The following is a 57,671-nucleotide window of genomic DNA, read 5'->3' as shown; positions in this document are numbered from 1 at the left end:
AAATAAATTATTAAAACATCCATCTCTTGCGAACATTTACTATATTACTAGCTTCCTTTCCTTTCGTCAATCACTTTTTTTAATTTTGATAATTTTTTCTTAAATGAAAAGAGGCTGAGCTAATATCTCAACCTCTTAAACAAAATATTAATTACTTGTTATCTTCTAAAGTGATCTTTTCCATTCCATGCATGTATGGACGCAAAACTTCTGGGATCGTTACACTACCATCTTCGTTTTGATAGTTTTCAAGAATTGCAGCAACCGTCCGGCCAACAGCTAATCCAGAACCATTCAATGTATGAACAAATTGTAATTTACCATTTTCATCACGATACTGAATGTGTGACCGCCGCGCTTGGAAATCTTCACAGTTTGAACAGCTTGAAATTTCACGATACTTGTTTTGAGCAGGCATCCAAACTTCAATATCATGAGTCATCGCTGCACTAAAGCTCATATCACCTGATGACAAAGTAACTACGTGATATGGTAATTCTAATTTATCCAAAATATTTGTTGCACACTTTGTCATCTTCTCCAATTCATCATATGAATCTTCTGGCTTCGTAAACTTAACCATTTCAACCTTATTGAATTGGTGCATCCGAATTAATCCCCGGGTATCCCGGCCGGCACTTCCGGCTTCTGAACGGAAGCAAGGAGTCAATGCTGTTAAGTATACTGGAAGCTTTTCAGTTGGAATAACTTCATCCCGGTAGTAGTTCGTCAATGGCACTTCGGCCGTTGGAATTAACGTCATATCTTCCCCATTCACTTGATAAACATCTTCCTTAAATTTCGGGAATTGACTTGTTCCATACATTGAAGAAGCATTCACAATGTATGGTGGAAGGACTTCAGTAAAACCTTCCTTAGCATGTTCATCAAGCATAAAATTGTAAACGGCCCGTTCCAACTTTGCCCCTGCGCCTAAATAGTAAACAAACCGTGCACCAGAGACCTTTGCGGCCCGTTCAAAATCTAAAATTCCAAGATTTTCACCGACATCCCAATGATTCTTTGGTTCAAAATCAAATTCAGTTGGTTTACCAACCTTATACAATTCAACACTTTCAGCTTCAGTCAAGCCTACTGGAACCGTTGGATTTGGCAAGTTTGGCAATCGTGATGCAATGTCTTGTTCTTCAGTTTCGACCCGATTTAAATCTTCATCCAAGGCTTTGATTCGAGTTCCAACTTCCCGCATCTTTTCGATTTGAGTCGTTGTGTCTTCTTTATTCCGTTTAGCCTTTGCAATTTCGGCTGAAACATCATTCCGTTGTTTCTTTAAGTTTTCAGCTTCGACTAATAAATCACGCCGTTCCTTATCCTTTTCCAATAAGGCATCAATTTTTTCAGGTTCAACTCCTCGAGTTCCCAAACGTTTTTTGTATTCATCAGGATTTTTCCGAATTTGACGAATGTCTAACATTTTAACTTCCTCCGATAATTTTTCTAAAATAATTAAAAAATAAGCCTTTCATCCACCTATGGGACGAAAGACTTATTCGCGGTACCACCCAACTTTGCTATTTTACACAAATGTATGCAAAATAACACACTCAACTTAATAACGGTCTCCCGTGCAGCATTACCTGCCCGTCGTTTAGAAAGCTGGAGTTTCGGTAACGGTTCGCATCACCCACCGCTTCTCTGTATACCTACTTATGGCGATCCATGACGTTTTAATTATTTTAAACTTATTTTAACCTTTTACCTATAATTAATCAAGTCTAGTGATCTTCAACCAAGGTATCATCTTCCTCATCAAAGTCCTGCTTGATCTCTGGTGTTGTTAAATCAACCTCTTCAAGCGGAATCATATGGGTATGATGCTTGATCTTATAGTAGAAGAATAAAATCAAAAACAACGGAACTGACATATATGTTACAAGCATTGCCTTCCAATCAAAGTGGGCAACCGCCTGTAAATCTTGGCCAACAATCACAAGAATACACATTACTAATGCAAGAATCGGTCCAATCGGGAACCACTTTGCTTTATAAACCAAATCATTAATATCGCGTCCCTGAGCAACGTATGCCCGCCGGAACCGGTAATGTGAAATTGCAATTCCGACCCATGCAATAAAACCGGTCAAACCACTAGCTGCAACTAACCATTGATAAATTTGATTTCCAAAAATACTTGTCAGGAATGTTAGTAAACCAACAAAAGTCGTTCCAAGTAACGCAGCCATTGGAACTCCGCGCTTATTAACCTTTCCGAAAATCTTCGGCGCCTCTCCATCTTGAGCCATTGAGTATAGCATCCGCGTTGATGCATACATTCCGGAGTTAGCAGATGATAACACGGATGTCAAAATAACCGCATTCATCACACTGGCAGCGGCTGCTAAACCAGCACGCTTAAAGACTAATGTAAACGGGCTGATTGCAACGTCTGATGCACTTGAACCAAGCAAGTACTTGCTTGTATATGGAATGATCGCTGCAATTACAAAAATTGCTAAGATATAGAACAACAAGATCCGCCAAAAGACTTGCTTAATTGCCTTAGGAACACTTTCTGCCGGATTTTCTGACTCCCCGGCCGTCACTCCAACTAATTCGGTTCCTTGGAATGAGAACCCAGCAACAACGAAAACACTCAAAACTGCCGGAATCCCGCCAACAAATGGAGCCTTCTTATACGTAAAATTATGCAAGTATGTTGCCTTACCGCCAAGGATTCCGAAAATCGTTAAAACCCCAACAGCAAGGAAAATGATAACCGTTACGATCTTGATCAGCGATAACCAATATTCCGTTTCACCAAATGATTTTACCGAGATTGCATTGATTAAGAATACCAATAACAATGCAAATAAACTAAAGACCCATCCTGGAACGTGCGGGAACCAGAACTTCAAGACCAGTGCACACGTTGAAACATCGACCGCAACCGTGATTGCCCAGTTAAACCAATAATTCCAGCCCATGGCAAATCCTAATGCTGGATCAACAAAGCGCCGGGAGTACGTTGCAAATGACCCTGAAACAGGAAGGTACGTTGCCATTTCACCTAATGAAGTCATTAGAAAATATACCATGATCCCGATTCCAATATAGGCAACGATTGCCCCACCAGGCCCTGCTTGGGAAATTGCCGATCCGCTTGCAACAAATAACCCAGTTCCAATACTTCCACCTAATGCGATCATCGATAAGTGTCGAGTCTTTAATGATCGCTTAACTTGATTTTCCTCTGCCATAACTTTAACCTCCTAATATATATCCGGTCAAAGAGCACAGATTCAATCACTACAAAGCAAAATAAAAACGCGCAGCTTGAGGCATGCGCGTTGAAGTTCTACTAAGACTAAAATTTTTAAATTTAAAATTAAAAAATATTATAAAATAATAGACTTTCGATAGCGCTCCGCAATGTTTTCACTGCGACAGTTCCTAGCCTCTTAAGCTAGACCCCAGCGGTTGACCTCTAAAGCAATCAATCACTTCGGCACCGATTCCTTTCACCCTCAATCACCATTGCTTTAGCAATTCATGAAGGCTACTGATAAGCAGTGCGACCTCTCTTCGATGTAATTATTATCGCTTTTAATTCTTATTAAATCAAGTCGAATTTACTCTTTTTTAAAATTTATTTTGCCGCTTTTTCCAATCTTCAACATTGAACGTATATGGATTGTTGTCTAAGCGCGGTCCCATCATGCAAATAAACCAAATAAACAATTGAGCAATCGGAATAAACCATAGAACGGCAAACCACGCTGGCATTTGAATATCATGCAATCGTCGAATAATCGCGGTCAGCATTCCTAAGCGAAAAACAATTGCTCCTCCGGTTGAGATCTTGATCAGTAATTTCATCGTCACCGGAATTTTAAAGATTGGCAAGAGCTCAGAAATCAGCATTACGACAACCATATAAATCAGGAAAAATCCTAAAAATCCCCACCAGAAGTCATTGATTCCTAAACGTTTGTTAACCTTAAACATGTCCCGGAAAAAAAGCTTTGTTGAGGTAATCAATCCCGGTTTCCCAGTTTCATTCTTTTCTTCTGGTTTAATGACCCGAACTTTGATTCCGGCATCCTGCATCTGTTTCATAAAATCATTCAGCGAATCTTGATCATCAAAGTTAGTATTCATTAATCCTTGGGCAAGCTTTTGCTCAGAAGTTAAATTTGAATTCGGCGTCGTCTTTTGATCAATCTCGTCGTGCTTAAGATCCTTATTTAAATTCAAAATTGCCTGGTCAGTCCCACAATACGGGCAGAAATTTGCATTCACATAAATATCTTTGCCACATTTTTTACATTTTTTTGTTTCATAATCTTGATCTGAAAACCGCTTTTGAACTGTACCGCAAAAGGCACACTGGCGTTCATTTTCTTCGAGCTTATGGCCGCACTTTTCACAATAATACGTCATCGTTGTGATCATCCTTTCTCTTTATTCTTAATGGTATCATTTTTGTAACAATTTATAAATTTTGCCAAAACCGGCGAAAGTTGTTGATCAGTCTTCCACACCAGCGCTAAATTTGTTCGCCATGCTTCATGCCGAACAGGAATTAACTTTACTTGCGAAGTAGCATACCGTTGAGCACAAGTTGCAGGAACCAAAGCAACCCCGATTCCCTTTTCAGCCCATCGAATTCCTGTCCGAGCATCATCGCATTCGAGAACAAAGGGTGGCTGCAACCCCCGGTGTTCAAAAGAATCTTTGATAATGATCTTAAACCGGCGATAAACGATTAGCGGTAAAGTACTCAATTTTTCAATCGAAATGCTTTTCCGTTTAGTCAAATCAACCGTCAGTAACCGTTCTGGAATAATCGCCATCATCGGCTCAGCCGGAAACATCCGCACTTGAAGGCCCTCACGGTTAAATGGGGTTCGCAAAACTGCAACATCAATCAGGTTCTTATTTAAAAGATCTAATAATTGATAGGTATTTCCTTCGCTCAATTCAAACTTAACCCCTGGAGATGCTTTGACTAACTCTGCTGCCTGATCATTAGGCAAAACGCCGCCGCTTGTTGACGTTGCACCGATCCGAAGCGTTCCTAAAAAACCTTGGTCGATATTCTTAACTTTATACTCCGTAATTTTAGTTAAATCAACGATTTGTTTCGCATATTCGGCTAGCGTACTTCCAGCTGGAGTCAACTGAACTCCATGGGCCGTTCGTTTAAGCAACTGAACCCCTAGCTCTTTTTCAAGCTGCTTTAGTTGGTAACTCAACGGCGGTTGCGCAATGTTAAGACGTTTGGCTGCAGCTGTAACCTGCTTTTCCTCAGCAACCGCAATAAAATACTCCAATTGTTTTAAATTCATGATTTAGCTCCCTCAATAATTACTCTCTATTATCATATACAATTTTTGCATATCTATCACAACAAATAAATATTTTTCTTTATGAAGGTTTAATGTTAGGATTTAAAAGGAAACCAAATGAGAGAAGGAATTTAATTATGCATACGGCATTTTTAATGTTGCTGATTGGTCTTTTTGCCGGGACCATGGGAGCAATTTTAGGAATTGGTGGTGGAATGATCATCACACCAATTATCACTTTAGGAATGGGACTTCCAATCAAGTATGCAATCGGGGCAAGTATCATTGCCGTAATTGCAACGAGTTCAGGTTCAACCATTGCGTTTTTAAAAGATGACGTGTTAAACTTACGGGTCGCAATGTTCCTCGAGCTTGCTACCAGTATTGGCGCCATTGTTGGGGCTCTTTTAACCGGAGTCTTTAATCCGGCGATTCTTTACTTTTTATTTGGATGCTTGCTTTTATTTGCAAGCTGGAACATGGTTCGTAAATTACGTTCTGGAAAAGAAGTTCTTCACCGGGCAACGCCAGACAAGCTGGCTGAAAAGCTAAAACTGAATAACTCATACTATGACAAGAACTTACACGAACAGGTTGATTATGAAGTTGAAAATGTTCCTGGCGGAATGACGATCATGTTTGGGGCCGGTCTTGCATCCGGTCTGCTCGGAATCGGTTCAGGAGCCTTTAAAGTGATGGCCCTTGATAATGTAATGAAGATGCCATTAAAACCATCAAGTGCAACAAGTAATTTAATGATGGGGGTTACGGCTGCTGCCAGTGCAACGATCTACTTCTTTAACGGCTCAATTCGGCCAGATATTGCAGTTCCATTATCACTTGGAATCATTGTCGGCGCCGCTCTTGGAAGCCGAATCATGCAACACATGCCTTCAAGATGGTTGCGAATCATCTTTGTTCCAGTTTTAGCATATTTAGGATTACAAATGGCATTCAAAGCGTTTGGAGTGACGATTTAAGATGAAAATGGATAAAAGAACCCAAGAAGAAATGAACCACATGGAAATCATCATCGGCAAGATCATGCGGGTCGGCGTTGCGACAGCCGCAGTTGTAATGTTGATTGGCTACATTTTAATGGTTGTTAAACACTCAACCGGATATCCTGGCAGAACATTTCCAACAACATTAACAGCGATTTGCCAAGGAATTATTCAGTTAAAACCATATGCGATCATGATGGGCGGAATTTTCTTATTGATCTTGACCCCTGCATTGCGGGTTGCAACTTCGATCTATACGTTCTTTAAGGAACATGATAAATTGTACACGATCGTAACTACCGCCGTTTTGGTGATCTTACTGATTAGTTTCTTCCTTGGCCATACTGACCATTAAAAACAATATTCATGATATAATGAAGTCAAATTAATTTTAGTTAATTATTTGACTTTGCAAATTCTCAAGGTCGTTAAATGACGACCTTATTTTTTATGAGGGAGGACCCTTATGAGTTTACATCGTTCACAGCACGAAGAATTTGAAAATCAAACTGATGAGCTCCGTCGCGAAGCAATGGCTTCCCGGCCACGAAAAAAATCACATAAAAAAACAATTTTCTTTTGGCTCCTATTAATTTTAGTAATTTCCTTAGGCGCTGGCGGCCACGTTTTACACGAACACTATCTCAATGCTCGAAAAGCAGCGGACTCTGTCTATGCTCCAAATAGCGTTAAGAAGCAACGCGACGTTGACCAGTTACTTAAAGAAGGCAAACCGATTTCAATTTTGCTTATGGGAACTGATACCGGCGCCCTTGGACGATCATTTAAAGGACGGACCGATACAATGATGGTCTGCGTTTTAAATCCGAAAGATAAAACCATGACTCTTGTTAGTCTGCCGCGCGACGCCCTGGTTGCAATCAACGGTTATGAACAATATTATCCAAGTAAATTAAACTCAGCATATGCTTACGGCGGTTCAGCAACCGCGGTCAAAACCGTCCAAAAGTATCTTAACGTTCCAATTGACTTTTACGCTACGATCAACATGGGCGGCTTGGAAGGATTGATCAGTGCTGTTGGCGGCGTTGACATTAAGCCGTTACTGTCGTTTTCATTTGCCGGATACAATTTTGTAAAAGACAAAAAGACTCACATGGATGGAAACGAGGCCTTGCAATACTGTCGGATGCGTGACCAGGATCCATTGGGCGATTACGGACGGCAAAGCCGCCAACGTCAAGTTATCATGGCTCTTGCATTTAAGGGTGTCCAGTTAAACAGCTTGTTAAATGATGACTTTTTGAATTCGTTATCGAAACAGTTACGAACCGACTTATCATTCAACAACATGATTTCCTTAAACATGAAGTACCGGGTAGCAACTCACCATATGAAATCAACTCACCTTCAAGGAACGACCCAGTTAATTGGGGAAGCTGATTTTGAAGTTGTCAGTCGGAAAAATAAACAAGAAATTACGGATGTTTTGCGGAAGGCGCTTGATTTACCGCGTGCTAAAACCGGCGATACTTTAAAAGGGACTGACCTTGAATCGCCAAATCAGCTTGAAGGAAACGGAACCGAAAATTCCAATTACTCAAATCCTTCAACCGGACAGACATACCAAACATACCAAACATATCAAGCACCTCAATATCAGGGGCAATACTAGAAAGAGGCTGTGACTTACATCACAGCCTCTTTTACGTTCTTAAATTGCCTTATTCTTTACTGATCCTTTGATTCGGTAATACATGCGGGTAATCATTTCAGCCAGGAAAAAACCCATTGCAATTGCCCCAGCAATCATCGCAATCTGTACAAGATAATGCAAGGCAACGCTGTTTCTTCCAAATGCAAAATTATAAATTGCTTTGTACGACTGACTTCCTGGAACCAGTGGCACCATTCCCGGAACGTTGAATAAAATCATCGGCATCTTTTTAGCGCGCGCCATAATGGCTGCTCCCAGGCCGACAACTAACGCACCGCTTAAATTAGCAAGCATCGTCCCTAAATGAGCGTGAAAAATCAAAATATATGTCATCCATCCTAAACTGCCAACTGCGCCGCATCCAAGTAACGCATTATGCGGAATGTTGATCAAAATCCCGAATCCCATCGTTGCAATATAGCTAAAAAGGAAATGGACCAGCAGGCCATATCCCGTAATTGGTAAAATGTTCATTCAATCCCCCTAACTAAACCGTAAGACCAATGCAATCCCCATTCCAAGGGCACACGCAGTGATCAAGCCTTCAATCATCCGCGATGCACCACTCAAAATATGTCCTGCAAGCAGATCGCGAACCGCGTTTGTTAACAACACTCCTGGGACCAACGGCATAATTCCGCCAGTAATAATCATTCCCATATTCATTCCCCAATAAACTTTAACAGCACTCACTCCACAAATTCCAACCACCACTGCAGCGATGAATTCACTGGCAAATTCCGTTCTAAAAAAACGATTTAAAACCATATAACTTGCGTAACCTAAAGCAGCAATCACCATTGTCAAAAACATATCTGACCAACAACCACCATAGACAACCTCTAAAGTCCCGCCAATTATGGCTGCGGCAATTATTTTTAAAACCGGGCGAAAATCAGGAGTTGATTCATCCAAAATTACTAAACGATCATACATTTGTTGCAAGGTTAATTTTTGAGCCTGAAATGCTCGGGAGGCATCATTTACCCGCGAAATTCGTTCCAAATCAATTCGACGCTTATTAATCGATTCAACTTGCGAATTTTCACTGTCTTGAATCGACATCATGATTCCCGTTGTTGTTTCAAAAATTCGCGGACTTTTGATTCCTGCATTCCGTGCGATTCGTTGCAAGGTATCATCGACCCGGGCCATATCAGCTCCGTTTTCAATCATAATTTTACCGGCCAATAAAACCGTATCGATAATTAAATTTGCATCTTTCATCTTTTCACCCCGTTACTTTCCATATAGTAAAACGATGAGGCCCTGACGATTGCCATGCCTCATTTAAAGTTTAATTTACTTTTATTTAACAAAAATATAATGGGCTGCTTTATAACCAATTCCCATTTTTTCGCCAGTCTCCTCTACTTCAATCTCAATTGGCCCTTCAAATGGTTTGTGGGCCAAAACCTTAATTCGTTCACCTAATTCTAATTTAACCCCTGCTAAGTACGCCAATAAATCATGATTATCAATAAAGCGATCAACTTCAACGGTTGAACCATCTGGAACATCTATCAAAACATCATGACTATCTTCTTCATAGTCGCCGTTTTTATCTGGGATAACGCCACCATGTGGGCAGCGCTGCGGATGGCCTAAAAATTCATCTAAATGATCCATTAAATTCCCGCTCGTTGCGTGTTCAAGCACCTCAGCATCTTCATGAACATCCTGTAATGAATAGTTCAATTTTGTAACCAAAAAGGTTTCCCACAAGCGATGCCGCCGAATCAACTCTTCGGCAATCTGCACCCCATTCGCAGTTAATGAAATGCCCCCATAAGGTTCGTGGTGAACTAATCCCTCTTTTACCAACTTGCGTACCATTTCTGTTACTGATCCGGCTGCAACATTCAAACTCATTGAAATCTGCTTGTTTGAGACTTTCTTTTTCCGACCGCCTAGTTCAAAGATAATTTTTAAATAGTCTTCTTTTTTAGGTGTCATTGATTTCACCTCATTTTTTTAATTCGCATTCATTATATCAAAACCGAGTTCAATTTAAAGCCCAAATTAAGCTTGTTTTTTTCGTAAATGAACTAATACTTCCTGAAAGTCATCCGGCAATGGGGCATTAAAGCTTTCAGATTGACCAGTAAACGGATTTACTAACTCTAAATGAGCAGCGTGCAGCATTTGGCGATGAATTAATTGCGTCGGTCCGCCATAAAGTTCATCTCCGATCAATGGATATCCAAGATGGGCAAAGTGCGCACGAATTTGATGAGTGCGCCCGGTATGTAACCGAACTTTGATTATTGTTGCATTTTCAAAGCGTTCTTGGACCCAATATTCAGTTTGCGAGTTCTTCCCGTCTGGAGCAACGATTCGGCGAGCACTTTCATAACTTTCTTTTTTTAAAGGAAGATCAATCATTCCATGATCATCAGGAAGACGACCGCTCACCACTGCAAGGTATTCCTTCTTCATTGTGTGATTAGTAATCTGGTCCTGAACCATACTTTGAATAAAATTGCTTTTGGCAAACAGAACAACCCCACTGGTATCAAAGTCCAATCGGGTCAAAATATGCGGAACATACGGTTGTGATTGTGTTTGTGCATAGCCCAATGCCCGGTTTGCCAAAGTCGTTGTTGAATTTGCTGGTCCTGGAACACTTGTTGTTTGAGCATCCTTATTAAGCGCTAAAAAATACTGGTCTTCTGTAATGATTTCAATTGGCAGCGTGCTTTGAGCAACATTCGGATCCGGTTGTTCCGCCTTCAAATCCAAGATCAAGGTTGCTTCGCCATCGATCTTCGTCTGTTCAGTGATCATCTTTTTCTGATAGAGGATCCGCCCTGCACCCTGACGAATCTTCTTTAGTGTTCTTCCACTAATTCCACTTTGCCGTAAAATTTTTCCAACATTTTCTTTTTTTGAATCAGTTTTGTGAATAAAATATTGCATTTCCTCTGTCCTTTGATTTGATTATTTTTATCATAATTCAAAAAATCATGAAAAAACAACTTTAATTAACAAAAATCCAGTGAGATAATGGTAAGATATTAGATGTAATTTTATTATTAATTGAGGTGAAACTTCTTGGACTTGAAAGAAAACAAAAACCGACCGATTCTAGCAACGGTCTATGCAATCATCTTTTTGATCCTCCTTTTATTGGTCAAATTGAACAGTCCAATTGTCCATGGAATCGATCATATTGTTCAGTCAATTGTTTTTTCATTCACTAATGAACATTTAACGATTTTTATAAGTATTCTCACTAATTTTGGTTCCCCAGTTGTATCACTGATCCTTGCGTGCTTAGTATTAGCATTTGTCTTCTTTAAACGCGAATACGCCGCTGCAATTTGGGGATTGGGAACCTTAATTATCGGAAACGGTTTAGCATGGGTCTTTAAACACATCGCTGCCCGTCCGCGTCCAGCGCTTGTACAACGGCTTGCTCCTGCACACGGCTACAGTTTTCCAAGCGGACATGTTTTTGGAACAACGTTATTCGTTCTTCTTTTACTTACATTGATCGTTCCGCGTATTAAAAACCATACAACTCAGACCTTAATTCGGATACTAGCAGTTATCTGGGTAATTTTCATTATGCTTTCACGGATCTACTTACGAGTCCACTATCCAACTGATACATTCGGCAGTTTGTTGTTAGCCGGAGCTGTTTGGGAATTCGCCGTAATGATTTGGATTAAGTTTTTCAAGAAAAAAATTGATGCCGCCAATTCTGAAGGCCGACACTTTCAATAATTAAGTAAACAAAAATGGTTGTGATGATTCACAACCATTTTATTTATAGAAGGTGTAACAAAACGTCTAAAACAAGCGTGGCGGAAATAGAAAAGCGAATGGAGTCACGCCATCGTATAGATTCGGAAGTTTGCGTCCTTCCACTCAGCTCGTTTGTTTTGAAACCCGATTATGCCAATAACATGGCAAAGAGACTGTGACTTATGTCACAGTCTCTTATTTATGTTCTGATTTTAATGGGCATGCTGGCGCAAGGAACTGATCGTTTTCATGTTTTAAATGTTTAGCTTTCGCATAGATCGAATCATAATACCGTTCTTTAATCCCGCGATATTTCAAAATCGAAGTCAATAGCGTATTTGATTTAGCGTAGTTTCCTTCTTCATTGCATTCAATCGCTTCATCATATAACCTCTCAAATGAAGCAAGTTGATTTTGCGCTTCTTCAATTTCAGTCGCATATGCACTGGAACGCCGAACCAAAACATTTAATCCATGATCTGCATCGGCAGCCTGATCAAAAATTTTTTTAGCCTGATCATAGTTTCGCTGATTCAACGCAGTTTTAGCTTTCATATACAAGTCAAGCTGTTTAATATTCCGCTCGGCTTGCGGATCATCCTGCTTCCGCTTAGCTGCATTTTGAAAGCTGATCTTGGCAGCCTGATACTCATACTTTTTTGTTTGGGTCATTCCTCGTTCCATTGCTTGTTCATATTCTTTTTGGACTTCAACGTTTTTCGTAAAGCCGAATCCGATAAAAACAACCGCAAGAAGAATAACTCCTAATCCAATCAGAACTTTTCTTCGCAATTCAGTTTCCCCACTTTAAATTAAAAGTTTTCGTGAAGCCATGTTTCCAATAATTCTGGCCAAACTTGCAATGTTGGAACGACTTGAACATCCTTGTTAGCCGTTTCCTTAGTTGCTAAACTGTGACCATGTTGACCGTGTGGAAAAACGTGGAACTCAAAGTTAACGCCGTTCTTTCGCAAAGCTTCAACCATCATTAAGCTGTTTTCCATCGGAACCGTTGTATCTTCAGTTGTTGTCCAAATAAATGCCATTGGAGTATCCTTTGAAACATGCTTTTGAAGAGATAACTTTTCACGTTCTTCTGGTGTTGCATCTTCACCTAACAAGTGATCAAATGAACCTTGGTGACCAAATTGTTGATCAGCTGTGACAACTGAGTAACCCATGATCAATCCATTGGGTTTAACATCTTCCGGATTGAATCCAAGTTCTTTAATTGTTTGTGAATTCCACATTGTAGCAAGCATCCCTGCTAAGTGACCACCAGCAGAAGTTCCCATTACAATAATTTTATTCGGATCAACATGCCATTGCATTGCGTTATCCCTAACCATTTTTACTGCTGTTGCCAATTGAGCTAATTGGGCTGGATGATGAACCGGTGTGCATGAATAATTCAAAACAAATGCTTGAACACCCATTCCTAAAAGTTTTACTGCAATTGGTTCTCCCTCACGTTCAGAAACCATTTTATAGCCCCCGCCAGGACAAATGATAACTGCTGGGCGAACTCGCTTTTCATCAATTTCGGATGAATTATCTAAAACGTATCCGGTTAACTCTGCATCTTCAAATGATGTTTTAACTTTTTCTTTTAAATATTGCATCGTGATTGGACCTTTCTATTTGAAATCTACTTTAATTATACAACAAAAGTCACTGAGCAATTGAATTTGACTTTCTCTCCAATCATCAGTGACCTCTTTAACTTCAATATGTAACTATCCTGGAATTACCATTGACAATAAGGCAACCGCTGCAAGTCCTAACACAACTGAAAGCCCCATTGACCGTGACTTATATGCAACAACCATTACAATAACTGCTGCAAGCAATTTGGCCAAGTGACCAAATCCGATAAACGTATAGTGCGATGTATTAATGAATATATCCTTCACGACTAATGCCGTAAACAGGGAAACTGGAACATATTTCATCCATTCATTAAACCATTCTGGAATTTTCCGTGTTGTAAAAAATTTCATTGGCAATAGTCGTGGCCCTAATGCAACCAACATTGATAAGATGATCAAAATCAAATGATCTGTACTCGACATATGCATAGCAAACTCTCCTACCTAAAATCACTGTTTATTTGGCTTAATGTTCTTCAGCAAGAATCCTTTCTCACGACCATGTTTGCGCAAATAATTTTCAATTGCAAATCCTGTAAACGAAGCAATGATAGTTGCAACAACTAATCCCATCGTACCTTTCAGCAAGCACATAAAAATGACTGCTAAGACACCTGAAAAAGCACTAATCAAAATCGTGAGTTTATTCCGAATCTGCATCACAATCATATACAAGAATAACGATGTCAACGCAAAATCAACGATTTCCAAGTTGATTTTCGGTAACATTCCACCAACTAAACTGCCGACTACATTCGCAACCGTCCATGATATAAGTGAATAGTGTTCAACCATCATTGCATCGTTCGGTGACCACTCTTTGTCAGTTGCAAACTTTAAATAGTTAACCGCATAATTTTCATCGTTCAATGAAATCGCAAAGAAGTAAATAAACTTCTTACTTGTTCCTCGAACATACTGTGACAAACTTGACCCTAATAATGCATACCGCAATTCAAGAAAGAATAACATGATTAAAATCGTATGCATTGGGGCATTCGCAGTTAACATTGACGCAATTAAAAACTGCGCCCCACCTGAAAAAATGAGCATTGATGCCAATCCGGTCAATATCGTGTTAAATCCAGCTGCATGTAATAATACTCCACATGCTAGACCGATTGGAATGTAACTTAGACAAAGTGGAAGTGCTACTTTGAGTACTTCCAACCAGCGTGGTTGTTCTTTAGTCACAATATACCTCCATTTATAAAAAAGTACCTATGTTATAAGTATAACATATTTCAAACAATATCTATACTTAATAACTCATGACTAAAAGAGGTTGGTTACCCACCGCCATGCAATTTCAAAGATATTCGCTTTTTTAACAGCGGTCGTTGTTTGGGCCCTGACCGCGCACTTCGTTCCATTTACCGTTTCAAGGTTTTGATCATCAACCGTAAACTTCATCGTCCCTACCATTTCATGATCCGCTAATGGAGCAGCAAGCGCATTGCCTTTCTTATTAAGTAAACTCTTCTTCACGTTGACCTTAACTGCCACGTCATTGGCTTTAGTCCCCTTCTTTAACCAGAGGCCTTCAGCAGCTGCGTTAGCAACTTTAACATTAACCTGTTTTCCATGATATACAGGTAAGGTAGCTGTCTTTTGGCCCTTCTTCAAGGTTACATAATCATATGTATGGTAAATATATGACATTAATTTTTGAGTTTGAATAAAGCGTGCTGGATCAGTCCCATCCTTATGTGACGCGCCTAAAACAACCGTAATAATCCGATGACCATCCTTATTCGCTGTTCCAACAAAACAAGCGCCCGCAGCGTCTGATGTTCCTGTTTTTAATCCGTCAACGGGCAGTAACGTGTATGAATTTTGACTTCCTGGTAACATCCAATTCCAGTTTTTCATTTGAACTTGTTGGCTTCCAGTATTGAAATTCATTTCTTTTATACTTGATGTTTTAACAATTTGTGGATACATTTGAAGAAGTTTCATTGAGATTAGTGCCATATCTTTTGCAGAAAACTTATTTTCTGCATTTGGCGATGCTCCAGGATATGCATCACTTTTCATTAATTTATTCGTTAATCCATTGCAAGTATAAATTTGAGCGTCATTTACACCAAGTTTTTTTACGTCTTGACGCATTAAATTAACAAAATCTTTTTGATTGCCTGCAACCGCCTGAGCAAGCGCCATGGCTGCTCCATTAGCTGAATTAATTAACGTTGCTTGATAAAGCGCCTTTATTGAATATTGTTTTCCTTTTTCAAGAGGAACATTGCTCAATGAAGAATCTTGACTAACTGCACAGACATTATCAGAAGGTTTTACCATCTGATCCCACGAAAGCTTACCATTTTGAATTGCCTGAATAACAATATACAGTGTTAATAACTTTGATAATGAAGCTACCGGAACTGATTGGTTGGCATTTTGTTGATATAAAATTTGCCCAGTCTTTTCATCGATGGCAATAGCTGATTTTACATCTAAGTGCAATCCTTGAGTTTGCTGTGATGATTTTGAATTTGATGCCACCATAGATGTCGCTGTGCTTGACTTTAAAGAACCTGCCGCCTGAACTGCAACCATTCCTCCGGTAGCAAACACCGTTATTGCCGCTACTATTCCAATTAAAACCTTTTGTATTTTTTTAACTAAACGCATTCTCTAATCTCCAATACTAGTCAATTTGTTCCAACTTTTCCTTTTTTGCCGGTTGATTAACTGGGAAACGCATTACAAAGGTTGTCAAATGATTATTTGATTCAACCTTGATTGTTCCATGATGTAATTCCACAATTCGTTGAGTAATCGCCAATCCCAAACCGGTTCCACCTGTCTTTTGATTACGTGATTTTTCAACCCGATAAAAACGTTCAAAGACCTGTGGTAACGAATCCGGCGGAATTGGTCTCCCATCGTTTGAAACTTGAATCTCAATTTCATTATCATTCATTTTTCGTGCCGAAAGGTAAATATTCTTCCCACCTTTACCATACTTTAATGCATTGGTAATTAAATTATTAAAGATTCGAGCAAATAATTCCGGATCGGCTTCAAGTTTCAGATCACCATCCGGCATTGTGGTTGAAATCGCCATGCCTTTTTCTTTAGCTTCCAGTTCAAAACTTGCTTCTAGTTGTTCAAAAAGTGACATCAAAGAAACTGTCATTAGTTTTAACGGCATATCTGTTTGACGAACTTTTGTATATTCAAACAAATCATTAACCAACGACTTCATTTGATTCGACTTTACAAACGCAATATGCGCAAACTTAAGCAAATCTTCTTCCGATTGGTATTGTTTATTCTCAATCAATCCTAAATAACCAATAATTGAAGTCAATGGTGTCCGAATATCATGGCTAACATTCGTAATCAATTCGTCTTTTGATTTTTCGATGCGGCGTTCCTCTTCCATCGATTTAACCGTGCTATCCACCAGAGCGTTAATACTTTCAACTACTCGTTGCATCGACCCGTTTAAGACAAACGGAATTCGATGATCAAAATGACCTGAAGCAATATAATGTAATTCAGAAATCACATGATAAAGTTGAATTTGACGATATTGGTGAACAATCCGCCAATACAAAACGAAGCTATTAAAAACAATTGCAATGAATACAAAAAGCAGTCCCCAGTTACCGAATTTGATATCATTCGGTCCCAATGCAAGCGACATTTTAATATCAAAAATTCCACTAGTAACCCCTGGAATATGTCGCGTCCACTCATTCAATAAAATATAAATTGCGAAATCAGCTGCTAACAATAAAACAAGCGTAAACAAGATTTCCAAAAGGAGCTCACGTTTTTCTTTGGAGGTCATCTTCAACTTCATTGTTGTCCGCCTTCTTCGCGCTCCTTATTTTTAATGTGTTTCAATTTTATAACCTACACCCCATACTGTTTGAATAACTTTTTCACCATTAGTTGCCTCTTCGATCTTATCACGTAAATGACTTACGTGAACCATAACTGTTTTAGCCGAAACTACCGACTCCTGTTGCCATACGCGTTCAAAAATTTCATCAGCTGAAAATACACGGTTAGGATGACTTGCAAGTAAGTACAAAATTCCGAATTCAAGAGCCGTCAATTGGATCGGCTTCCCCGTTGAAGTCGTTACTTCATGTGAATCCCGTTTAATAATTAGTGGCCCGATTTCAATCTGATCTGGTTCTTCGCTGCGAACGTCGTGCTGTGACCGCCGAAGTAATGACTTGACCCGTGCCATTACTTCTAACGGATTAAACGGTTTAGTTACATAATCATCTGCCCCTTGAATCAACCCTTGAATCTTATCAAGGTCATCGGTTTTAGCTGAAAGCATTAATACTGGAATTTGTGAGTCTTTTCGAACTTCACGTAAAACAGCTAAACCGTCCATCTGTGGCATCATAATATCCAAAATCATTAATCCAATGTCAGGATTTGTATTAAGTTTTGTAATTGCTTCCTTGCCATTATAAGCTTTCTCTACATCGTATCCTTCATTCGTGATGTAAATGCTCATTAATTCAACAATATCTTTATCATCATCAACAACTAAGATCTTCATATAGTATCTTTCTCCTATTCTCTGGTATCCCATCATCTATCCTAATAGACGATAACTGTCAAAAAACCTAGTCTGCCTTTTTTATTTTAACAAAAAATTTAACTAAACGAAAAATTTATCTCGAAATTCATTAAATATTCTTATTTTTCTTTAAATTTATATTTTCCAAAACTTCAAAATTATCATAGAATAGAGATATAGAACTTTGAAGGAGGATTTACTTGATGTTAGTTAAAGACTTTATCGATAACACCTTAACATCAGACAATTTTAATAAAATGGTTGTCAACTTGATCGGCCATTTTGGAACAATGGTGCGTGAAATTGAACATAACCGTCCTGAATTCAGTCAAATTATGGAACGGAAATTACTTTGGACTGATGATAATGCACTTTTAGGTGCCAAAGATTTCCCTGCAAAATACAATGACGAATATGGGATGTACTTCTCAACCGAAGCTTATGAAGATAATCCAACATTTCTCGCATTTAAAGAAAAGCTGACTCAATTCCAAAAAGCAGTTAAAGCATTATCTGCCAAAATCAGCAAGGAAGATGAAGGTTTGATCGAAACCTCAACGTTGCGGAACCTTTTCCCAGTGGAAAAAGAAGACGGTAAAGTTCAAATGCCCCGCATCTACGCCTCGAAGGACGGAAATGTTCAAATCTTAACGGAAGAAAATTACGGTTTCAACGGTAAACGTGATCTTGATTTCTACGATATGTTTAATACTGGCGTATACTCATTTGAAGAAGTCGCTTACTATGAATTGAACAAGGAAGACGGCAGTTCACTTGAAACAGCTGATTTAAAGGACTTTGATTGTGATACGATTCTTGGTCACTTATTAGTCTTTATGGTCCGTTACGGTTACACCGCAGCTGACTTTGAAAACTTTGTCGAAAACTTCGATATTATTGGCTAGTTGATCAATTAAACTACGTTAAAAAGACGCGGAAAATTTCCGCGTCTTTTTTATTGTGTCTTATTTTACAAGCCAAACCTGATCATTAATAAAATCAAATGGTCGATGATGCTGATTAAGCTGATCAACCAGCTGCAACTGTGCATTTTGCCAAAATTTTGTGGAATTGGTTGCGCCATTGCGTTCACCAATCACGATCAGGTTCCCTTGGAAGTAATTTTGCCGCAAAAAATGCAAAACTTGCCAATCAACTTCCCCGCTATCCGGCGCCCACGCCATAATGATATTATCCACATGTGAATAATATTTTTGAACTGCAGTAACTGCATCCAGCTTTTCCAGCGCTGTCCACGGACACGGCCGGTCGTTATCCTGACCCTGCCAATCAAGGTTATCCGTCGCAATTGTATTTTTCAAGTTCGCACTGATCACGGCGTTGCCCGCCATAATCTCTAAATTATACGAATCTAGGCCGCAAAAAGCTTGCAAATCATTGATCCACAACTGATTGCAAATATGCCAAATTCCAAAATTTTCAATCATTACCTGTCTTAAATTTTCAAATTGCGGTGAAACATCCATCAATTGTGGATATTCAATCAAATTATCAAAAATTAAATCCGTTGAAAGTTCCAATTCTGTTAGTTCAACTTGGGGTAACCGCTGCTGTTGATAAGCGTTGATCGTTGTTAAAATTTGATCGCATTTTTCCACAACCGGGGTTAACTTAAGAAAACTTTGTCGAATTTCCTGAACTTGTTTCACATAATCATCAAGCACCATTGTGATTTCACCTGCCATTATCCGGTATAATTAAATTATACCAAAGAAATGAAGTGAATCTTATGCAGTTACCCACAGTTAATCCCCACAAACAACATTGGACGATTCATGATGTGATCTTACTTTCATTGATTGCAATTTTTTTCGGCTTGATCTACCAAGGATGGAATTACGTTTATTATCTGCTTGCAGCAACTCCGTTAAAACCCTATGCCAACGATTTAACACTTGGGGTCTGGCTGATGGCTGGCCCAGTTTCTGCGCTGTTATTGAAGAAACGCAACGCGTGTTTGATCGGCGAGTTGCTAGCAGCCATTTTAGAAATGTTTATTTTTTCAAGCTGGGGCGTTGCGACGATCATTTCGGGAATAATTCAAGGACTAGGATCAGAATGCGGATTTGCTCTTACCGGATACCATCATTTTGACAACGGCGAATTATTCTTATCCACAATTACGGCAACCCTGATCACTTTTGGGTGGGATCTTTTTCAAAACGGCTATCTGTATTATCCACTGCACATGTTAATTACGCTGTTACTTCTACGCTTCATTTCAATCGGACTTTTTGCCGGACTCATGGTTGCGGCAATTAAAAAATTACTTATTAAGACAAAGGTGGTGGCTGCATAATGGATCTTGAAATTCAAAACCTGACTTTTACATATCCAACACAGCCATTATTGCTGGAAAATATTACCTACCGTTTTCCATCTACCGGATTAACGGTCATTGCTGGCCAAAACGGTAGTGGTAAGTCAACTTTGCTTCAATTACTGGCAGGAATTCTTGCACCTTCATCTGGAAAAGTTCAACTGAATCACCAAGATGTGAGTTTAATTGTTCCGGCAGCACGGGTTCAACATTTGGCATACCTTCCCCAAAACACCCGTCACTTTTTTACGTTTAAAACCGGGCGGGAACAGCTGTCTTTTATGCTTGAAAATCTTCAAACACCAAGTGACCAAATTCCCAAAATAATTCACCAAATCGTTGCTGAAAATTCATTGGAATATCTCGTTGACCAGCCGATAACTACCCTTTCCGGCGGTGAATTGCAACAGATGGCTCTTGCAATGATCTTCAGTCTTGATCCTGAATATCTGCTTTTAGATGAACCATTTGCGAACTTGGACCACGACCATCAGCTCCAACTTATCCACATGTTAAAAAGTAAAAAAAACAACACTGCAATCATTGTGGCTGATCATCAACTACAGTATTATCAAGATTTCGCTGATAGCTGGTTGAACGTTACTGTGCACAAATTACAATCATTCAACCCAAGCTTTCAAAATTCGCCAACTGTTTCACGTGTAACCGCTGGTTTACCAGTTTCAATCTCGTCCCGGCTTCAGTGGCAAAAATTAACATTTAGCCAGGCTGGTCGTCCATTAGTCGTTGAAAGTACCTTTCAGTTGCCTCAAAGAATGGTTGGGTTATTAGCTGGCAAAAATGGCAGCGGCAAGTCGACCCTTTTGAATGTACTTACCAAGCAGTACCCCTATTCTGGTCAAATTACCTTTGATCAGCAAAATGAGCAACGAATCAGCATTCGAAAATGGATTCAGCATATTACTTTAGGTTTTCAAAACAGCGAAGATCAATTTATCAAAACAACGGTTCGCGAAGAACTTCAAAGTGCACAACAGGCTTCATATCACCCGAACTTTTGGACAAATTTACAAATCAGCTCGTGGGTTCAAAAATTCAACTTGCAAAGCATCATTGATGAAAGTCCATATTTTATTTCCGGTGGCCAACAAAAAAAGGTTCAGCTGCTAATTTTAGCAATCATCAGCAGTCCCGTAATTTTACTTGACGAAATCTTAACCGGTCTCGACCACGCCTCTGTTGCACTCGCATGGGATTTAATCGAAATGCTTACACAACTTGGCTGCGGCATTCTGATCATTGATCATCAATTTCAATCGTTCAAACATTACGACTACGTTCTTGAAATTCATGACTCGCATCTTCAACTTTTACCGAAAGGAGAATCACTAAATGAAATTGACCACTAACCCTCGTCTTAATCCGACAATTGCCGTTTTACTAATGTTAATTCTCGGACTAATCTTGACGTTTACTGCGAAGATTTGGCTGAATATTATTGTCTTTGTTGGATGTTTACTTTATCTTTTAGCCTGCCGGGTCTCATTTAAAAAAATGGGAATTGCCCTTTTAATTGCGTTTCCGTTTGCGCTTGGAAGCTGGCTATCATTTATTTCATTTAGTCATTCATATACAAGAGCCTGGCTGTACGCAACCCGGATCTACACCTATTTTTCATTGGGAGCCCTCGTTACCCTTTGTTATTCTTTGAAAACAGTCCTTTTAAGCCTGCATCAACATTTTCGCCTTTCAAATACGTTTGTTTACGGGATTCTTACTGCAGTCGGAATGATTCAAAATGTAAAGGCTCAAATCAAAAAAATTCGGATTGCCGCCAATATGCATAACCAAACGCTGAATTGGTGGAATCCGATGCTTTATTTAAAAATTATTGTCAGTTGTTTGAATTGGTCAGATAACCTTGCCGTTGCCATGACCCTTCAAGGATTTTCCAACGATTATCCCCGTACCGAAACTTATCACGATTCGATTTCAATTTTCCAGTGGGGACTCTTAATTCTTTTAGCCTTGGTTTGCGGCGGATTGGCGTTCTTTTAATACCTGGTCGATCAGGTGCCAATCCTTTTCAATTTCAGGAGCTAATTTCCGATTATAAAAAACTGCTGCGGGATGAAACGTTGAAATCACCGTATATTCTCGATCAGATAAAACATAGCCGTCTCCCGTTGCATTTAACTGCTGAATCTGCTGGCAAAATACTTGTCCGTGATGGATTCCAACACTGAACTTCGGTCCCAAAATGCGCTGCAAACTCGTATTGCCAACCGTCACGATGACTTCCGGATTAACCTGTTCCAATTCCCAATCAAAAAGCGGAGCATAGGCTAATACTTCTTTTTTCGTTGGTGTTCGGTTCGGCGTCCTAGTTTCAATTTCGCCAGTCTTTTTATTCTTAACCTTTTTGATCGAGTATGGACGGCTACGAACAACACTTGTAATGTAAACATCATCCCGCTTCAGCCCGGTTATCGCTAACGACTTCATTAATTCCTGACCAGACTGTCCAGAAAACGGTATATGCGCCGTAATTTCCTTTCTTCCGGGGGCTTCACCAACGATCATCAATGGCGGATTAATTTTCCCTTGACCGGATAAAAAGCCTTCAAGCCGATAACCAGCTGCCCGCTGCTTTACCCGTTCTACTAATTCTTCCGGATATTTCATTTTAACCTCTTAAAATACAAAAAGCCTGTCAGGCGACAATCACCCAACAGACTTAATTGTCTAATTTTCAATTAGATTATTTTTCACGAACTGAGTCAAGAACTTCTTTAAGTTCTGAAGCTGACTTGTGTAAGCCGGCCATTTCTTCGTCTGTGATGTGCATTTCAACAATGCGTTCTACACCGTTTTCGCCAACGATTGCTGGAATACCTGTGTAGATGTCCTTCAAGCCGTATTCACCGTTGAAGTATGCTGATGTTGTCAAGATTGCATGTTCATTTTCTAAGATTGCACGAACAAGACGAGCTGTACTCAAACCGATACCCCAGTTTGTGATCTTCTTACGATCAATGATGTAGTAAGCAGCGTCACGAACTGTCTTCCGGATGTCTTCAAGTTCATCTTTCTTGATGACACCTTCGTCACCGTCTTCAATCCAATCCATTAATGGCTTGCCACCGATTGTAGCTTGTGACCATAATGGTTGTTCTGAGTCGCCGTGTTCACCAACGATGTATGCTGAAATGTCGTGTGCGTCAACACCTGTCTTGTTTGATAATTGCATCCGTAAACGAGTTGAGTCAAGTGATGTACCTGTACCGATAACCCGGTTTTGTGGTAAGCCTGATTCGTCCCATGCAACATATGTTAATACGTCAACAGGGTTTGAAACGATAACTAAGTTGCCATCGAAGCCTGAACCCATAACTTCTTTAACAATTGAACGCATAATCTTTGCGTTTGTACCAACTAATTCCAAACGTGATTGGCCTGGTTTTTGGTTGATACCAGCTGTAATGATAACCATTTGGGCATCTTTACAATCTGAGTAGTCACCATGGTAAACTTTGCAGTTTTCTGGTGCGTATGTAACACCATCCATTAAGTCACGAGCTTCACCGTCAGCCTTGTCACCGGCAACGTCGATTAATACCATTTCATCAACGAGACCTTGGTTTAAGATTGAGTATGCGCAACCCATACCTACACCGCCGACACCAACGACAGCAACTTTTCTTGATGTTCTTGTGTTAGCCATTTATATCACCTCATAAATTATTTAAGGAAAATCCTTAGAAAAAGTTTTAATTTCTTAAAACTCTCAACATTTACTATTTTACCAAATCAGATAAATAAATGAAAACATTTACCACTAAATTTTGATAGAATTATTTTATTTTATTCTTTAATAATAATTAAAAAACTTATAGAACTCCTTATAAAAAAGAGAAACCCGCATAAAATTAGATTCTCTTTAAAACCAACTAATTTTAATATAGGCTATTATCATATAAATAAACAATTCATGTTAATTATTATCTTGTAGTTCTTTACATCACGTGATTCTTGATATAACTCAGAAAACGAATAATTGTATCAAGCTCATTATTATTAAAATCAGTCGAAATTTTTTCTTGAAGCTTCCGATACAGTTCCCGATGCATCTTAACGTGCAACTGCGCCAGTTTTTGACCTTCAGGAGTTAGCTGATAATAAATATTTTTTTTATTATCCGCATGACGTACAGCAATAATTAAATTTTCATTCTGCAGCTTACGTGCTGCGCGAGTAATCCCTCCTCGGGTAACTCCCAATTCTTTTGCAATTTTAATTCCGGTAAGCTCTTGCGATCGGCTCAACGTATCCAAAAGGTGATATGCTACGACCGACAATTTCGGAATCTTTTGCTTTAGTTTCGGATCATCAATGTGTTCCAACATCCATTCCTTGGCAACCGTTAATTCACTGTTATGCGCATTTTGAATTTGGGAAATTAAAATTGTAATTTGATTGATTTTATTGTTCATTGATTAAAACTTCTCCGCAATCTTTGCAGCATCCTGCATTGCTTTTTCTTTAATTGTATCACGCCGATCACGGAATTGATCAACACCTTCAATATAAAGGTCGGTAAAGTCATCCACACCGAAAAGTTGCAATGCCAGTTTAAGATAGGTGCCACCAAAATCAAACTTTTCAAGCGGAGTTCCATGATAAACACTTCCGGCTGTTTGAATATGCAAGGCCTTTTTATTTTCAAGCAAGCCAACTGGACCCTTTTCGGTATATTTGAATGTTTTCCGCGGAACCGCAATAATATCAATATACTGTTTCATTTCAGCCGGCAGGAAGAAATTATACATTGGATTGACAAATACGCACTTGTCAGCTTCCAAAAATTCATTTAGCCATTGATTGTGAGCTGCAATTACTTTTTGTTCCTCATCAGATAATAGTTGGCCGTTCCGTTGATGCTTCCACGCTTCCATTGTTGCGTCATTTAACGGCGGGACTTCTTCGGCATATAAATCGTGTGTAATGATCCCGTCATCAGGATGACGTTCACGATATTTTTTAATAAAATAATCAGCAACACTGATTGAAACACTGTCCTCAACATGTGGGTGTGCCTTAATTACTAATACTTTTGTCATTTGATTACCTCCTAAACTAATTTCCAAAAGAATTATCTAATTATTTTTGTTGCTTGTCAACATTAATGGAAGATAGTAACAAAAAAAGACCGAGACAGTAAATCTCAGTCTTTTTATTTTCTAAGTTTTAGTTAGGCCTGATACCGTGATTTTCCATCCAAATATGTTTCACTTAAAGTCATATCTGGGTTTAAAATCAAGAAGTCAGCATCAGCCCCTGGAACGATTGAACCAACCTTATTTTCCATGTGCATGCTCTTGGCCGGAACTAATGAACCCATCCGAACAGCTTCTTCTGGCGTTGCAATGTTCCAATCAACAACATTCTTCAAGGCATCCTTTAACAAAAGAATACTTCCGGCAAGGTTATCGCCGACTTTTAACCGTGCCATATCGTCCTTAACATAAACTTCAAGTTCACCAAGCATATAGTCGCCATCAGGCATCAACCCGGCCCGCATGCAATCGGTAACCAACGCAACGTTGTCCGGTGTCTTTTGATCGATCAATACCCGAACAGCAGCTGGTGCATTGTGGTGCCCATCACAAATAATTTCGCACGTTGTATCATCCATCGTGTAAGCAGCACCAACCATCCCGGGGTCACGGTGACCAAATTCATTCATTCCGTTGTATGTATGCGTAAACATTGATGCGCCCGCTTCAATGCACCGCTTTGCTTGTTCATAGGTTGCTGAACTGTGACCGATTGAAACCACAACGCCTTCCTCAACAGCTTGACGGGTAAATTCAGCAGCCCCTTTCCGTTCAGGTGCAATTGAGATCTTGTTCAATAATCCATGCGCAGATGCTTGCCATTTGTGGAATTCATCAATGTCAGGATCGCGTAAGTACTTCGGGTCTTGGGCCCCCTTGTGTTCTTCCGTGAAGTACGGGCCTTCAAAGTGGATCCCACGAATTTTGGCACCCGTTTCTTGCCCTTGGTGATCGCCAATTGCCTTACATACGTTATTCAATTGGTCAAATGAAGCCGTAACCGTTGTTGGCAGCCATGAAGTAACCCCAGCTTTTAACAATCCTTCTGACATTTCATTGATTGCATCCCAATCGCCATCCGTAACATCATGTCCAAGAAGACCGTGAATATGTGTATCAAATAATCCGGGAGCAACCCACTTGTCGCCGTATTCAACAATCTTCCCAGCTGGCTTTTCTGATTCTGGGTAATATGAACCAAATTTGCCATCATCGGTAATTTCCAAATAACCATTTGTTTCAGTTGTATTCTTTAAAAAGAATTTTGCTGCATGAATGTAATATGCCATAATATTCTTCCTCGTTTTCTAAATTAGTTTCACCAAAAATTGGAATAGACCATTTATCACAATTATTATTGTTTCACATTTTGTTATCGCTTGCAAGTGTTTTTAGCTGTTAAATTCCATTAATTAAACGTTGTATTTTAATCATAAATAATAAAAAGAAGCCTGTAACTTAAGTTACAGGCTTCTTTTATTAACCTATCAAATTAGGCATTAGCTTTTTCAAATGTTTGTTCAAATAAATCATAACTGAAATCAGCTGTTGTTGGAACAACCTTATCCGCCTTAGCTAATTCTTGGGCATCACCAACAGCAACTGCAACCATGCCAGCATCCTTAATTGCTTGAACCCCAGCAACCGCGTCTTCAACGCCTACACATTCGCTTGGTTTCAAGTCAACGGCAGCGGCTCCCGCTAAGAAAATATCTGGAGCAGGTTTGCCATGCGCAACCTTTGCAGGGTCTGCAATGGCATCGAATTCATCGAACAAGCCAAGCTTCTTTAAGATTGCCGGAGCATTCTTTGAAGCTGATGCAAGTGACATCTTAACGTTGTGGGCCTTTAATTGAGCAATCAATTCAGTAATTCCTGGTAAGATGTCATCTTTTGACAAACCATCGATTGCTTCCAAGTAGTAGCCGTTCTTCTTCGCAGCTAATTCTTGAATATCATCATCAGAAAATTGGTCAAGCTTGTTGCCATATTCCAAAATTTTCTTTAATGAATCAATCCGGCTAACACCCTTTAATTCAGTTTCAAATGAAGCTGGCAATTCGATGTCCAAGTTTTCCTTTGCTAATTTGCTCCATGCAGCAAAGTGATACTTTGCTGTGTCAGTAATAACCCCATCTAAATCAAATACTGCACCTTGCATTTGCATTGTTTTATCCCTCTTTCTTTTTCTGATGAAGGAGGCCGTGGCATAATGCCACAGCCTCTTGTTCATTTACTTTTTTTACTAGTCGACCTTAACTTCTTTACCGTTTAATTTAACTGTTAATGGTTCACCCTTGATCAACTTAATTTCTGTGTTGTCCTTGGCAACCTTAACTTCTAATAAACGGCCCCGGAATGTTAAGCGGAAGTTATAACCGTTCCAAGCCTTCGGTACGAATGGTTTAAATTGCAATTCGCCATCATTGATCCGCATTCCTGCAAATCCTTGAACAATTGCTAACCAGCCACCGGACATTGCCGTAATGTGCAAACCATCAACGGTATCGTTATTGTAATTATCCAAATCAAGCCGAGCTGTCCGTTCATATAATTCAACTGATTTTTCTTCGTACTTCAAATCAGCAGCCATAATTGCATAAATTGAAGCTGACAAACTTGATTCGTGGACTGTTAATGGTTCATAGAAATCGAAGTTACGCTTCTTTTGTTCTTCTGTGAAGTCATCCATGAAGTACCACATTGCTTGTAAGACATCAGCTTGCTTTACGTATGGTGAACGTAAAATCTTGTCCCATGACCAGTGTTGGTTGATTGGTAATTCATCAGCCGGAATCTTGTTGATTGGGTTGTTGTTTTCATCCAATGTGATGTCTTTGTCTAAGAAGCCATCGTGTTGAACAAAGATTCCAAGTTCCTTATCTTCTGGTAAGTACATCTTATCAGCGATTTCTTGCCATTTTGAAACTTCTTCATCTGTAATGCCAAGTTTCTTAGCTTGTTCATCAGAGATTTCCTTGGCAATTTTTGCTGTGTAATCAAGTTCCCATTTAGCAGTTACGTTGGTGTACCAGTTGTTGTCAACGTTGTTTTCGTATTCGTCAGCACCTGTTACCCCGTGGATCATGTATTGACCGTTGCGTTCTGAATAGTGAACCCGATCTGCCCAGAACCGTGCGATTTCAACTAAGACTTCGCTACCTTCGTTCAAAACATAGCTCTTGTCGCCAGTTGTTTTCGTGTAGTTGTAAATTGCATAAGCAATATCACTGTTCCGGTGAATTTCTTCAAAGGTGATTTCCCATTCGTTGTGGCATTCGATTCCGTTGAATGTAACCATTGGGTATAAGGCACCCTTCAAGCCTTGTTGTTGAGCGTTGTGGTGGGCACCGTCTAATTGGTTGTAACGGTATAAAAGCAAGTTACGAGCAACTTCTGGGTCTGATGTTCCTAAGTAAACTGGCAAGCAGAATGCTTCTGTATCCCAGTATGTAGCACCACCGTACTTTTCACCAGTGAATCCTTTAGGGCCGATGTTTAAGCGTGCATCATTACCATAGTATGTTGAGAATAATTGGAATAAGTTAAAACGAATTCCTTGTTGAGCAGCTTCATCACCATCAATTGTGATGTCTGATTTTTCCCAACGTTCTGCCCATGCACTTGCTTGAGCGTCTACTAATTGGTCGTATGTTTGTTCGCCGGCCTTGTTCATCAAATCATTTGTTGCTTTGTCTAAAGCATCAACCGTGTCATAATCCCGTGAGGTTGTTACGATTACGCGCTTTTCAAATGAAACTGTTTGATCAGGTTGGATTGAACCTTCAAAGTTGTTAGCAACATATTTTTCTTCATTTTCTGATTGAACTGCCTTCAAGTCTGTTTCGTGACTCATTGCCATTTCAACAGTAAAACGAGGTGTGCCAAAGTTATTTTCAGCAGTCTTTCCAACTAAGCGGCCTGACTTGTCAGCAACTGACTTGTCAAGAACGCCCCAGAATTGTTCGCCATAGTTTGAATCTTCGTTATAAACATCAGCGTTGATCAATGATTGAACTTCAATCTTAACTGGTTCGTCGCTTAAGTTTGTGAATGTCAACTTGTTAGCGTACAATTCCTTGAATGCGATGCTGACAAACCGTTCTGATGTCACTTTGATCTTATGACCATCTTTTTCAACGATGAATGAACGATCTAAAACGCCACGCTTCATGTCTAAGCAAAGTTCAAAGTCTGAGAATGAATCCTTTGCCAAGTCGATTGATTCACCGTTGATCTTGATGTCAACACTAACAAAGTCGATGGCATTCGGAACCTTACCGAAGTATTCCGGATAACCATTCTTCCACCAACCAACACGGGTCTTGTCAGGATACCATACACCACCAAGGTAGATTCCTTGATGCGTGTCGCCAGAATAGTTTTCTTCAAACATTCCACGCATTCCCATGTATTCGTTCCCGATACTTGTCATACTTTCTTGAAGACGCTTATCTTCAGGATTAAATTCGTGTGTTACGATCTTCCAAGGATCAATTTCAAAGATTCTTTTCATCTGTGTCACCTCTTATTGTTTTTAATAACCTTCAACTTGATAGGCAATTTTGATTTGTTTATGTTCGCCGGCCGCTAACCGCACATTTCCGAATTCATTGTGATGCAATGCATCTGGTAATGTTTGAACTTCAGTTGCCAGCGAGTCAAAAATCCCCTGACTATCATTTTCACCGTTTTGCGGATCAGCAGTAAAAATCACTAACCCATTCCGGTCGCTGAAGACCTTAATTTTAACTTTTTGATCTTTTTCGTTAATTTCAACAACTGGTTCCGTCATTGATGGTTCAACTGCATAACCATTATCGAAACCTTTTTGCTTTTCTTCTTTGCGTAGTGCTTCAACCGCTTTTGCCAAATCACGCGGCTTTGAAAAATCAAATGCTGTTCCAACATTATCAAGTAACTTACCTGTTGGAATTTTTTCAGCATCTGTCTCTTGCCGTTGAGTGCCGTTAATTCGCACATCAACATTCTTCAGTCCCTGAGTTAACGCCCAATAAATATGGATTGTTGGATCATAAACCGTCGCTGTTTGCGCTGTAATATCATACGTTATATCTAAACGATTATTATCACGCAAGATGTAGTTGATCATTAACGTTAAATCACCAGGAAAGCCGTCAACAGTTGGATTTAAGTTTAAAGTCAATGTAACTTCATTTGATGAAACTTGATATCCATCAAAAACTTGTGAGCTTACACCGTGATCTCCACCATGTAAGCAATTATGATTCTCGTTAGCTGGAACTTGAACTTCTTTTCCATCAAGTTCAAATCGTGCATCTTTGATTCGTCCAGCGATCCGACCAATCTGCTTACAAATTTGATATGGATTCTCTGCATATTGTTGTGCACTGTCAAAGTTTACAATCATATTTTCACGTTGTCCATGGTGCATAATTGAATACTCTTGAATAATTCCACCTAAAGATAAAATTGTTACCCGAGTATCATTTGCATTCGTTAACGTAAAATGTTCAATTTCTTTCCCCTGATACATCTCTTTTTTCATTTTTTCACCCGCTTAATTACTCTTCAATTGGAGTATGTGGTTCTTCTGGTGCTTCAGCACTTGTTTCTTTAATCGCAAATACTGATACGGCACCTAAAAGCATTACAATTCCTGCCAAGAGGAACATGTTCGTTTGTTTACCGCCAAGCAATGGGAAGATAACGAAGCTGGCAAGTGAAGCAACAATTTGCGGTAAGCAAATTGAACCATTAAACAAACCAAGGTATGTTCCCATATGCTTTCCTGATAATGCGTTTGTAACAATTGTTAATGGATAAGTATTCATTGCAGCCCATGCAATTCCGACTAATGTAAATGAAACAATCAATACCATCTTTGAATGAACAAAGAAGACTGAACCAAAACCAATTGCTCCAAGCGCTAAACTACCTGCATAACCTAACTTATGCATTTTGTTTGGTAACTTAGCCAAAACATATGACCAAATAACAGCTGCAATTGATTGAACGGCAGCTAAAACACCATACCAGTTACCGGCAGCTTGGAAGCCGGCTGAAGCTGTGTTAGTTGTGTGCCATACATTGGCAGCAATTGCCCCATTTGAGTATGTCCACAAGTATTGGAAAGCGAACCAGCAGAAGAATTGAACTAAAGTTACTGTCCAAAATGCCTTCGGAGCCTTCTTTAATAACGTGAACATGCCAACTTTTTCTTCGTTGTCTTCTTCAGAAATACCATGATACTTAGCGTATGTTTGCGGATCATATTCATGAACCCGAAAAACAGTGAACAAACTTGTAACGATTAAGATTGCAGCACCAATGTAGAATGACAATTTAACTGACATTGGAACGTCACCTTTGTGTGCTGTATTCGCAACCCCAAAGAAAGTCAATACAAATGGGAAAACAGCTGCTAAAACTGCACCGGTATTTGATAAGAAACTTTGAATTCCATATGCGTAGCTCTTTTGCTTATCGTTAACCATATCACCGATCATCATCTTAAACGGTTGCATTGCAACATTTGATGACAAATCAAGAAAGGCAACGGTAATTGCAGCAAAGCACATTGCGGCCATTGAAGCGTAACCTAATCCTAAACTTCCTGAGTTCGGTAACAAGCACATAACAATAACGGCAACAATCGTTCCTAAAAGAAGATATGGAAGCCGCCGTCCGCCAAGTTTCGGTGCCCATGTCCGGTCTGAGAAGTAGCCAACTAATGGTTGAACAATTAATCCAGCCAATGGCGGTAAGATAAAGAACCATCCCAAATCATTAGGGTTAGCCCCAATTGTTTGGAAAATCCGACTCATTTGTGAACTCTGCAATGTGAAAGCCATCTGAACCCCTAAGAAGCCGAAGTTGATCATCCAAATGATACTTGGTTTCAAATTAGGAAGTCCTGCTTTCGGTTGCTCGTTTTTCATTTCGCGATTCCTCCTAAATTGTTTCTAATCGATTACTTAAATAATTGCTTTATGTGTAAACGATTTCCAAAAATGATACAATTAAAAGTATACCGCTTTCTCGAAATTTATGCAATCGGTTGCACGAAATTCACAAATTCTATAATAATTTTTTCTATTAAAATTATTAATTCTTATATAAGATAAAACCTTTTGGCATTAATTGTTGATTTTCATAAAGATTTGAAATCAACGGGGTCGCAACCGTTAATTGAACAGTTGTCTCAGTTGTATTAAATACCGCATGAATATTATTATAGCTTAATTTAATTAATCCGTTCTTAGTAACATTCCACACCAAATCCTTAACATTTAACTCATTCGCAATTTGTTTACGAATTTCAATTAAACGTTGCATAAACTGATACATATCATGATCTTGAAACTTTTCATCCCATACCATCGGCTTTCGATCGTCTGGATCATTTTCACCTGTCATTCCGTACTCTGTCCCATAATAAATACTTGGTGTTCCCGGTTGAACAAAGGTAAATGCAAAAATTTGTTTAACAAGTTCCATATCATTATGAGCTAACGTTTTAATTCGAGCAGTATCGTGTGAATCAAGCACATTAAACATCATTGAGTCTGCTTGATCGTTATAAAGCATTAATTGTTGATTTAACTTGTTCTTCATTTCCAAAGCATCAATTTCATGGGTTAGAAAATGTTCTTTAATTGCTTCGGTATACGCATAGTTCATAACCCCTGTAAACTGATCACCTTGCAGCCATGGTTGCGAGGTATGCCAAATTTCACCTAAAATATAGAAATCAGGTTTAAGTGCTGTTGTTGCATCATGGAATCTTCTCCAAAAATGATGATCAATTTCATTAGCAACATCCAACCGCCATGCATCAATATCAAATTCTTTGATCCAATAAGTAGCAATTGAAAGCAAGTATTCTTGAACTTCCGGATTAGCTGTATTCAATTTTGGCATATGTGGAGTGTAATCAAACGTTTCATATGTCGCATCGTTACTAAATTCAAAGTTATCAGTTGGCGTATAGCTGACGGGGAACTTGTTAATATGGAACCAGTTGGCATATTTTGAATTTTTTCCGTTTTTTATTACATCTTGCCATTGTGGTGACTGGTCGCCAATATGATTGAAGACTGCATCTAACATGACTTTAATGCCACGTTTATGCGCTTCATCGACTAACTTCTTAAATAACTTTTTATCGCCAAAATGCGGATCAATTTCAAAATAGTCTTCAGTATCATACTTATGATTTGAAGGAGCTTTAAAAATTGGATTAAAATAAATTCCATTTACTCCTAAATCGACTAAGTGATCAAGATGATCTAAAACTCCTTGCAAGTCACCACCATAAAAATCTTGTCTTCCTGGGTGAACTGTTGAATCCCATTCTTTTGTTCCCTCAGGGTTCAGCTTGGGATTACCATTTGCAAATCTTTCAGGAAAGATTTGATACCAAACCGTATTTCGAACCCATTGCGGAGCCTTAAACATATCAATTTCTTGAAAAAATGGCATCCGAAAATAATTATTTTCATTTTTTAAGTATTCCTGACTGTATGATGTTTTGATTCCCTGATCATTATAAAGAATCTCTTCGCCTTCATTGTCAGTTAAATAAAATCCATATGCAACCCGATGTTTTGATTCTTTAATCGAAATTGTCCAATAATCATATACATCGGTGCTTAAACCTTTTTTCATCGGTACTTTTTGCAGATACCAATTACTGTTTAATGAACGAATTGCGTATGGATCCCCATATACAATTTCAACTTTGCGAATATCATCTTTAGCTGTCCGAATTCGAATATGCATTGTTTCTTTATCTAATAAGAACGCATATTCACTTTCAGGACGGTGATAAATTGCTGCATAATTCATCGTTAATCCCTTCTTTCCAAAAAACTGTGATTTACAAGTTTATATATTACTAAAACCACTTAAATAATACGACTCTCTTGTAAAATCACAGTTAATTTTAACTATTCATTTGTATCTAAATTTTCAGCTTCCATCTTTTCTGTTGCAGCTGCTGCATTGTTACCTTTTGTTTCCTTAACAACCCACACAGTAAATGCCCCAATGATGAAGAAGATCGCACCAAAGAGAATCATCATTGCTGAGCCATTACCGTGACTCATCTTTGTAAACATTGGGTATAGTGCAAAACTTGCAACTGATGCGCAAATTTGTGGCAAGCAAATCCAACAGTTAAATAATCCAATGTACGTCCCATCGTGCTTTCCGTCTAAAGCATTCGTCAAAATTGTGAATGGAATTGAGTTAATTGTTACCCAGCCAATTCCGATAAAGATAAATGCAACAATTGACATCACTTTACTGTGGCAGAATGCAAGCATTGCAAAACCGCCAGCTGCTAAAACTAATCCTAATGAATAGAACGGCTTCCGGGTCTTATCATTTAAATGTGATAAAACGTACCCGTAAAGAATTGAAGCAACAGTTTGAACGGCTGACAAAACACCATACCAGTTACCCGCAGCCTGGAAACCTGCTGAAGTAGCATCTGTTGTATGCCAAATATTTGCTGACAAAGCTCCTGGAGCGTATGTCCATAAATATTGGAAGCTTACCCAACTAAAGAATTCAACTAATCCTAATGTCCAAAATACTTTTGGCGCATTCTTCAAAATTGACTTGATTGAAGTTTTTTCTTTCTTTTGAGCTTCAGGGTCAATGCCATGATATTCATTATATGTTTCAGGATCATATTCATGAACCTTGAATACCGTAAATAGTGCTGTAACACCTAAAATAATAGCTCCAATGTAGAATGAGTAACGAACAGTTGCCGGAACAACCCCTTTAGCAGCAACGTTTGCAACTCCTAATGCTGAAAGGCCAAATGGGAATAAGTAAGCAGCAAAACTACCAACGTTTGACCAAATTGTTTGCCATGCCCAAGCCTTATCTTTTTGCTTGTCATTTACCATATCACCAATCATCATTTTGAATGGTTGCATTGACATGTTTGACATTAAATCCATGAACAAAATTGAAATTGCACCAAACCAAAGAGCAGCCATTGAACCAAATCCAAAACCGAATGATCCAGAATTAGGTAATAAGAACATAACAATCATTGCAACAACTGAACCAACGATCAAGTATGGTAACCGCCGACCGATCTTTGGAATCCAAGTATGGTCTGAGAACCATCCAACAAGTGGTTGAACAATCATTCCTGCTAATGGTGGCAAAATAAAGAAGAAACCTAACTTCGTCGGATCAGCCCCAATTGTTTGGAAGATCCGACTCATTTGTGAACTTTGTAATGAAAAGGCCATTGATGTACCTAAATTACCAAAGGTCATTAACATTAAAACGCTCATCGCCAAATCAGGCATTGCCTTTCGTTTTTTTCTTTGTGAGTTATCCATTACGCAACTCCCCTTTTATCTTATTTTCGATGCAAGCGTTTGCATCATCCTTACGAGTTTTATTATAAACTCTTAGTTTTTTATTTGCAACCGTTTTCAAAAATTAAATAATAAAAATGCAGTTATCAACTAACTGCATTTAAAAATTTTATAATTTCACTCCAATTCCAAATCCTAAAAACGCAAAACCAATTCCAATGATATAGCTTGCTAGTGCATAAATAATTGCCATTCGATAATCGTGATCACGCACTAAACTGAAAAGTTCATTATTAAATGTTGAAAAGGTTGTATAACCTCCTAAGAACCCTGTACCAACAATTGCATATGGTAGGCTATTTAATTTAATTCCAACAATTAAGCCCAACATTAATGCACCCGTAACATTTAAAATAAATGTTGACCATGGAAAATCTCCTTTAACATAAGTTTTAACAATATTTGTTAATAGATAACGAACACATGCACCTGCACTTGCACCTAATCCTAGCATCCAAATCATTAGTCTTCCTCCTTTCGCAATTCTACTAATTTATTCGCTAAACCGTAGCCTATAAATACGCATAAGAAGCCGCCAAAAATACTAATTGTTAGATAAATAACTGCGTGAACTATTAAATGTGCATGAATCAACTTCATAAAATCGACTGTGAAGGAAGAAAATGTTGTAAACGCTCCAATAAAACCTGTACCTAATCCAATATTTAACCATCCTGATAAGATATTTAACTCAATTACATAATATGTTAAAAAAGAAAGCAAAAAACACCCTAATAAATTCGCAACAATTGTTCCCGTACTTTGCCATAAAACGCCTAAATAATACCTACCCAATCCGCCAAAAAAGGCAAAAAAAGCAACGCTCAAATAATTTTTCAATTTTTCCATTTAAATTCCTCTTTTTCTTCAAAATAAAAAGGTGAGATTTTTATATCTCAACCTCTTTAAATCAGTATTCTTCTACTTGATGAATCAGTTCTGGGTCAGCTTTTAATTCGTCTCCAGTCTTTTTCACGATCTCACCATTTCCAAAAATCAAATAATCAGTTGCTACATCTTTTATCTGTTGAAAATAGTGAGTTATCAAAATAATTGTCTTTCCAGCTTGATGAAGTTTATCAAATAATTCAATCAATTCATTTCGTTTTGCTCTTGTTAATCCTACTAAGGGTTCATCTAGCAAAATCACATCTGGGTTTAAAGCTAAAACACTTGCAAGTGCTACTTCGCGCTTTTCGCCACCTGACAGATTATATGGAACACTATCTCGCATTGAATTTAAATTAAATAAATTTAAACAGTCTTCGACACGTTGATCAACTTCATTTTGGCTCAAATTCATTTGTTTCGGCCCAAATGCAATTTCATCATAAACAGTTGAATTAAATAACTGAGTATCAACATTTTGAAATAGAATTCCTACTTTTTGATGAAACTTCTTCTTGGAAACTTCATTCGCCAAAAGTTCCTGTAAATCTTTCCCTTCAAATTCTAAACTTCCACTAGTGGGTTTCAAAAAGCCCTCCAAAATTTGGAAAAGAGTCGACTTTCCGCTCCCGTTCGGGCCCATGAAGCATACAAACTCACCTTTATTAATCTTAAAGCTTACATCTTCAAAAATAGTCCCTTTTTCATCCTTATATCTAAAAGACAAATTTTCCGCGGTAAAGATAAGATCAGCCCCTTCCAATCAAAATTACAAGAACTAATAAAACCGCCTGAATAAAAATCAAAGTATAGTCTTTCCAATTTAGTTTATGAATCATATAATCATATTTTCCTGTAAAAGCTCGTGCTTCCAAAGCGTTATAAAGCTCTTTTCCGAACTTAACCATTTCCAGATAAAGGTTTCCAAAAATCGTTCCCATCAATTTATTTTGCCCCTTTTCACTTCCGACAGAACGTGCTTCAATTGCATAAACAACCTTTAATAAAAATGATCCAAGAATGTGTAAATGTTTTACAAAAATATCTACCTGAAAGATTATGAAATCTGGCACATGTAGCTGTTTTAACGCAGTTAGAAAATCATAAACTGATGTCGTTGAAGCATATGTTATTAGTGAAAGGAAAAGTAAAAACATTTTTATCAAGAAAACATAATTACCTGTTCCTAAAATTATCGAAGGACTATATAAGACTAGGTTAAGGACAAACAGTCCCAACGTCCGTTTTATAATCTTCAATAATGTTTTATTCGACACCCGCAAAAGTAAAGCAGCTGCGTATATTCCGATTATCCAAATTACATATTTGTTGTAAGTAAAACATAAAATTAACGAGATTATGATTATATTTACAAGATACACTAATGGGTGAAAAGGATGTTTTTTACATACTTTACTTTCGGTATGCAATTTTGAAAGTAATCCCTTTAAAAGCTTTTCATTAGAAAACAAACCACCCTTTTTTATTTCTGGCTCATAGTCCTCTTTTTCATACATCCAATGCGGTAACATATAACCACACTCTCTCTATTATTCTTTACTTTTAACAAAGGCACTCAAAATCTTCGCAACTAAAAGGAAAATAATAATTGCTGTTATCCCACACAAAATATATCCAAATGCAGCTTCAATTCCATGATTCATTCCTGGAATTGCATAACCATCAAAAGCGGCATGATAGCCTTGTCCATGTTTAAATGCATCCGGAACAACTGCATTTAAATGATATTTTCTAAGTTGAGTAAGAATTCCACTTGCATCCCATTCTCCCCAAGCAGGGGCTGATGCAATTAATCCAAGAGGTGTGAAAATTAATGCAACAGCAATAATTGCAATAATTGCCTTTTTCCAAACTTTCATTCCACTATTCTGAGTTTTGCTTACCTCAGTGTTCAGATAGTCACTTGCATGATATATCGTCTGCGGTGCTACTTTTTTAATATAACTATAAACCATAAGGGTAATTGCCCCTTCAATCAACCCAATAATTAAGTGTGCACCAACCATTGCAGGAACAGAAATTTTTAATGGGTATGGACAATACAATGGATTCCCATGACTATTTTTAAATAACAGTGGCTGGATTCCAAGTTCAACCCCGCACATAAATGCAGCACATACAATTCCAATGTACCCTCCTGCAAATGCGCCGATCTTATCGCCGTGTTTTTTAAAAATTTTCCGACACAACAAGAAAATTCCATACCCTACAAATGGAAGAACAAATGCCATGTTAAAAGTGTTTGCACCTAAGCAAAGAATCCCTCCATCTCCAAATAGGAATGCCTGCAATATTAACGCCATTGTTACCGAAAGACACGCGGCCCATGGGCCCAACAATATCGCCAGTAACGCTGACCCTACAGCATGTGCTGTTGTTCCACCAGGAACAGGAACATTGAACATCATGATTAAAAATGCAAGTGATGCTCCCATCCCTAATTGAACAACCGTTTCCTTTTTCTTTTCAATTTGAACCTTAACCTTTTTGGCTGATACATACCAAACAGGTGCCATGACTGCAAACATTGTTGCACATGTCGATGGACTTAAATAATTCTCAGGAATATGCATTTTTATCCCTCCAGGCTAGTTAATAAACAAACCGTGGATCTTTTCGTAAATCAAGCTTAGGTGACCCAAATAACTTGCCACGAATATCATCCACACAGTCCATCAAAACTTTACGATTAAAGTTGATATTATCTCCTAAAATTCGCATTACAAATCCTGGCCCTTCGAGTTTTGAAATTCCCACACGAACCTTATCTTGTTGCTTGAATTTATCTTGCAATTCTTTTACAAACGCGTCATCGATTTTTTCATTAACTACAACCAAACTATCGTAGTTTTTATAGTTATCAAAGAAACCTAAATCTTGCATCTTAAATACATTTGGTTCAAGAATCACATTATCTGCATACATTAAATTACCATCGTAAATAATTTGAGTCTTTAATTGAATATCTTCATATGAAAACTCTGTTCCGTCAGGAGACCATCCTGATGTAAGACCATCTGTATAAATTAACGTGCCACCTTTTTCCACATTAATTTCACTGTCTTGACGATACCTTGCGTTCCGGTACGGGATTAAGCTGTCAGGCAGATATTCAAGAATTGCATCTTTCTTCACACTGATTTCATTAATTTGATGAGTTATTTCATGGTTATCGCACTTGAATATATAAGTTGGTGCTTGAGTAGAAATAATTGCCCGCGTGTCTTCAGCTAACGAAATCTTAGTATAGTAATCCTCGCCTTCCGTCAAACCGCCGCCCATTGCGATCAAAAAATAACAAAGCGTATCTTCATTATTTAGTTGCATCCGTGCCGAAACTCGAGATTGTCCATGATATTTCAACGTATCAACTAATGTTCGACCGTTTTTCGGAATAAAACTTAATTCTGTATATCCGTCATATTTGTCCATTGGTTACTTTCCTATTCTAGTTTTCTAATAAGCAGTTTTTCTTGATCCAGTCAACAACCTTATCAAGGTTTTCTCCTGATTTAAGGTTTGTAAATACAAAGCTGTCATCTGAACGGAATTTTTCAGTATCTGACTTCATCCGATCCAAATCAGCACCAACGTATTTAGCCAAGTCAGTCTTATTAATAATGAATAAATCACTCTTAATCATTCCTTGACCTGCTTTGCGTGGAATTTTTTCACCTTCTGGCACGCCAATTACATAAATTGAAAAGTCTACTAAGTCTGGGCTGAAAGTTGCAGCTAAGTTATCGCCACCACTTTCAATGAACAATAAATCAAGGTTTGGATACTTCTTTTCAAGTTCTTCAACAGCAGCCATGTTCATTGAAGCATCTTCACGAATAGCTGTGTGTGGGCAGCCACCTGTTTCAATTCCGACGATCCGATCATCATCAAGAACTGAATTCTTCTTCATATACTCTTCATCAACTTTAGTATAAATATCGTTTGTAATAACAGCCATTTCATACTTGTCTGACATTACACGTGTTAAATCTTCCAATAATGCCGTCTTACCTGATCCAACTGGTCCACCAACACCGATAATAACTGGTTTTGTCATAATAATAATCTTCCTTTCTAATTTTTAAGACATGAATAATCTGAAAACAGTTGTTTCATGTCGAATTTGTGACATTTCAATTCCCGGAACATTTGCCCCAAGATAACGTTCATCTAACTGACTGATTTCTTCACATAACTTTAAGACAACGTCAAAAATGTCATGCATGATTCTTTGACCTGATTTTTGACCTAGAGGGATTGTCCGCACAGCATTTTGAACCATGGTTGTTACAATACTGTAGCCATAGTAACAAGTGCTTTCAAATGCCGGAATATCTTTGTATTTCATAAAAATTGCGAATACAATTGCTGGATTCCCGTATGCCTTATCGTTATTGATTTTTTCTTGGTATTCTTTAACCAACTTAATTTCAGGGGAATCATCATCATAAATTTGCAATATAAGTTCAATCATTTGTAATGCAATCAACTTCGCACCTTTACGTGTTTCAATCGCTGAAGTTGAAAGCGTGATTTCCTTATCATATTGCCAGATTTTTTCAACATTTCCCTTTTGAAGGGCTTCAAGAGCCAACTTTACAAGTAACCCTTCGCCCCATTTAAACTGAGTTTGAAGAAATGTTCCAAGCCATTTTTCAAATGAATCATTATCAGTTACTTTGTTATCTCGAAGATAAGTTTCCATCCCATAGGAATGATTAAACGTTCCAATTGGAAAAGTTGAATCACAAATTTGAAATACTTCAAGTATCTTTTTGATTTTTTCTAATTGATTTTTTGTTATTTTATTTTCTTTAGTCATAGCTTAAATCTGCAAATTTTAAAGGTTCTGAAAGTGTCATTTCTTTAAGTTCATACTGAATATCATTGTGACCGAGAATCTTCTCTACAACCGGATCACGATCTAAAATGATTTTCCCGTTTTCAACCTTAACAGGCTTGTGAGTATTTCCTAAAAGGTGTGCAATTCTTCCCATTTCATCAATATCTTTTGGAGTAATCACAATCATTTCCTTCGAACGAGTGTGAAGCATAACGATATTATGACCATCATTTTTAATAATATCTCCATCATGAAGAGGCAAGTCTTTCCGATCAATTCTTAGACCGTATTCATTGCCATGGTCAGACTTAAGACGTTGAATGGGCTTGCTTAATGCATCATTTTCAATAAAAATTGTTTCAACATGATGTTGTTCAATATCTTTGACATCATCAACATTCCCTATAATTTTGGTGATAATCTCCATATTGATCGCTCCTTATCTTTCACATAAAAACAAAAGCTACGCCAGTTTCCAGCTAACTGGAAACCAACATAGCTAATGTTTAATTCAAATTAGTACAAGAAGTAACGTTGTGCTAATGCAATTTCATCTGTTGGTTCACAGCTAATTTCTTTACCGTCAATTGTTACTGTAAATTTCTGTGGATCGACAGCAATTGTTTCTGGTGTGTAATCATTAAGTTTCATATCATGCTTTGATAAATCACGTGTATTGTGAACTGGCAATACCATGCGTTCAAGACCTAATTTTTCTTTTACGCCGTGTTCATAAGCATATGTTGATACGAATGTGATGTGGCAATCTGTTAATGACTTGCCGTAAGCACCAAATAATTTTGTCATCTTTTGTGGTTCTGGTGTTGGTAAACTTGAACCTGCGTCACCCATGTTACCGTATGTAACAACACCATTCATGATGATGTACTTAACTTTGGCACCAAACATCTTTGGATCCCAAATTACTAAGTCAGCAATCTTACCAACTTCAACAGAACCAATGTAGTCTGCTACACCGTTTGTAATAGCTGGGTTAATTGTGTACTTAGCAATGTAACGTTTGATACGATTGTTATCATCGTATTCGCTGTCACCTTCGAGAGGTCCACGTTGTTTCTTCATCTTGTCAGCTAATTGCCATGTACGTTGAACAACTTCACCTACACGACCCATAGCCATGGCATCTGAAGACATCATACTGATAGCACCCATGTCTTGTAATACGTCTTCAGCAGCAATTGTTTGCTTACGAACACGTGATTCAGCAAAGGCAATATCTTCTGGAACGTTTGGATCAAGACTGTGGCATACCATTGTCATATCAAATAATTCAGCAACGTCATTCTTTGTGAATGGGTTTGTTGGGTTTGTTGATGATGGTAATACATTTTCTTGACCTGCAACAACCATAATGTCAGGAGCGTGTCCACCACCGGCACCTTCTGTGTGGTATGTGTGGATTGTACGACCCTTGATTGCGTTCAATGTGTTTTCAAGGAATCCGCCTTCGTTCAATGAGTCTGTGTGGACAGCTAATTGAACGTCATATTGATCAGCAGCTTCAAGTGCGTGATCAATTGTTGATGCTGTTGCACCCCAGTCTTCGTGAACTTTAATACCACAAGCACCGGCTTCAATTTGTTCACCTGTTGTTTCAGGAGTTACACCGCCACCCTTGGCAAATACACCAAAGTTTACTGGAATGTTTTCAAATGACTTAAGGATTTGTTCAATATTGAACTTACCTGGTGCACATGTTGCTGAACATGTACCGTTAGCAGGACCTGTACCACCACCGAAGAAGGTTGTAATACCATTTGCTAATCCCATATCGGCCAATTCTGGTGAAATGTAGTGAACGTGAGTATCAATCCCACCAGCAGTAACAATCATACCGTCAGCATTCATTGCTTCAGTACTTGCGCCGATAACAAAATCAACGTTATCCATGTTGTCTGGATTACCGCTCTTACCAATTCCGATAATCTTTCCATCACGAATACCAATATCTGCTTTATAAATTCCTGTATAATCGATAACCAAAGCGTTTGTGATTACAAAATCAACAACTTTAGGATCTGACTTACGTAATGCTGTTGCGCTTTGTCCCATACCATCACGTAAAACTTTACCACCAGCGAATTTACTTTCTTGGCCGTAAACTGTGTAGTCTTTTTCAACTTTAGCGAATAAGTCTGTGTCACCTAAACGAACACTGTCGCCAGTTGTTGGACCAAACATTTGTGAGTATGTTTTTCTATCCATTTCAAAACTCATCTGTCTAAGTCCTCCCTTTCGTAATTATTCTTATTTATTTTTGTTCATATCAAGAGCTGACTTCCGCACATTTGTGTATGCTTCTTCGTCAGTTTCTGGTGCTGAGAAACCATCTAAGTAACCATTAACTTTATCGTTAAATCCAAAGATCCGTCTCTTACCACCAAAGTCAACTAAGTTAACTTTACGAACATCGCCTGGTTCAAAACGAATAGCCGTTCCAGCAGGAATATCCAAACGTTTACCCCAAGCTTTCTTCCGATCAAATTCAAGTCCTGCATTTGCTTCATAGAAGTGGAAGTGTGAACCTACTTGAACAGCACGGTCACCTGTGTTCTTTACTTCAATTGTGATTGCAGGATAGTCAGCGTTACATACAATCTTATCTTTAGCTAAGACATATTCACCTGGTACCATTGAAAACGCTCCTTTCTATTGAATAGGGTTGTGTAAAGTAATAAGTTTTGTACCATCTGTAAATGTTGCTTCCACCTGAATCATCGGAATCATTTCTGGTACACCTTCCATAACATCTTCACGTGTTAGTACCTTATTACCTAAATCAACGACTTCTTCCATTGATTTACCATCACGAGCTGCTTCAACTAAAGCATTTGTAATCAAAGCAACGGCTTCTGGATGGTTTAACTTAAGACCGCGGTCTTTCCGTTGTTGTGCTACCATTGCGGCAACACTAACTAACATTTTTTCTTCTTCGCGCAATGTTAATTGCATAACTGATTCACCTTCTTCGATAAAGAATACGTTGCAGTAACCTAACAACAAAACTGATAATAACACCTTTTGTGCTAACGGTTTCAAAAAGACAAGATGCTTGTCTTTTAAGGGTTTGAGGTTGAATTTAATTAATTTTACGTGGCAAAATTGTAAAGAATATTCGAATATTTCATTAACAATTCTGAGATAAAGGGATGAGATGATGTGTTAACGCACATTTTAAACTTAAATGCGAGTTTAGGTAATTTAACATTTGTTTTCTTATCTACAATTCTTGTATTTTTAATGACTCCTGGTTTGGCATTCTTTTATGGTGGATTAGATCGTAAAAAGAATTCTTTAACAATTATGTTAAAAGTATTTATTGCCATTGGAGTTGTCGGATTACTTTGGATTTTTGGTGGTTTCAGTTTGGTATTCGGAAAGGATATCGGTGGAGTAATTGGTAATCCAATGCAATTCTTTGCATTCCATAACCTTTTATTTGACATTAACCATACATACAGTTCTTCTGTTCCGTTTATTCTTTTCTTCTTATATCAATTGATGTTTGCTATTATTACTCTTCCATTGATGACGGGAGCAACAGCTGGACGATTAACGGTTGGCGGATGGATCAAATTCTTGATCGTTTGGATGATTTTAGTTTACTTCCCTGTTGCTCATTGGATCTGGGGCGGCGGATTCTTACAAAAGTTAGGCTTCGTTGACTTTGCCGGAGGAACAGTTATTCACATTTCTTCAGCATTCTCTGGACTAGCTGCAATCTTATATCTAGGAAAACGAATTGAACACGATAAAGAGAACCAAAAGCCATCAAATATGGGATTGGTTGGTATCGGTGCCGGTTTGCTTCTCTTTGGTTGGTTTGGATTTAATGCTGGCGGTACATTAGGCGCTAATGATAAAGCTGCAATCATCATTGCAAATACTGCAGTTGCCGCAATCGTTGCAATGATCGTATGGACAATTATTGCTTACTTCCATGATGGTCACCACTTCTCATTTGTTGAACCATTGGTCGGAGCAGTTGCCGGATTAGCTACGATTACACCAGCTTCAGGATACGTAACTCCCGTTGCTGCAATGTTAATCGGCCTATTAGCTGCGATCGTTTGCTACGTTTGTGTAAAGTTAGCAGACAAGTTCAAATGGGATGATGCATTGGATGTATGGGGTGTCCACGGAATGGGTGGTATGCTCGGTACAATCTTAATTGGAGTTTTAGCTAACCCTGTAATTAATGGTACTCATGCTGGAATCCATCAATTACTTATCCAAATCATGGGTGCTGTCTTAGTTGCTGCATATGCAATGATCTTAACTTGGATTATCTTATTTGTCCTTGATAAGATTGGTCACATTCGGACAACAGCTGCACAACAAAAAGAAGGTTTGGACAAGACATTATTACACGAAACATACTCAGAAGATGACAAATAAGGAGGAAGTCTAAATGTTAGGTGTTATTTTACTCTATGTTGGAATGGTCTTAATGAGTAACGGTTTCTATCGAATTGAAGGAATTAAAGATAAATCTATCGCCGTTATGAATATTTTTACTGGCGGTTTAGGACTTATCTTAAATATCATTGCTATCGGTTATGGTGCATGCGTTGGTAAAGGTCCTTCATGGTTCTATGCAAGTGCAACTGGATTGCTCTTCGCATTCACATACCTCTACACAGCTATCAACTCTATCTTTAATTTGGATCAACGTTTATACGGCTGGTACAGTTTATTCGTTGCAATCAACTCAATTCCTGCCGGTATTCTTTGCTTCTTCGGTTGGGGTGGTAATTGGATTTACGGTATTATCTGGTTTGCATGGGGAATTCTTTGGTTAACTGGATTTATTGAAAATAATCTCCACAAGAACCTTGGCAAGTTTGTTGGCTATTTAGGAATTCTCGAAGGTATCCTTACGGCATGGATTCCTGGATTCTTAATGTTAATTGGCAAATGGTAAAATTTTAAGATACAAAATATTGTCTCTTACACACAATATCCTTTATAGATCGTACTTATCAGTAAAAAAAAGGATCTGTTTTATAATCTGAAACAGATCCTTTTTTGTTTTGGATGCAACAAGCGAATCAGTCTTGCTCGCACCCCCTCCCACCATAATCTTGGCCAAGAATATCATTTACTGAAGTATGATACTTTTTACTTAAAATAAACAAACTTCCTAAATCAGGATAACTTACGTCATTTTCCCAATTAGAAATTGTTTGTCTTGTTACATGTAACGTTTCTGCTACCTGCCATTGTCGAAGATTTAAATTCCGTCGCCAATGACTTAATCCTTCCCCATAAGTCATCATTTAGCATCTCCTAAGTAAGCTATTGTCAAATATATATTAATGTATCTTTATTTTAACCCATTTGGAAATTGTGGAACATTTACATTTAATGGCATTCGATAATCAAGATTTGAGATATTCTTTACAATATCTTTAATATAAGACGTTGCAATATATGAAGCACCTTCATCAAAAAGGGCCAATATGTCATCCTTAGTGATTTCCTTTTCTTCTGCGTTAATTACTGTAAAGATTCCAGTATAATCAAACGTTATCTTTCTAAAAGGGACCTCTCCGTCTTTTCCATTAGCTAATTTTGACTCTACAAGCACTCCACAGCTAAAAACAGCTTGACTATTATCAGCTGAAACACCTGTTTTTACATCGCTAAATCCGACACTCATCTTTTCACCATAGTTCAAAACTTCTGATGAAACATTATCAATATCGTATCTTAAGTGATTAATTTGATAACCTTGAAAATTCAATGCTAATCCTTTTGCCATATCAAAATCACCTTCAAATTATAAATACTATTACATTAAGTATTATAATTTAAATAAATTTTAATATTAGACAAGATTCTTGGCTTATTATTTATCTTTTTTCAAATTAAATCCTTTAATAATTACCATTAAAATTACAGCAACTGGAAAGAAAGTAAACGGAATATATTTTAACGCTTCAATTTGCAAAGCTCCTGAAATAAACGTTCCACTAACTCCCCACGGAACAATTGAATTAACTGCCGCGCCTGCATCATTTAACGTTCTTGTTAGATATTTATGTGGCAGTTTCAACCTATCATATGAATTTTCAAATGCTTGTCCTGGTAATATAATTGATAAATATTGTTCACCAACTAAATAGTTAACTCCAATGCTGCCAATCGCTGTTAATAAAACTAGCCTTCCTGGGGGGTGACAAATGTCGCCATTTTGTTAATTAAAACGCTAATTATATTAAACTTAATCAGTATTCCTCCCAAAGCTAAAGCTAAAATAATTAATGCTACCGATGATAGCATACTTGATATGCCACCTTTAGAAAACAGTGTATCTAACATTTTATTTCCTGTATGTGCTACATAACCGTTCATTACATAGTTTGTCAATGTTGAGATCGATACTTTAGGATTATGTATAACTCCTACTAATAACCCCATGGCAGAACCTGCTATTAACGAAGGAACTGCTGGTATTTTCATCCATGCTAGGATCAACAATAATACCACCGGCGTCAACGCCCATGGGGAGATCCAAAAATATTGTTTTACTTGTTGCATCATTGTAGAAACCTGTGTTAACTTTGCAGTTTTGGTTCCTAATCCGAGAAAAAAGTATATTATCAGTGAAATAACAAATGCCGGAATATCCGTTAATAAAAGTGATTTTATATGAGTATATAAATTAATCTTTCCAATTCCAGCAGCTAAATTCGTAGTTCCCGATAGTGGTGAAACATTTGCTCCAAAAATGCACCTGAAACAATTGCACCAACTGTTAATCCAGAATTTATTCTTAAAACTGTCCCAATTCCTACAAAAGCAATCCCAATCGTTGATACTGTCGTAAATGAACTTCCACAAGAAATTGCCACTAACGAACATACTATAAAAACCGTTGGTAAAAAAAATTTAGCTGAAATAATATTAAAACTGAGACACATAATTGTTAGGATTGTCCCTGAAAAGATCCAGCATGCAATTAATGAACCAATCATTAAAAAAATCATTAATGGAACAATTCCTGGTTTAATGCCATTTTCAATGCCTTCTATAATGTCATCCCACTCAAATCCTCTAACCTTTCCATAAAACATTAAAAATGTTAATGCTGTTAAAATTGGAACCTGAGGGGAAAGGTGCAAACCAATAATTAAAAATCCCAAAATACAAAATAAAATAGCTAATATTAAAACTGCTTCTACTACACCCATTCGTATATTTTTCTTTTCTTCTAGATTATTTTCATTTTTCAACATGCGAAAGCCTCCAATTCATAATCTAAACAAAAAGTCCCTAGATGAATAATTTCATCTAGGGACGAATTCGACTCCGTGGTACCACCCATATTCACACATCATGTGCCTTATTTGCTTTTAATACCAGCTAGCAAAACATATTTTATTCAAAGACGTAATTCGAAATATTGTCATATATCAATTCGCAGCAACCATTGACTATCTTAAATATTGGACAAATCCTACTTCATCTTCAATATTTTATATATCATAATTTAATTATATTGAAAAATACTAACCTTTATTTGTCAAGAAAATTTATTAATTATTTTTTGTTGATTCTCGCTCTATAATTTTATGCGGAATCACTACATGTGAAAAATTAGTTGAACGTAACCTTGTGAAGTCTTGATCATCGATATTCAAAATCAACACCGCTGCCTCCATCCCCAAAGAAATTGGAAAAATTTCAACTGAAGTTAATGATGGATGAGTAGACCGGGCAAATAATGAATTATTAAAACTGATAATTCCATAATCATCCAAATTTTGATGAATCGCCAACAATCCATTTTGCAAAGCCACTCCTATAATATCATCGCATGCAACCATAGAATCGGCTTCAGGATGCTGATCAATGAATTCCTGGAGTTTTTCCTTGGTATGATCCTTCTTAATTTGATAATTCAATGGAGTTTTTCCTTTTCTTTCCATTGCATGCGAATAACCACTGAAACGGTCTTTTTGCACTATTTCTTCTAAATTTTCATAAACATAAACCGGATAGTGGTACCCTTTGTCAAATAAATATTCCGTTGCATCGTTCCCAGCAGCCACATTATCATTATTAACATATAACGTTTCGGCAATGTTTTTAATCGGCTCACCAATTAAAACATACTCTGCATTATTTCGATCTAAATATTCCAGAACATCATCACTTTGTTGAGAAAAGGTCACAATAAAACGTTTGACTCGACCACGTTCCATCATCATTTGAACATTTTCAATCAACTCTGCATTATCTTTCCCTGTCGCAATCGATACCATGTAAGCTTGCTGATTACAAACTGAGGTAATTCCCTGTAAGATTTGCCCAAAAAACGGGTTATTGGCGACCGATTCTTCATCTGGTGGAAGAATTATCCCGATAATATTTGAAGTGTTATTTGCTAAATTTTGTGCCGCAAAATTCGGTGAGTAATTCAACTTTTTCATCGCTCGCCAAATTTTGGCTTTAGTTTCCTGACTGATTAACGAACTGTCATGCAAAGTTCGCGAAACTGTTGATGGTGACACGCCAGCTTCATGTGCCACATCTTTGATCGTTGCCATCTTTAATTTTCCTTTCTTTAATTTTATTAATCATTAAAACTATAATTCAATATCGTTCAAATTAATCACTTACCTTTACTGCATCTGATTTTCAAACGAATATCGCATTCCCCAATCCGAACGCACATCGTCCAAAATATGAGCTACATCACGACTAAATTCTAATTCACCATCATCGTGTCCCTGTTCGATATACCGCTGCATATCGCGAATTTCATATTGTAATGCTTCATCAATCTTTCCAACGCTAATTTTATTAGTTTCAGAAGTATGAGCATTAACCGTATACGTAACCTCAGCTTCCGTTGCCCGCGGATAATTATTGATTTCAATAAATCCCTTTGTTCCAGAAACTACGCCACGTTTTGGTTGTTTAGCCCGAAAAGAAAGACTGATCACTCCCATTTGCTCCTTTCCATTTTTCAAAATAATTCCTGACATTTCATCAACGCCAGTCACAAAAAATTTAACTGATGTTCCCGCCACGTGCGGCGTGTCAAGAAACATCCGTACAAATGCCGTTGCATACCCACCAATATCAAGTAACGCTCCTCCCGCAAGGTCTTTGCTGAAGAAGCGCTGAGTTGGATCATCATCTTTTAAACTTCCAAAGTTCACCTGAACCATTTTAATTTCGCCTAATTTACCATCCGCAATTAACTGTTTAACTTTCTGATAAAGCGGCATGTGATATAAAGTGAATCCTTCCGTCAAAATTAAGTTTTTTGAGCACGCCAGCCGTTCAACCTCATCAAATTGGGCTGCGTTAACGGTGATCGCCTTTTCACAAAAGACATGCTTACCAGCATTTAATGCCTGCTTGATTTGTTCATAATGAAATGTGTGCGGTGTCGCAATATAAACAATATCAACGTTTGAATCCGCAAGCATTGCCATATAGTTATAATATGCTTTTTTTACATGATATTTTTTTGCAAATTGATCAGCATGTTTTTTATGAGGATTTACTACCGCATAAATTTCGCCGTTTTCCTTATTTAATGCACTTGCCATATCACTAGCTGCCCAACCGGTCCCAATGATTGCCCAATTGTATTTTCCCATTTTCTTTCCTCCATAAATATTTACTTATATTATATAATATCCTTTATAAATTTATAGCGCTTTCATCGGCATTATCTAAAAAAGCCACAGACTTTTGTCCATGGCTTTAAACGCATTTATAATTTCATTATAAGCTTATCCGCGTTTCCGGAATAAAAATGCACCAGCTGCAGCAATTGTAAGCGCACCGATTGTCGCTAAAATTCCAGCATCATTTGTTTCACCAGTTTGTGGCATTGAAGCTTTCTTGGTTGCTGAATCAGATGTTGTTTGTTTTGTAGTCGTTTTGTTAGCTGAAACAGTTGCTTGACGTTTAATATCCGTTGATACCTTAACAACGTCCTTCTTAACCCCATTGCCACTATTGTTTGATTCTTTTTTAACAGATGTCTTCACATCGTTCTTCTTTAATGATGTTGATGAAGTTTGTTGAGTATCTTGACCCGTTAAATAAGCTAAGACTGCTTTATCAGCATTAATTTGATCTTGTATAATTTGTTTAGCTTCAGAGCTACCATTGAACCAACTAGCATTCAACGTGTCTTGAAGTGACTTCATATCATTCTTAAAGAAGTTAATTGCATCGTTCAATCCGCTTTGACCACTAATATCCTTTCCGTTCATAAATGATTGAACGTTACTTAACCATTGTTGTGCTTCTTGAGCATATGACTTTGTAACCGCATCATTTGAGTTTTGATACTTGTTAGCATCATTCTTTAAGGTGTTAACAGCTGAAGTAGCATTTGTTTCATTTTCCTTTGAGCTTGATGAATTCTTCTTTGATGATGCCTTAGCCTGTGAAGCGCTCGATACATTCGACGTAGTATTTGGTTTAGTTTGTGAACTCGAAGTATCCTTCTTTGACGAAGATGAGGTACTTGAAGGTTGTGGTGTAACTTGTTCACCTTTAGTTAATAAGTTGTATAAGTTATTCCATGCCTCATAACTATCCTTATAGATTTGTTGCTTCTCTTGCAAATTAGGAATACCAGAAAGAGTCTTACTCATATCATATCCTTCCTTAGCTTCCTTTAAACTGTTAGCAACGTCTCCTATAATGTAATCAAGGTCACTCTTATTTGCATAGTCGCCCTCGTCATACTGCTTTGCAATTTGCATAATGCTGTCATAATCAATTTTTGCCCCATTAGCATCGTATGACAAATCACTGTCACTTGAATTAATTCCTTTGTTATAATCATCCATCAATGGATTCGTTGTTGCTTTAACATCATTTACCATTTTACCTTGTTGCACAGCAGCAAAACTTACCGGTTGTGCTTGCTTAGTTGAAACAGAAGATGAATTGGCTTTCGAACTTGATGAAGAGGCAACTGATGATTTAGTTGTCGATGATGTAGTCTTTGATGATTGTGATGATTTCAAAACAACTGTATTACTTGATTTAGCGTTTTGTGTTTCAGATAAAGGCTTAGCTGTAATACTTGACTTTTGTGATGATACTGCCTGTTGGTGAACATTATCAGCATTCACCATTGTGCCGGCCCCAATTGTTGCTGCTGCCATACTTGAGACAGCAATTACTTTTTTGAGATTCTTATGATCTGACATTTCATTTTCACTCCTTAATTCTTTTATGACAAATGTCAGTATAACCTTAACAAACGAAAATTAATTTGTAAACCTTATATTAAAAAATCAAGAACTTTTTATGACTTTTTTATCAATTATGATTATTAAGTTTGCTAAAATAATTCATATTTTTCACATTTTTAATAAAATTAAAAGACAGTTCTCAATTTAACCATCGGCAACTGTCTTTAATTTAACTTACACTTAAATATCATCTTTTTTAATTTTATTCATAATAACAAATTGAACAGTAAAATAGTTATTTCTTTCTTGGTAATTTACTAAAACATTCGAATAATTTCCAATAATTTCCTTAATATTCGCAATACCAAAACCAGTATGTCCTTTTTTACTTGTTACTCCCTCTTGTTCTAGCTTTGCCAAGTCATGTTTTTCTAACACCGGATTAGAAAAGGTTATTTCGATTTGATTTTCACATTTGTATATCATGATATTAATTAATCTATCTTTTTGAGCAAGAGATTCGACAGCTTCAATTGCATTATCATATGTAATCCCAATAATTCGAACTAAATCATATGGTTCCATTGCAATCTGGTTAATATCATAACGACATTCAAAATGAACTTGAATTTTTTTTTCAATTGCTTGAAACGTTTTATTAATCAAAATACTCTTTAAATACGGTGTTTTAATGTTATCAAAATCATTAAATATCCATAAACTTTCTTTTTTATTAATATAACTATCACAGTATTCTTTAAACGTTTGAATATATTTTTCAGCATCAGTAGAATTTGTTGTTTTTAAATTTTCTTCTAAACTTAATAGTAAATTCTGATAATCATGCTTAAACTTTCGTAATTTACGTTGTTCACGCTCTAAGTAATTAGTATAATTTTTTAAATTATCCAGTTGTTCGGTTATCAATCTATTCCGAATTTGACCATTTTTATACCAACTAATCAAAAAATATAGCAACCAAAAAACAAACAACTGAATCAAAAATAAGAAAAGAAAACTTTCAATATAATTATGCAAGCGTTGAATCAACATATAAGTTGTCATTGAGCCAAACATAATAATAAATGTCCCAATCACAATTTTATAAATTTGATTATCAAATTTTTTATCAGTAACTTGACCAACGTTATAAAATTTACCAGAAATTAATCCGATAATCAGCGATAATGCACCTTCAATGACATTATGGAAAACTAATATTAAAATAGCCTGGTGACTATTGAAATGTCGAATTAAAATTGCTAATGAATTGTCCAAAAAAGCACAGAAGAACTGAATTGCAATAAAATTACTAGCTGATAATAAAACATTAATCTTTAATTTTAGATTAGCTTCACTATCCTGTCGTAAGCAAAAATATGTAATTACAATTAAAAATAGAATTATAATTACTGGCGAACATAGTAACAATAAATATCTTACTGAAAACCTTTCAATTAATAATTGAACAATCAACATTATACTAACAGAAAAAAATAACTTTAAAATTCTTCTAGTTTTTAAATTCTTTATAGTTGAAAAATTTTGAGCAAAAAAAAGTACATAAAAGAAAATAACATTTAGTAATCTTACAATCGAAGACACTGAATCCAACATTATCCCTTACACTCCCGACCGAAGGTTATATGTTATAAATATTTTTATATAAAATAAATCTTCACTATTACTATAATACTGTATATTAAATTAAAAACAATTATTGTATCGTATTTATTTTTTTAATTAAGTACAGCAACTGATTGATTTTAATTTTTGAATTCTTATCTCCCCATAAACAAATCAAGCGTCCGCTGCTTTTTATTTCTCGTTGATAGCAATCCGGATCATTCGTTAGCGTCTGCGGATTGATTAAGTCAAAGTTTTTTCCCGCACTTGAATTCAACCGATTGATAAAATTTGTAATGTAATTTAAATTACCAAGATTATCTAAATTAAAATAATTATATCCCGCATTAGCATTAATTAATGGATGATCAATTAAATTAGTAACATTTGCTCGATTGTCATACTCTTTTTGTAATATTTTTTTTGAAGTATTTCCTCCCCCCTGTGCCCAATACGCTACTACTATTTTATTATTCAAATTATTATTTTTTAAAATCGAATCGTTCCATACGATGGTTCGAAAGCCGTGACGATTTTCAAATGCATTTAGCTCATTAAAATATTTCATTAATGCATGATTATTATTCTCGTTAGCTGCAACTTCATCACCACCTAGTAATATATAACGTGTATTTTGATTTGCGCATGCATTGCTTAACTCGCCATTAATTTGTTTAATAAACTTTATGGTAGCGCTCTTGGTATAATTTAATGTATTTGAATTCAGACAAATTTTATGAGCTAATTTAGGGCTATGTTTTTTTAATAGCTTTATTAACGCCTTACAATGCCCCGGAGTATCAAAATCTGGAATCAATGTTAACCCATGTTGGTTGGCATCTTTAGTAATTTCTTTTAAATCTTTTTTACTTAAAACGTTTTTACTATCTTCATTTTTTAACATTTTTGTTTGAAAAGCTACGTGTTCATCATCATTTAAATGTAAAATAACGTAACTAAATTTTTTCGAATTAATTTGATTAATTACTTTCTCAATTTCTTGCTTACTTAAAGGACATCTTGCAATGTCTAATAAGATTCCATTTTGATCTGTTATTTCATTTTTATTTATCGATGAACCTTTAATTAAATCATTTCTAAAAAAAATTGATCCTAATATTGTGATAATTATTAATATAAATTTAATATTTTTTGATTTCATTTTTCTCTATTTTTAAAGAATACAAAAAAGATGTAGCTAACCGACTATGTCCTTTTTCTTACTATTTTAATTAACTATCTTAGTTGCGTTTCCATATGATTGCTCCTGCTGTTGCCCAAAGAATTATAATGCAGCTGTGGCTTCACTAGTTTGTGAAATTCCATGACTATAACCTAAAACTTTTTCTGATTCACTATTATGACGTGCGCCTGTTACAACAGCCTTCTTGCTTGATACTTTGCTGCTTGAACCTGATTTACTGCTGATGATGAGTTATTTAAAATTGTAAATTGAATCATCTTTGATGAACTTCCTGTAACCGCTAAAGGCTACTACCGTATCTAACTTTACTACTGCTTACACAGACAACTGATATGCTAGAGACAAAAAATACCTCTTTTTAATTTTATTAAAATTCCCCTAGATTTGTTTTGATTGAATAAATCACTCAAGATTATTGTAACATCTAAAATACAAATCCCCCCATAAATATCTTTTATTTATTATTTTTAATATCTCTTAACAATTTGACTATTCGAATCATATACGACTATTTCTGGCTTTTCATAGCCATGAAATTAATTGCTTTACATAATTAAAAAAATTCCATGACTATTAAGTCGTGGAATTTTTTATTAGACTTTAGAATTAGTATGTCCTTTCTGATAAAAAGCAACCAACTTTTTTATTACTAGCATAAAAATAACTGTTACTATACATCCTAAAATGTTATTAAAAATTCTCAAAATAATACTTGCATTCGCACCATATAGAGATGTTGCCATCATCAATGCCCCTAAACAGTTGAAAACTGTTGACCAGCGATATGTTGCTGAAAAGCCAACAAAAAGTCCACCTAATGGTCCAATTAAAATATTAAACTTTGCCGGGAAAATCGTATAAATTACACCAAACAGCAATGAGCCAATTACAATCCCAAATATTCTCTCTAAAACCCGGTTGTTAATATTAACATGCCGAATTTTTTTACTTTCAGGCTCATATATCGATAAAATCGAAAGTGCTGATATTCCTAACCAAAAATAACGCGGAAGTTTGCAAAATTGTCCAATAAACAACACCAAGCTAATTCCAAATGCTAACCTTAATTGCCACTGGGTGACCTTATTCTTTAAAGAAAAATGTTTTAAAACGTCTCTAAACTTTACATCTTTATTTTGATTAGCATGATGGACAATAAAAATAATACTGCAAATCACAAAACCAATGGCAACTTCAATAAATCTTAAATGGACTTCTCTTATGTTTTGAGGAGGCAAAAATGTTGAAAACAAATAGGTATCCACGTAAACAGCAACATTTCCCATTTTTGGATTATCACAAGTTACAAAAATAATGAATAACAAAAATCCAAAATTAAGAACGAATCCTAAAAAAGGATTAGCTTTAGGAGCCAATAAACTATCAAATGCCACAATTACACTGATCAAAAACATGTTAAATATACTAGAAAAGATGTTATAGCCGTAATTTACAAACCTTGATTGAAGTAACAGACAGAAAAAGCCGACTGCTACACTTGAATTGCCCTTCCCAAAAAGTAGCGTGGCTCCAATTACAAAGATCAATGCAAAACATACAATTAAAAAGCTTCTAAAAAAAAGAATAAACCTTAAGTAATTTCGCCGATGTAAATCTTTTTCTTCTAATATTTGTTGTTTCAACTGTTGCGGTCCTAATTGCAATAGTTGATAAAAGTTCATATTAACATCTCCTAAAAAATATTTCGTAAAGTATGATAACACTAAATTAATTAATATAAAGTAATAATTACTATCCAATAAAATTATTTTATAGATACGGCAAAAAATAAATTAATCAAAATTAAAAAGCCAAGCCTTAAATTTAAGCTTGACTAAAAGATTAATACCTTTAAGTGCTGCAAAACTACTTTTTCTTTACCATTTTAAAAATAAAATCCAAACTTGTGGGTTTTAAGATTAAAATCATTACTATATAAATAATGACCCCGGTGATCACTTCTAACGCCAAAGTAATTATACTTGTATGCAGTTTAATATTCATTAAATAAACGGGAATAAACATTACAACGCCAGCAACTAAATACTTAAATGTATTTTTAAACATTTCCGTAAAGTGAATTTGCTTACGTACGGCCCACATTTGATAACCAGTCACCACCGCCTCTGAAGC

58 protein-coding genes, 1 pseudogene and 1 riboswitch (1 of these 60 only partly in view) are annotated in these 57,671 nt (G+C 37.1%); of the genes and pseudogenes, 10 read left to right on the top strand and 49 right to left on the bottom strand.

Annotated elements, in window-relative coordinates:
- Positions 1–151: 151 nt before the first annotated feature.
- From serS to FC64_RS00475, 4 genes are all read right to left on the bottom strand, one after another.
- Positions 152–1,435, bottom strand: coding sequence for a serine--tRNA ligase (gene serS, locus FC64_RS00490; protein WP_057906051.1), 1,284 nt, complete (start codon positions 1,433–1,435; stop codon positions 152–154).
- Between the two features lie 301 nt (positions 1,436–1,736).
- Positions 1,737–3,218 (bottom strand): amino acid permease, encoded by a 1,482-nt coding sequence (locus FC64_RS00485; protein ID WP_057906050.1) that lies wholly within the window; start codon positions 3,216–3,218, stop codon positions 1,737–1,739.
- A 152-nt stretch (positions 3,219–3,370) separates the two neighbouring features.
- Positions 3,371–3,551: riboswitch (Lysine riboswitch) on the bottom strand.
- Between the two features lie 49 nt (positions 3,552–3,600).
- Positions 3,601–4,401 (bottom strand): zinc-ribbon domain-containing protein, encoded by an 801-nt coding sequence (locus FC64_RS00480; protein ID WP_202987226.1) that lies wholly within the window; start codon positions 4,399–4,401, stop codon positions 3,601–3,603.
- 8 nt (positions 4,402–4,409) lie between these two features.
- Complete coding sequence (locus tag FC64_RS00475) at positions 4,410–5,309, bottom strand: LysR family transcriptional regulator (protein ID WP_057906048.1); 900 nt, start codon at positions 5,307–5,309, stop codon at positions 4,410–4,412.
- 137 nt (positions 5,310–5,446) lie between these two features.
- Between FC64_RS00475 and FC64_RS00470 the strand changes: the two genes are divergently transcribed.
- From FC64_RS00470 to FC64_RS00460, 3 genes are all read left to right on the top strand, one after another.
- A complete protein-coding gene (locus tag FC64_RS00470) occupies positions 5,447–6,289 on the top strand; it encodes a sulfite exporter TauE/SafE family protein (protein ID WP_420805053.1) in 843 nt (280 codons plus the stop codon).
- 7 nt (positions 6,290–6,296) lie between these two features.
- Entirely contained in the window at positions 6,297–6,668 is a 372-nt protein-coding gene (locus tag FC64_RS00465; RefSeq protein WP_057906056.1) for a DUF1634 domain-containing protein, read from the top strand.
- Between the two features lie 111 nt (positions 6,669–6,779).
- Complete coding sequence (locus FC64_RS00460) at positions 6,780–7,949, top strand: LCP family glycopolymer transferase (protein WP_081035582.1); 1,170 nt, start codon at positions 6,780–6,782, stop codon at positions 7,947–7,949.
- Between the two features lie 39 nt (positions 7,950–7,988).
- On the opposite strand, the gene FC64_RS00455 is transcribed toward FC64_RS00460, so the two are convergent.
- The 4 genes from FC64_RS00455 to FC64_RS00440 form a co-directional block, all read right to left on the bottom strand.
- Entirely contained in the window at positions 7,989–8,465 is a 477-nt protein-coding gene (locus FC64_RS00455) for a threonine/serine exporter family protein (RefSeq protein WP_057906047.1), read from the bottom strand.
- A gap of 9 nt (positions 8,466–8,474) precedes the next feature.
- Positions 8,475–9,218, bottom strand: coding sequence for a threonine/serine exporter family protein (locus FC64_RS00450; RefSeq protein WP_057906046.1), 744 nt, complete (start codon positions 9,216–9,218; stop codon positions 8,475–8,477).
- 81 nt (positions 9,219–9,299) lie between these two features.
- A complete protein-coding gene (locus FC64_RS00445; RefSeq protein WP_057906045.1) occupies positions 9,300–9,947 on the bottom strand; it encodes a metal-dependent transcriptional regulator in 648 nt (215 codons plus the stop codon).
- 66 nt (positions 9,948–10,013) lie between these two features.
- A complete protein-coding gene (locus FC64_RS00440; protein WP_057906044.1) occupies positions 10,014–10,910 on the bottom strand; it encodes an RluA family pseudouridine synthase in 897 nt (298 codons plus the stop codon).
- A gap of 135 nt (positions 10,911–11,045) precedes the next feature.
- Between FC64_RS00440 and FC64_RS00435 the strand changes: the two genes are divergently transcribed.
- A complete protein-coding gene (locus tag FC64_RS00435) occupies positions 11,046–11,720 on the top strand; it encodes a phosphatase PAP2 family protein (protein WP_057906043.1) in 675 nt (224 codons plus the stop codon).
- 216 nt (positions 11,721–11,936) lie between these two features.
- Here the strand turns inward: FC64_RS00435 and FC64_RS00430 are convergent, their stop codons facing one another.
- From FC64_RS00430 to croR, 7 genes are all read right to left on the bottom strand, one after another.
- Complete coding sequence (locus FC64_RS00430; protein WP_057906042.1) at positions 11,937–12,533, bottom strand: hypothetical protein; 597 nt, start codon at positions 12,531–12,533, stop codon at positions 11,937–11,939.
- A 20-nt stretch (positions 12,534–12,553) separates the two neighbouring features.
- The gene (locus tag FC64_RS00425; RefSeq protein ID WP_057906041.1) at positions 12,554–13,363 is read right to left on the bottom strand and encodes an alpha/beta hydrolase; all 810 of its coding nucleotides are present in this window, start codon (positions 13,361–13,363) and stop codon (positions 12,554–12,556) included.
- Positions 13,364–13,477: 114 nt separating this feature from the next.
- Positions 13,478–13,819, bottom strand: a complete 342-nt coding sequence (locus FC64_RS00420) for an AzlD domain-containing protein (protein ID WP_081035581.1) — start codon at positions 13,817–13,819, stop codon at positions 13,478–13,480.
- Between the two features lie 21 nt (positions 13,820–13,840).
- On the bottom strand, positions 13,841–14,584 hold the full coding sequence (locus FC64_RS00415) for an AzlC family ABC transporter permease (protein ID WP_057906040.1): 744 nt from the start codon (positions 14,582–14,584) through the stop codon (positions 13,841–13,843).
- 81 nt (positions 14,585–14,665) lie between these two features.
- On the bottom strand, positions 14,666–16,024 hold the full coding sequence (locus FC64_RS00410; RefSeq protein ID WP_057906039.1) for a D-alanyl-D-alanine carboxypeptidase family protein: 1,359 nt from the start codon (positions 16,022–16,024) through the stop codon (positions 14,666–14,668).
- 16 nt (positions 16,025–16,040) lie between these two features.
- On the bottom strand, positions 16,041–17,204 hold the full coding sequence (locus FC64_RS00405) for a sensor histidine kinase (protein WP_057906038.1): 1,164 nt from the start codon (positions 17,202–17,204) through the stop codon (positions 16,041–16,043).
- A gap of 30 nt (positions 17,205–17,234) precedes the next feature.
- A complete protein-coding gene (gene croR, locus FC64_RS00400; RefSeq protein WP_057906037.1) occupies positions 17,235–17,924 on the bottom strand; it encodes a response regulator transcription factor CroR in 690 nt (229 codons plus the stop codon).
- A 224-nt stretch (positions 17,925–18,148) separates the two neighbouring features.
- Here croR and FC64_RS00395 point away from each other — a divergent pair, with 224 nt between their 5' ends.
- Positions 18,149–18,850, top strand: a complete 702-nt coding sequence (locus FC64_RS00395; protein ID WP_057906036.1) for a hypothetical protein — start codon at positions 18,149–18,151, stop codon at positions 18,848–18,850.
- Between the two features lie 60 nt (positions 18,851–18,910).
- Here the strand turns inward: FC64_RS00395 and FC64_RS00390 are convergent, their stop codons facing one another.
- The gene (locus FC64_RS00390; protein ID WP_057906035.1) at positions 18,911–19,633 is read right to left on the bottom strand and encodes a hypothetical protein; all 723 of its coding nucleotides are present in this window, start codon (positions 19,631–19,633) and stop codon (positions 18,911–18,913) included.
- Between the two features lie 62 nt (positions 19,634–19,695).
- Between FC64_RS00390 and FC64_RS00385 the strand changes: the two genes are divergently transcribed.
- Genes FC64_RS00385 through FC64_RS00375 form a run of 3 tightly spaced genes read left to right on the top strand, consistent with a single transcriptional unit; the run spans position 19,696 to position 22,305 of the window.
- Positions 19,696–20,265 carry an ECF transporter S component gene (locus tag FC64_RS00385; protein ID WP_057906034.1) on the top strand — a complete coding sequence of 190 codons (570 nt, stop codon included), beginning with the start codon at positions 19,696–19,698 and terminating at the stop codon, positions 20,263–20,265.
- On the top strand, positions 20,265–21,656 hold the full coding sequence (locus FC64_RS00380) for an ABC transporter ATP-binding protein (protein ID WP_057906033.1): 1,392 nt from the start codon (positions 20,265–20,267) through the stop codon (positions 21,654–21,656). Before FC64_RS00385 ends, FC64_RS00380 begins: the two co-directional genes overlap by 1 nt.
- Positions 21,640–22,305 (top strand): energy-coupling factor transporter transmembrane component T family protein, encoded by a 666-nt coding sequence (locus FC64_RS00375; protein ID WP_057906032.1) that lies wholly within the window; start codon positions 21,640–21,642, stop codon positions 22,303–22,305. Before FC64_RS00380 ends, FC64_RS00375 begins: the two co-directional genes overlap by 17 nt.
- Here FC64_RS00375 and FC64_RS00370 read toward each other — a convergent pair.
- The 23 genes from FC64_RS00370 to FC64_RS00260 all read right to left on the bottom strand — a co-directional run bounded on the left by FC64_RS00370 (position 22,270) and on the right by FC64_RS00260 (position 44,480).
- Positions 22,270–22,932 (bottom strand): uracil-DNA glycosylase, encoded by a 663-nt coding sequence (locus FC64_RS00370; RefSeq protein ID WP_057906031.1) that lies wholly within the window; start codon positions 22,930–22,932, stop codon positions 22,270–22,272. The genes FC64_RS00375 and FC64_RS00370 overlap by 36 nt on opposite strands.
- A gap of 76 nt (positions 22,933–23,008) precedes the next feature.
- Positions 23,009–23,971, bottom strand: a complete 963-nt coding sequence (locus tag FC64_RS00365) for an L-lactate dehydrogenase (RefSeq protein WP_057906030.1) — start codon at positions 23,969–23,971, stop codon at positions 23,009–23,011.
- A gap of 292 nt (positions 23,972–24,263) precedes the next feature.
- Positions 24,264–24,740, bottom strand: a complete 477-nt coding sequence (locus FC64_RS00360; RefSeq protein ID WP_057906029.1) for a MarR family winged helix-turn-helix transcriptional regulator — start codon at positions 24,738–24,740, stop codon at positions 24,264–24,266.
- Positions 24,741–24,743: 3 nt separating this feature from the next.
- Positions 24,744–25,367: an FMN-dependent NADH-azoreductase gene (locus FC64_RS00355; RefSeq protein WP_057906028.1), complete on the bottom strand. Its 624-nt coding sequence runs from the start codon at positions 25,365–25,367 to the stop codon at positions 24,744–24,746.
- Between the two features lie 131 nt (positions 25,368–25,498).
- Positions 25,499–26,653: an N-acetylglucosamine-6-phosphate deacetylase gene (gene nagA, locus FC64_RS00350; RefSeq protein WP_057906027.1), complete on the bottom strand. Its 1,155-nt coding sequence runs from the start codon at positions 26,651–26,653 to the stop codon at positions 25,499–25,501.
- A 203-nt stretch (positions 26,654–26,856) separates the two neighbouring features.
- On the bottom strand, positions 26,857–27,525 hold the full coding sequence (pgmB, locus tag FC64_RS00345; protein WP_057906054.1) for a beta-phosphoglucomutase: 669 nt from the start codon (positions 27,523–27,525) through the stop codon (positions 26,857–26,859).
- A gap of 84 nt (positions 27,526–27,609) precedes the next feature.
- Positions 27,610–29,880, bottom strand: a complete 2,271-nt coding sequence (locus tag FC64_RS00340; RefSeq protein ID WP_057906026.1) for a glycoside hydrolase family 65 protein — start codon at positions 29,878–29,880, stop codon at positions 27,610–27,612.
- Positions 29,881–29,901: 21 nt separating this feature from the next.
- Complete coding sequence (locus tag FC64_RS00335; protein ID WP_057906025.1) at positions 29,902–30,894, bottom strand: aldose epimerase family protein; 993 nt, start codon at positions 30,892–30,894, stop codon at positions 29,902–29,904.
- 16 nt (positions 30,895–30,910) lie between these two features.
- Positions 30,911–32,287, bottom strand: coding sequence for an SLC45 family MFS transporter (locus FC64_RS00330; protein WP_057906024.1), 1,377 nt, complete (start codon positions 32,285–32,287; stop codon positions 30,911–30,913).
- Positions 32,288–32,453: 166 nt separating this feature from the next.
- On the bottom strand, positions 32,454–34,196 hold the full coding sequence (locus FC64_RS00325) for a glycoside hydrolase family 13 protein (RefSeq protein ID WP_057906023.1): 1,743 nt from the start codon (positions 34,194–34,196) through the stop codon (positions 32,454–32,456).
- Between the two features lie 101 nt (positions 34,197–34,297).
- Positions 34,298–35,716, bottom strand: coding sequence for an SLC45 family MFS transporter (locus FC64_RS00320; protein ID WP_057906022.1), 1,419 nt, complete (start codon positions 35,714–35,716; stop codon positions 34,298–34,300).
- Positions 35,717–35,864: 148 nt separating this feature from the next.
- A complete protein-coding gene (crcB, locus tag FC64_RS00315; RefSeq protein WP_057906021.1) occupies positions 35,865–36,218 on the bottom strand; it encodes a fluoride efflux transporter CrcB in 354 nt (117 codons plus the stop codon).
- Positions 36,218–36,604, bottom strand: a complete 387-nt coding sequence (locus tag FC64_RS00310; protein WP_057906020.1) for a fluoride efflux transporter FluC — start codon at positions 36,602–36,604, stop codon at positions 36,218–36,220. The genes crcB and FC64_RS00310 overlap by 1 nt, the downstream gene beginning before the upstream one ends.
- 61 nt (positions 36,605–36,665) lie before the next feature.
- On the bottom strand, positions 36,666–37,370 hold the full coding sequence (locus tag FC64_RS00305; RefSeq protein WP_268888283.1) for an energy-coupling factor ABC transporter ATP-binding protein: 705 nt from the start codon (positions 37,368–37,370) through the stop codon (positions 36,666–36,668).
- A gap of 22 nt (positions 37,371–37,392) precedes the next feature.
- Positions 37,393–38,175 carry an energy-coupling factor transporter transmembrane component T family protein gene (locus FC64_RS00300; RefSeq protein WP_057906018.1) on the bottom strand — a complete coding sequence of 261 codons (783 nt, stop codon included), beginning with the start codon at positions 38,173–38,175 and terminating at the stop codon, positions 37,393–37,395.
- 18 nt (positions 38,176–38,193) lie between these two features.
- Entirely contained in the window at positions 38,194–39,237 is a 1,044-nt protein-coding gene (gene cbiM / locus FC64_RS00295) for a cobalt transporter CbiM (RefSeq protein WP_057906017.1), read from the bottom strand.
- Between the two features lie 19 nt (positions 39,238–39,256).
- A complete protein-coding gene (locus FC64_RS00290) occupies positions 39,257–40,096 on the bottom strand; it encodes an urease accessory protein UreD (RefSeq protein ID WP_057906016.1) in 840 nt (279 codons plus the stop codon).
- Positions 40,097–40,112: 16 nt separating this feature from the next.
- Complete coding sequence (ureG, locus tag FC64_RS00285; RefSeq protein WP_057906015.1) at positions 40,113–40,721, bottom strand: urease accessory protein UreG; 609 nt, start codon at positions 40,719–40,721, stop codon at positions 40,113–40,115.
- 24 nt (positions 40,722–40,745) lie between these two features.
- Positions 40,746–41,486, bottom strand: coding sequence for an urease accessory protein UreF (locus FC64_RS00280; protein ID WP_057906014.1), 741 nt, complete (start codon positions 41,484–41,486; stop codon positions 40,746–40,748).
- Complete coding sequence (locus FC64_RS00275) at positions 41,479–41,934, bottom strand: urease accessory protein UreE (protein ID WP_057906013.1); 456 nt, start codon at positions 41,932–41,934, stop codon at positions 41,479–41,481. The genes FC64_RS00280 and FC64_RS00275 overlap by 8 nt, the downstream gene beginning before the upstream one ends.
- Before the next feature lie 89 nt (positions 41,935–42,023).
- A complete protein-coding gene (gene ureC / locus FC64_RS00270) occupies positions 42,024–43,745 on the bottom strand; it encodes an urease subunit alpha (protein WP_057906012.1) in 1,722 nt (573 codons plus the stop codon).
- A gap of 30 nt (positions 43,746–43,775) precedes the next feature.
- Positions 43,776–44,162, bottom strand: coding sequence for an urease subunit beta (locus FC64_RS00265; RefSeq protein WP_057906011.1), 387 nt, complete (start codon positions 44,160–44,162; stop codon positions 43,776–43,778).
- Between the two features lie 15 nt (positions 44,163–44,177).
- A complete protein-coding gene (locus tag FC64_RS00260) occupies positions 44,178–44,480 on the bottom strand; it encodes an urease subunit gamma (protein WP_057906010.1) in 303 nt (100 codons plus the stop codon).
- 219 nt (positions 44,481–44,699) lie between these two features.
- On the opposite strand from FC64_RS00260, the gene FC64_RS00255 reads away from it, so the two are divergent.
- Together FC64_RS00255 and FC64_RS00250 are read left to right on the top strand one after the other, a co-directional pair.
- The gene (locus tag FC64_RS00255) at positions 44,700–45,926 is read left to right on the top strand and encodes an ammonium transporter (protein WP_081035584.1); all 1,227 of its coding nucleotides are present in this window, start codon (positions 44,700–44,702) and stop codon (positions 45,924–45,926) included.
- Positions 45,927–45,939: 13 nt separating this feature from the next.
- On the top strand, positions 45,940–46,452 hold the full coding sequence (locus tag FC64_RS00250) for an AmiS/UreI family transporter (protein WP_057906009.1): 513 nt from the start codon (positions 45,940–45,942) through the stop codon (positions 46,450–46,452).
- A 127-nt stretch (positions 46,453–46,579) separates the two neighbouring features.
- Here FC64_RS00250 and FC64_RS00245 read toward each other — a convergent pair whose 3' ends face one another.
- The 10 genes and pseudogenes from FC64_RS00245 to FC64_RS00200 form a co-directional block, all read right to left on the bottom strand.
- Positions 46,580–46,807 (bottom strand): helix-turn-helix transcriptional regulator, encoded by a 228-nt coding sequence (locus tag FC64_RS00245; protein WP_057906008.1) that lies wholly within the window; start codon positions 46,805–46,807, stop codon positions 46,580–46,582.
- Positions 46,808–46,854: 47 nt separating this feature from the next.
- Complete coding sequence (locus FC64_RS00240; protein WP_057906007.1) at positions 46,855–47,292, bottom strand: hypothetical protein; 438 nt, start codon at positions 47,290–47,292, stop codon at positions 46,855–46,857.
- Positions 47,293–47,379: 87 nt separating this feature from the next.
- Positions 47,380–48,769, bottom strand: a pseudogene (locus FC64_RS00235) (Na+/H+ antiporter NhaC family protein).
- Positions 48,770–49,069: 300 nt separating this feature from the next.
- The gene (locus FC64_RS00230) at positions 49,070–50,083 is read right to left on the bottom strand and encodes a LacI family DNA-binding transcriptional regulator (protein ID WP_057906006.1); all 1,014 of its coding nucleotides are present in this window, start codon (positions 50,081–50,083) and stop codon (positions 49,070–49,072) included.
- Positions 50,084–50,158: 75 nt separating this feature from the next.
- Positions 50,159–51,148 (bottom strand): Gfo/Idh/MocA family protein, encoded by a 990-nt coding sequence (locus tag FC64_RS00225; RefSeq protein WP_057906005.1) that lies wholly within the window; start codon positions 51,146–51,148, stop codon positions 50,159–50,161.
- A gap of 135 nt (positions 51,149–51,283) precedes the next feature.
- Positions 51,284–52,723, bottom strand: a complete 1,440-nt coding sequence (locus FC64_RS00220) for an LPXTG cell wall anchor domain-containing protein (protein WP_057906004.1) — start codon at positions 52,721–52,723, stop codon at positions 51,284–51,286.
- A 225-nt stretch (positions 52,724–52,948) separates the two neighbouring features.
- Complete coding sequence (locus FC64_RS00215; RefSeq protein ID WP_081035580.1) at positions 52,949–54,325, bottom strand: sensor histidine kinase; 1,377 nt, start codon at positions 54,323–54,325, stop codon at positions 52,949–52,951.
- Between the two features lie 100 nt (positions 54,326–54,425).
- Positions 54,426–55,496 (bottom strand): family 20 glycosylhydrolase, encoded by a 1,071-nt coding sequence (locus FC64_RS00210; protein WP_057906002.1) that lies wholly within the window; start codon positions 55,494–55,496, stop codon positions 54,426–54,428.
- A gap of 635 nt (positions 55,497–56,131) precedes the next feature.
- Complete coding sequence (locus FC64_RS00205; RefSeq protein ID WP_057906001.1) at positions 56,132–57,220, bottom strand: FUSC family protein; 1,089 nt, start codon at positions 57,218–57,220, stop codon at positions 56,132–56,134.
- Positions 57,221–57,404: 184 nt separating this feature from the next.
- On the bottom strand, positions 57,405–57,671 hold the final stretch of the coding sequence (locus FC64_RS00200; protein ID WP_057906000.1) for a flippase. It continues 1,152 nt past the right edge of the window; the window shows 267 of its 1,419 coding nt (coding positions 1,153–1,419); its start codon lies beyond the right edge, outside the window — the gene reads right to left on this strand; the stop codon is at positions 57,405–57,407.

The sequence above is a fragment of the Ligilactobacillus araffinosus DSM 20653 genome (assembly GCF_001435375.1).
GTDB lineage: Bacteria > Bacillota > Bacilli > Lactobacillales > Lactobacillaceae > Ligilactobacillus > Ligilactobacillus araffinosus.
The sequence above is the reverse complement of the archived record's forward strand: the minus strand, read 5'-3'. Positions and strand labels throughout refer to the sequence as shown.

Bases quoted from the DNA above. Each gene is read 5' to 3' on its own strand.
- FC64_RS00335 (WP_057906025.1), bottom strand. From the start codon at position 30,894: ATGAAAAAAGAGATGTATCAGGGGAAAGAAATTGAACATTTTACGTTA.
- FC64_RS00230 (WP_057906006.1), bottom strand. From the start codon at position 50,083: ATGGCAACGATCAAAGATGTGGCACATGAAGCTGGCGTGTCACCATCA.
- FC64_RS00340 (WP_057906026.1), bottom strand. From the start codon at position 29,880: ATGAAAAGAATCTTTGAAATTGATCCTTGGAAGATCGTAACACACGAA.
- FC64_RS00425 (WP_057906041.1), bottom strand. From the start codon at position 13,363: ATGCAATATTTAAAAGAAAAAGTTAAAACATCATTTGAAGATGCAGAG.
- FC64_RS00450 (WP_057906046.1), bottom strand. From the start codon at position 9,218: ATGAAAGATGCAAATTTAATTATCGATACGGTTTTATTGGCCGGTAAA.
- FC64_RS00210 (WP_057906002.1), bottom strand. From the start codon at position 55,496: ATGAAATCAAAAAATATTAAATTTATATTAATAATTATCACAATATTA.
- FC64_RS00475 (WP_057906048.1), bottom strand. From the start codon at position 5,309: ATGAATTTAAAACAATTGGAGTATTTTATTGCGGTTGCTGAGGAAAAG.
- ureC (WP_057906012.1), bottom strand. From the start codon at position 43,745: ATGAGTTTTGAAATGGATAGAAAAACATACTCACAAATGTTTGGTCCA.
- FC64_RS00260 (WP_057906010.1), bottom strand. From the start codon at position 44,480: ATGCAATTAACATTGCGCGAAGAAGAAAAAATGTTAGTTAGTGTTGCC.
- FC64_RS00300 (WP_057906018.1), bottom strand. From the start codon at position 38,175: ATGTTACCGCATTGGATGTATGAAAAAGAGGACTATGAGCCAGAAATA.
- FC64_RS00205 (WP_057906001.1), bottom strand. From the start codon at position 57,220: ATGAACTTTTATCAACTATTGCAATTAGGACCGCAACAGTTGAAACAA.
- serS (WP_057906051.1), bottom strand. From the start codon at position 1,435: ATGTTAGACATTCGTCAAATTCGGAAAAATCCTGATGAATACAAAAAA.
- FC64_RS00310 (WP_057906020.1), bottom strand. From the start codon at position 36,604: ATGGAAAAATTGAAAAATTATTTGAGCGTTGCTTTTTTTGCCTTTTTT.
- FC64_RS00360 (WP_057906029.1), bottom strand. From the start codon at position 24,740: ATGAACAATAAAATCAATCAAATTACAATTTTAATTTCCCAAATTCAA.
- FC64_RS00455 (WP_057906047.1), bottom strand. From the start codon at position 8,465: ATGAACATTTTACCAATTACGGGATATGGCCTGCTGGTCCATTTCCTT.
- FC64_RS00380 (WP_057906033.1), top strand. From the start codon at position 20,265: ATGGATCTTGAAATTCAAAACCTGACTTTTACATATCCAACACAGCCA.
- pgmB (WP_057906054.1), bottom strand. From the start codon at position 27,525: ATGCAAGGTGCAGTATTTGATTTAGATGGGGTTATTACTGACACAGCA.
- FC64_RS00405 (WP_057906038.1), bottom strand. From the start codon at position 17,204: ATGAAGTTGAAGATGACCTCCAAAGAAAAACGTGAGCTCCTTTTGGAA.
- FC64_RS00390 (WP_057906035.1), bottom strand. From the start codon at position 19,633: ATGGTGCTTGATGATTATGTGAAACAAGTTCAGGAAATTCGACAAAGT.
- FC64_RS00465 (WP_057906056.1), top strand. From the start codon at position 6,297: ATGGATAAAAGAACCCAAGAAGAAATGAACCACATGGAAATCATCATC.
- FC64_RS00480 (WP_202987226.1), bottom strand. From the start codon at position 4,401: ATGACGTATTATTGTGAAAAGTGCGGCCATAAGCTCGAAGAAAATGAA.
- FC64_RS00460 (WP_081035582.1), top strand. From the start codon at position 6,780: ATGAGTTTACATCGTTCACAGCACGAAGAATTTGAAAATCAAACTGAT.
- FC64_RS00290 (WP_057906016.1), bottom strand. From the start codon at position 40,096: ATGGACAAATATGACGGATATACAGAATTAAGTTTTATTCCGAAAAAC.
- FC64_RS00410 (WP_057906039.1), bottom strand. From the start codon at position 16,024: ATGCGTTTAGTTAAAAAAATACAAAAGGTTTTAATTGGAATAGTAGCG.
- FC64_RS00240 (WP_057906007.1), bottom strand. From the start codon at position 47,292: ATGGCAAAAGGATTAGCATTGAATTTTCAAGGTTATCAAATTAATCAC.
- FC64_RS00265 (WP_057906011.1), bottom strand. From the start codon at position 44,162: ATGGTACCAGGTGAATATGTCTTAGCTAAAGATAAGATTGTATGTAAC.
- FC64_RS00250 (WP_057906009.1), top strand. From the start codon at position 45,940: ATGTTAGGTGTTATTTTACTCTATGTTGGAATGGTCTTAATGAGTAAC.
- FC64_RS00375 (WP_057906032.1), top strand. From the start codon at position 21,640: ATGAAATTGACCACTAACCCTCGTCTTAATCCGACAATTGCCGTTTTA.
- FC64_RS00485 (WP_057906050.1), bottom strand. From the start codon at position 3,218: ATGGCAGAGGAAAATCAAGTTAAGCGATCATTAAAGACTCGACACTTA.
- FC64_RS00355 (WP_057906028.1), bottom strand. From the start codon at position 25,367: ATGACAAAAGTATTAGTAATTAAGGCACACCCACATGTTGAGGACAGT.
- FC64_RS00220 (WP_057906004.1), bottom strand. From the start codon at position 52,723: ATGTCAGATCATAAGAATCTCAAAAAAGTAATTGCTGTCTCAAGTATG.
- FC64_RS00445 (WP_057906045.1), bottom strand. From the start codon at position 9,947: ATGACACCTAAAAAAGAAGACTATTTAAAAATTATCTTTGAACTAGGC.
- croR (WP_057906037.1), bottom strand. From the start codon at position 17,924: ATGAAGATCTTAGTTGTTGATGATGATAAAGATATTGTTGAATTAATG.
- crcB (WP_057906021.1), bottom strand. From the start codon at position 36,218: ATGATTTGGATGCTAGGATTAGGTGCAAGTGCAGGTGCATGTGTTCGT.
- FC64_RS00325 (WP_057906023.1), bottom strand. From the start codon at position 34,196: ATGAATTATGCAGCAATTTATCACCGTCCTGAAAGTGAATATGCGTTC.
- FC64_RS00470 (WP_420805053.1), top strand. From the start codon at position 5,447: ATGCATACGGCATTTTTAATGTTGCTGATTGGTCTTTTTGCCGGGACC.
- FC64_RS00365 (WP_057906030.1), bottom strand. From the start codon at position 23,971: ATGGCTAACACAAGAACATCAAGAAAAGTTGCTGTCGTTGGTGTCGGC.
- FC64_RS00370 (WP_057906031.1), bottom strand. From the start codon at position 22,932: ATGAAATATCCGGAAGAATTAGTAGAACGGGTAAAGCAGCGGGCAGCT.
- FC64_RS00280 (WP_057906014.1), bottom strand. From the start codon at position 41,486: ATGACTAAAGAAAATAAAATAACAAAAAATCAATTAGAAAAAATCAAA.
- FC64_RS00225 (WP_057906005.1), bottom strand. From the start codon at position 51,148: ATGGGAAAATACAATTGGGCAATCATTGGGACCGGTTGGGCAGCTAGT.
- cbiM (WP_057906017.1), bottom strand. From the start codon at position 39,237: ATGCATATTCCTGAGAATTATTTAAGTCCATCGACATGTGCAACAATG.
- FC64_RS00330 (WP_057906024.1), bottom strand. From the start codon at position 32,287: ATGAAAAACGAGCAACCGAAAGCAGGACTTCCTAATTTGAAACCAAGT.
- FC64_RS00215 (WP_081035580.1), bottom strand. From the start codon at position 54,325: ATGTTGGATTCAGTGTCTTCGATTGTAAGATTACTAAATGTTATTTTC.
- FC64_RS00275 (WP_057906013.1), bottom strand. From the start codon at position 41,934: ATGGAGATTATCACCAAAATTATAGGGAATGTTGATGATGTCAAAGAT.
- FC64_RS00420 (WP_081035581.1), bottom strand. From the start codon at position 13,819: ATGCATATGTCGAGTACAGATCATTTGATTTTGATCATCTTATCAATG.
- FC64_RS00395 (WP_057906036.1), top strand. From the start codon at position 18,149: ATGTTAGTTAAAGACTTTATCGATAACACCTTAACATCAGACAATTTT.
- FC64_RS00385 (WP_057906034.1), top strand. From the start codon at position 19,696: ATGCAGTTACCCACAGTTAATCCCCACAAACAACATTGGACGATTCAT.
- FC64_RS00440 (WP_057906044.1), bottom strand. From the start codon at position 10,910: ATGCAATATTTTATTCACAAAACTGATTCAAAAAAAGAAAATGTTGGA.
- FC64_RS00320 (WP_057906022.1), bottom strand. From the start codon at position 35,716: ATGGATAACTCACAAAGAAAAAAACGAAAGGCAATGCCTGATTTGGCG.
- nagA (WP_057906027.1), bottom strand. From the start codon at position 26,653: ATGGCATATTACATTCATGCAGCAAAATTCTTTTTAAAGAATACAACT.
- FC64_RS00245 (WP_057906008.1), bottom strand. From the start codon at position 46,807: ATGATGACTTATGGGGAAGGATTAAGTCATTGGCGACGGAATTTAAAT.
- ureG (WP_057906015.1), bottom strand. From the start codon at position 40,721: ATGACAAAACCAGTTATTATCGGTGTTGGTGGACCAGTTGGATCAGGT.